Origin of the sequence: Enterococcus mundtii (assembly GCF_013394305.1) — a bacterium.
In the GTDB taxonomy this organism is placed as follows: Bacteria; Bacillota; Bacilli; order Lactobacillales; family Enterococcaceae; genus Enterococcus_B; species Enterococcus_B pernyi.
In genome coordinates, this window is the sequence record NZ_AP019810.1 from 2,983,358 (window position 1) to 3,041,028 (window position 57,671).

46 protein-coding genes (2 of these 46 running past the window's edge) are annotated in these 57,671 nt (G+C 38.5%); 39 read left to right on the forward strand and 7 right to left on the reverse strand.

Annotated features, from left to right (window positions below):
• A protein-coding gene (fabI, locus tag HZ311_RS14315; protein ID WP_023519569.1) for an enoyl-ACP reductase FabI crosses the window boundary here: on the reverse strand, positions 1–462 show its 5' portion. Its footprint begins 294 nt before the window's first position; the window shows 462 of its 756 coding nt (coding positions 1–462); its start codon is at positions 460–462; the stop codon falls past the left edge of the window.
• Between the two features lie 210 nt (positions 463–672).
• On the opposite strand from fabI, the gene fabZ reads away from it, so the two are divergent.
• Complete coding sequence (gene fabZ, locus HZ311_RS14320) at positions 673–1,113, forward strand: 3-hydroxyacyl-ACP dehydratase FabZ (protein WP_010735583.1); 441 nt, start codon at positions 673–675, stop codon at positions 1,111–1,113.
• Positions 1,114–1,557: 444 nt separating this feature from the next.
• Here the strand turns inward: fabZ and HZ311_RS14325 are convergent, their stop codons facing one another.
• Entirely contained in the window at positions 1,558–2,310 is a 753-nt protein-coding gene (locus tag HZ311_RS14325; protein WP_023519570.1) for a peptidylprolyl isomerase, read from the reverse strand.
• A 186-nt stretch (positions 2,311–2,496) separates the two neighbouring features.
• Between HZ311_RS14325 and HZ311_RS14330 the strand changes: the two genes are divergently transcribed.
• The 9 genes from HZ311_RS14330 to HZ311_RS14370 all read left to right on the forward strand — a co-directional run bounded on the left by HZ311_RS14330 (position 2,497) and on the right by HZ311_RS14370 (position 12,473).
• Complete coding sequence (locus HZ311_RS14330; protein WP_019723746.1) at positions 2,497–3,588, forward strand: DUF871 domain-containing protein; 1,092 nt, start codon at positions 2,497–2,499, stop codon at positions 3,586–3,588.
• Positions 3,589–3,742: 154 nt separating this feature from the next.
• Positions 3,743–4,675: an alpha/beta hydrolase gene (locus HZ311_RS14335; protein ID WP_010735580.1), complete on the forward strand. Its 933-nt coding sequence runs from the start codon at positions 3,743–3,745 to the stop codon at positions 4,673–4,675.
• 251 nt (positions 4,676–4,926) lie between these two features.
• A complete protein-coding gene (obgE, locus tag HZ311_RS14340) occupies positions 4,927–6,240 on the forward strand; it encodes a GTPase ObgE (RefSeq protein WP_269153467.1) in 1,314 nt (437 codons plus the stop codon).
• 264 nt (positions 6,241–6,504) lie between these two features.
• Positions 6,505–7,092 carry a hypothetical protein gene (locus HZ311_RS14345; protein ID WP_023519572.1) on the forward strand — a complete coding sequence of 196 codons (588 nt, stop codon included), beginning with the start codon at positions 6,505–6,507 and terminating at the stop codon, positions 7,090–7,092.
• 151 nt (positions 7,093–7,243) lie between these two features.
• Complete coding sequence (rnz, locus tag HZ311_RS14350) at positions 7,244–8,185, forward strand: ribonuclease Z (RefSeq protein ID WP_023519573.1); 942 nt, start codon at positions 7,244–7,246, stop codon at positions 8,183–8,185.
• On the forward strand, positions 8,182–8,970 hold the full coding sequence (locus HZ311_RS14355) for an SDR family NAD(P)-dependent oxidoreductase (RefSeq protein WP_010735576.1): 789 nt from the start codon (positions 8,182–8,184) through the stop codon (positions 8,968–8,970). Before rnz ends, HZ311_RS14355 begins: the two co-directional genes overlap by 4 nt.
• A gap of 9 nt (positions 8,971–8,979) precedes the next feature.
• The gene (locus HZ311_RS14360; protein ID WP_023519574.1) at positions 8,980–9,414 is read left to right on the forward strand and encodes a LapA family protein; all 435 of its coding nucleotides are present in this window, start codon (positions 8,980–8,982) and stop codon (positions 9,412–9,414) included.
• A gap of 234 nt (positions 9,415–9,648) precedes the next feature.
• The gene (recJ, locus tag HZ311_RS14365) at positions 9,649–11,946 is read left to right on the forward strand and encodes a single-stranded-DNA-specific exonuclease RecJ (RefSeq protein ID WP_023519575.1); all 2,298 of its coding nucleotides are present in this window, start codon (positions 9,649–9,651) and stop codon (positions 11,944–11,946) included.
• A gap of 14 nt (positions 11,947–11,960) precedes the next feature.
• Positions 11,961–12,473: an adenine phosphoribosyltransferase gene (locus tag HZ311_RS14370; protein ID WP_010735573.1), complete on the forward strand. Its 513-nt coding sequence runs from the start codon at positions 11,961–11,963 to the stop codon at positions 12,471–12,473.
• A gap of 204 nt (positions 12,474–12,677) precedes the next feature.
• Here the strand turns inward: HZ311_RS14370 and HZ311_RS14375 are convergent, their stop codons facing one another.
• Together HZ311_RS14375 and lexA are read right to left on the reverse strand one after the other, a co-directional pair.
• Positions 12,678–12,896, reverse strand: a complete 219-nt coding sequence (locus tag HZ311_RS14375; protein WP_023519576.1) for a hypothetical protein — start codon at positions 12,894–12,896, stop codon at positions 12,678–12,680.
• 176 nt (positions 12,897–13,072) lie between these two features.
• Positions 13,073–13,696 (reverse strand): transcriptional repressor LexA, encoded by a 624-nt coding sequence (lexA, locus tag HZ311_RS14380; RefSeq protein WP_010735571.1) that lies wholly within the window; start codon positions 13,694–13,696, stop codon positions 13,073–13,075.
• Between the two features lie 151 nt (positions 13,697–13,847).
• Between lexA and HZ311_RS14385 the strand changes: the two genes are divergently transcribed.
• The 3 genes from HZ311_RS14385 (at position 13,848) to HZ311_RS14395 (ending at position 17,319) form a co-directional block, all read left to right on the forward strand.
• Positions 13,848–14,099, forward strand: coding sequence for a DUF896 family protein (locus HZ311_RS14385; protein ID WP_010735570.1), 252 nt, complete (start codon positions 13,848–13,850; stop codon positions 14,097–14,099).
• A 98-nt stretch (positions 14,100–14,197) separates the two neighbouring features.
• Positions 14,198–16,192 carry a transketolase gene (tkt, locus tag HZ311_RS14390; protein WP_023519577.1) on the forward strand — a complete coding sequence of 665 codons (1,995 nt, stop codon included), beginning with the start codon at positions 14,198–14,200 and terminating at the stop codon, positions 16,190–16,192.
• Between the two features lie 257 nt (positions 16,193–16,449).
• Positions 16,450–17,319: a glucosaminidase domain-containing protein gene (locus tag HZ311_RS14395; protein WP_019724201.1), complete on the forward strand. Its 870-nt coding sequence runs from the start codon at positions 16,450–16,452 to the stop codon at positions 17,317–17,319.
• 104 nt (positions 17,320–17,423) lie between these two features.
• Here HZ311_RS14395 and HZ311_RS14400 read toward each other — a convergent pair whose 3' ends face one another.
• Entirely contained in the window at positions 17,424–18,719 is a 1,296-nt protein-coding gene (locus HZ311_RS14400; protein WP_010734358.1) for an ISL3-like element ISEfa11 family transposase, read from the reverse strand.
• Between the two features lie 255 nt (positions 18,720–18,974).
• On the opposite strand from HZ311_RS14400, the gene cysK reads away from it, so the two are divergent.
• The 26 genes from cysK to HZ311_RS14530 all read left to right on the forward strand — a co-directional run bounded on the left by cysK (position 18,975) and on the right by HZ311_RS14530 (position 55,183).
• Positions 18,975–19,901, forward strand: a complete 927-nt coding sequence (gene cysK, locus HZ311_RS14405; RefSeq protein WP_178946781.1) for a cysteine synthase A — start codon at positions 18,975–18,977, stop codon at positions 19,899–19,901.
• A gap of 182 nt (positions 19,902–20,083) precedes the next feature.
• A complete protein-coding gene (locus HZ311_RS14410; protein WP_019724202.1) occupies positions 20,084–20,509 on the forward strand; it encodes a Fur family transcriptional regulator in 426 nt (141 codons plus the stop codon).
• A gap of 373 nt (positions 20,510–20,882) precedes the next feature.
• A complete protein-coding gene (locus tag HZ311_RS14415) occupies positions 20,883–22,235 on the forward strand; it encodes an NADH oxidase (RefSeq protein ID WP_010735565.1) in 1,353 nt (450 codons plus the stop codon).
• Between the two features lie 260 nt (positions 22,236–22,495).
• On the forward strand, positions 22,496–22,786 hold the full coding sequence (locus HZ311_RS14420; RefSeq protein ID WP_023519579.1) for a DUF5960 family protein: 291 nt from the start codon (positions 22,496–22,498) through the stop codon (positions 22,784–22,786).
• A 237-nt stretch (positions 22,787–23,023) separates the two neighbouring features.
• Positions 23,024–23,728, forward strand: a complete 705-nt coding sequence (locus HZ311_RS14425) for a DnaD domain-containing protein (RefSeq protein ID WP_010735563.1) — start codon at positions 23,024–23,026, stop codon at positions 23,726–23,728.
• A 1-nt stretch (position 23,729) separates the two neighbouring features.
• Entirely contained in the window at positions 23,730–24,395 is a 666-nt protein-coding gene (gene nth, locus HZ311_RS14430; protein WP_010735562.1) for an endonuclease III, read from the forward strand.
• Between the two features lie 472 nt (positions 24,396–24,867).
• Complete coding sequence (locus tag HZ311_RS14435) at positions 24,868–25,443, forward strand: hypothetical protein (RefSeq protein ID WP_010735561.1); 576 nt, start codon at positions 24,868–24,870, stop codon at positions 25,441–25,443.
• A gap of 541 nt (positions 25,444–25,984) precedes the next feature.
• Positions 25,985–27,481, forward strand: coding sequence for a helix-turn-helix domain-containing protein (locus HZ311_RS14440; RefSeq protein ID WP_178946782.1), 1,497 nt, complete (start codon positions 25,985–25,987; stop codon positions 27,479–27,481).
• Positions 27,482–27,742: 261 nt separating this feature from the next.
• Positions 27,743–29,095, forward strand: a complete 1,353-nt coding sequence (locus tag HZ311_RS14445) for a lytic polysaccharide monooxygenase (RefSeq protein ID WP_137072376.1) — start codon at positions 27,743–27,745, stop codon at positions 29,093–29,095.
• Between the two features lie 324 nt (positions 29,096–29,419).
• Positions 29,420–30,880, forward strand: a complete 1,461-nt coding sequence (locus HZ311_RS14450) for an HTH domain-containing protein (protein WP_096081506.1) — start codon at positions 29,420–29,422, stop codon at positions 30,878–30,880.
• Between the two features lie 35 nt (positions 30,881–30,915).
• Positions 30,916–32,655 (forward strand): VirD4-like conjugal transfer protein, CD1115 family, encoded by a 1,740-nt coding sequence (locus HZ311_RS14455; RefSeq protein WP_353629223.1) that lies wholly within the window; start codon positions 30,916–30,918, stop codon positions 32,653–32,655.
• A gap of 2 nt (positions 32,656–32,657) precedes the next feature.
• The gene (locus tag HZ311_RS14460; RefSeq protein ID WP_010735554.1) at positions 32,658–32,894 is read left to right on the forward strand and encodes a hypothetical protein; all 237 of its coding nucleotides are present in this window, start codon (positions 32,658–32,660) and stop codon (positions 32,892–32,894) included.
• A gap of 28 nt (positions 32,895–32,922) precedes the next feature.
• Entirely contained in the window at positions 32,923–33,747 is an 825-nt protein-coding gene (locus tag HZ311_RS14465; RefSeq protein WP_023519587.1) for a hypothetical protein, read from the forward strand.
• 15 nt (positions 33,748–33,762) lie between these two features.
• Positions 33,763–34,113, forward strand: a complete 351-nt coding sequence (locus HZ311_RS14470; protein ID WP_023519588.1) for a PrgI family protein — start codon at positions 33,763–33,765, stop codon at positions 34,111–34,113.
• A complete protein-coding gene (locus HZ311_RS14475) occupies positions 34,055–36,364 on the forward strand; it encodes a VirB4-like conjugal transfer ATPase, CD1110 family (RefSeq protein WP_023519589.1) in 2,310 nt (769 codons plus the stop codon). The genes HZ311_RS14470 and HZ311_RS14475 overlap by 59 nt, the downstream gene beginning before the upstream one ends.
• On the forward strand, positions 36,357–39,698 hold the full coding sequence (locus HZ311_RS14480; protein ID WP_178946783.1) for a lysozyme family protein: 3,342 nt from the start codon (positions 36,357–36,359) through the stop codon (positions 39,696–39,698). Before HZ311_RS14475 ends, HZ311_RS14480 begins: the two co-directional genes overlap by 8 nt.
• A 19-nt stretch (positions 39,699–39,717) precedes the next feature.
• Positions 39,718–40,647, forward strand: coding sequence for a hypothetical protein (locus HZ311_RS14485; RefSeq protein ID WP_023519592.1), 930 nt, complete (start codon positions 39,718–39,720; stop codon positions 40,645–40,647).
• Between the two features lie 39 nt (positions 40,648–40,686).
• On the forward strand, positions 40,687–45,213 hold the full coding sequence (locus tag HZ311_RS14490) for a hypothetical protein (RefSeq protein ID WP_178946784.1): 4,527 nt from the start codon (positions 40,687–40,689) through the stop codon (positions 45,211–45,213).
• Positions 45,214–45,233: 20 nt separating this feature from the next.
• Complete coding sequence (locus tag HZ311_RS14495; protein WP_178946785.1) at positions 45,234–48,422, forward strand: MucBP domain-containing protein; 3,189 nt, start codon at positions 45,234–45,236, stop codon at positions 48,420–48,422.
• A 30-nt stretch (positions 48,423–48,452) separates the two neighbouring features.
• A complete protein-coding gene (locus tag HZ311_RS14500; RefSeq protein ID WP_023519595.1) occupies positions 48,453–49,013 on the forward strand; it encodes a hypothetical protein in 561 nt (186 codons plus the stop codon).
• Positions 49,014–49,059: 46 nt separating this feature from the next.
• Positions 49,060–49,233 carry a hypothetical protein gene (locus HZ311_RS14505; RefSeq protein WP_023519596.1) on the forward strand — a complete coding sequence of 58 codons (174 nt, stop codon included), beginning with the start codon at positions 49,060–49,062 and terminating at the stop codon, positions 49,231–49,233.
• Between the two features lie 74 nt (positions 49,234–49,307).
• On the forward strand, positions 49,308–50,498 hold the full coding sequence (locus tag HZ311_RS14510) for a hypothetical protein (protein ID WP_178946786.1): 1,191 nt from the start codon (positions 49,308–49,310) through the stop codon (positions 50,496–50,498).
• A 147-nt stretch (positions 50,499–50,645) separates the two neighbouring features.
• A complete protein-coding gene (locus HZ311_RS14515; protein WP_178946787.1) occupies positions 50,646–53,606 on the forward strand; it encodes a BspA family leucine-rich repeat surface protein in 2,961 nt (986 codons plus the stop codon).
• A 129-nt stretch (positions 53,607–53,735) separates the two neighbouring features.
• Positions 53,736–54,185 carry a hypothetical protein gene (locus tag HZ311_RS14520; protein ID WP_404852097.1) on the forward strand — a complete coding sequence of 150 codons (450 nt, stop codon included), beginning with the start codon at positions 53,736–53,738 and terminating at the stop codon, positions 54,183–54,185.
• A 24-nt stretch (positions 54,186–54,209) separates the two neighbouring features.
• Entirely contained in the window at positions 54,210–54,773 is a 564-nt protein-coding gene (locus HZ311_RS14525; protein ID WP_023519601.1) for a hypothetical protein, read from the forward strand.
• A gap of 5 nt (positions 54,774–54,778) precedes the next feature.
• Positions 54,779–55,183 carry a hypothetical protein gene (locus HZ311_RS14530; protein ID WP_178946788.1) on the forward strand — a complete coding sequence of 135 codons (405 nt, stop codon included), beginning with the start codon at positions 54,779–54,781 and terminating at the stop codon, positions 55,181–55,183.
• 54 nt (positions 55,184–55,237) lie between these two features.
• On the opposite strand, the gene HZ311_RS14535 is transcribed toward HZ311_RS14530, so the two are convergent.
• Together HZ311_RS14535 and recU are read right to left on the reverse strand one after the other, a co-directional pair.
• On the reverse strand, positions 55,238–57,628 hold the full coding sequence (locus HZ311_RS14535) for a PBP1A family penicillin-binding protein (RefSeq protein ID WP_023519603.1): 2,391 nt from the start codon (positions 57,626–57,628) through the stop codon (positions 55,238–55,240).
• Positions 57,618–57,671 carry the final stretch of a Holliday junction resolvase RecU gene (gene recU, locus HZ311_RS14540; protein WP_010735547.1) on the reverse strand. Its footprint extends 588 nt past the window's final position, so the window shows 54 of its 642 coding nt (coding positions 589–642); the start codon falls outside the window, past its right edge; it ends in the stop codon at positions 57,618–57,620. The genes HZ311_RS14535 and recU overlap by 11 nt, the downstream gene beginning before the upstream one ends.

Consider the following 57,671-nt stretch of genomic DNA (forward strand, 5'->3'; position numbering starts at 1 on the left):
ATTATAATTAGGGATCGCTCGTTGTGAACCAAGATAAGACATACTTACGATGCCGCTGTTGGGAGCTAAGTATTTTTGGGCATACTTCGATACAGCGATCAATGAATAGCTGCTGATGTCTTGTGCTAATTGATAACCCTCTCTTGAAATATCAGAAACGTTACCTGAAAGCTCTTCTTTGTTGGCATAAGCAACAGCATGGACCAAACCATGGATTTCACCGGCATATTCACCAATCGTATCCATCGCTTTTTCGATGCTCTCATCGCTAGCAACATCACACTCTACAGTGAAGGCATCTTCACCGACTAATTTGACTAGCGATTTTTTCATACGTTCATTTTGGTACGTATAGATGATCTCAGCGCCTTGTTGCATCATTGCTTCTGCACAACCCCAAGCAATACTGCGTTTATTCGCAACACCCATGATCACGATTTTTTTTCCTTCTAAAAAAGACATATAGACACTCCTTTGATTCAATAAAAGTTTTGTTTGACGATAATATAAGTGCAAAAAAATAACTTCTTGATTTCTTATTATTCAGTAAAATGCTTTGATTGTCAAACTATTTTTTTGATGAATAAAAAATGATTGCCAAATAATCAAGAATATGATACTTTGATAATCAAAGTATTAATTACGGCAATTGCCCGAAAGAAGGAGTAAACTATGTCATACGCATTATCAGCAACGGAAGTAATGGATCTTATTCCAAACCGTTACCCAATTTGTTACATCGATTACGTGGATTCGATCGATTCAGGAAAGAAGATCATTGCAACAAAAAATGTAACGATCAATGAAGATTTTTTCCAAGGTCATTTCCCTGACAATCCTGTCATGCCCGGAGCGTTGATCCTAGAAACCCTTGCACAAGCAGGTTCGATCTTGATTTTAAAATCAGAAGAGTTCCTAGGGAAACGTGCGTATATCGGTGGGATCAACAAAGCAAAATTCCGTCAAAAAGTCGTTCCTGGGGATGTGATGAAGTGTCATTTTGAGATCATCAAAATGAAAGGACCTGTAGGGACTGCGATTTCTGAAGCTTTTGTTGACGATAAAAAAGTGTGTGAATGTGAATTTACATTTATCGTCAATGAGCAAGCATAAAGATAAAAATAAACTTTAGGAACCCATAGAGAGGTTCTAAAAATATCAATAGATATGGCAATAGGGGAGTGGAAAGTAGCTTTCCGCAAAAAAGAATCATCTTCTGAATAGTTTTCTATTCTTAGATGATCTTTTTTTGTCTATTTAAGACTGTTTTGAAAATGTTAAGTTTTACTAAAGATGAAAATAAAAAAATTATTTTTTAGCGAAAATATAAAAAATAGTTGTAAAGTCCCAGCCATCAAAAGTTTTTTTAGTAAAAAAGGGAGTGGGACATTCGTTCATCTCACCCACCTATAACCGAATAAACGGCGGGAACAAAAGTAACCTCTTCGAAAAATAAGGCGCCATCCACAAAAATTTGAAAAACAATTTTCGTGGATGGCGCCTTATTTCTCGAGGCTGAACACTTCTGTCACGACCTCAAAGTGATCAAATGTGTGTTTATTTTGCTTCCTGTAAGATGTTGATTTTTTCGATCTTCACATCTTCTTTTGGCTTATCTGAGCTATCTGTTTCGACAGTAGCGATCGCATCAACGACGTCCATACCTTCAACGACTTGACCAAAGACAGTGTATTCACCATCTAAGCTAGGGTAGCCGCCATTTTTATAAGCGTCAATGATAGCTTGTGGGTAATCATCTTTCAATAAACCATCATGCATGTCATCAGAGTTTTGTACGATGAAGAATTGGCTGCCATTACTATTCGGGTCTTGTGTACGAGCCATTGAAAGGGCGCCGCGGATGTTATACAGTTGGTTTGAGATCTCCGTTTCGAAACCTTCTCCCCAAATACTTTCTCCGCCAGTTCCGTTCCCTTCAGGATCGCCACCTTGGATCATAAAGTCTTGGATGACACGATGGAAAGTGACGCCATCGTAATAGCCATCTTTAGCATGAGTCATAAAGTTCTCCACAGCTTTTGGTGCAAGCTCGGGGAATAGTTTGATCTTGATCGTTCCTTTAGTTGTGACCATTTCAACTAGATCTTCGTTATCAGCGACTTCTGTATTCAATTGAGGTAACTCTAAAGAATTTAAATCGATGCTTTCTACAGTGCTAGTCTCTGTTGTTTTTTCTGTAGATTCTTTTGTACTTGAAGACGCGGTATCTGAACCGTTCGACGTACAACCAGCTGCAAATAATAGCGTTGCAGCCATACTCATAGTTAAAAATAATTTTTTGTGTTTCATAAGTAATTCCTTTCTTTTTTAGTTCGTTGTTATCTTTAATGATAGCAAATTATCAGATAAATACCTACACTTTTTCGAACAATAAGCGAAATTATTTAATAAATAGCAAAAGGTGTAGACCATTTGAAAGCGGTTTGTTATAATGTAAGTGGATACAAAAACGCACATCCAGGAGGGTATCAACACATGGGAAAATTAGGAATTTCAATTTATCCAGAACGTTCAACGTTTGAAAAGGACAAAGAATATTTAGATTTAGCACATAAATACGGATTTAAACGTGTATTCACAAGTTTATTACAAATTGCAGACGATAAAGAAAAAGTCTTAGCAGACTTTAAAAAGGTAGTCGATTATGCCAATCAATTAGAGATGGAAGTCATGGTGGATATCAATCCAGCTTTATTTGAACAGTTAGAGATCTCTTATGATGATCTATCGTTCTTTGATGAGATGGGCGCTGACGGCATTCGTCTTGATATTGGATTTACTGGAGCTGAAGAAGCAAAAATGACTCGCAATCCATACAATATCAAAATTGAGATCAACATGAGTTCAGGCACGAATTATGTTGACAATATCATGAGCTATTCGCCGAACACAGATAACTTACTAGGTTCACATAACTTTTACCCTCATCGCTATTCTGGTTTAGGATATGATCATTTTGTCGCTTGTTCGGAGAAATTCCGCAAATATAATTTGAATACGATGGCATTCGTAAATTCACAAACAGCCGACTTTGGCCCATGGCCGACACAAGACGGACTTTGTTCACTAGAAGACCATCGTGATCTTGAAATCGCGACGCAAGTCAAACACTTGATGTTGACAGGTTTGATCGATGATATCTCAGTAGGAAATGCTTATGCGAGTGAAGAGGAATTACGCGCAATGTCTGAAGCCTTCTTTGCAAGTTATCCTACATTAAAAGTGGATGTAGCAGACGATATCACAGAAGACGAACGTATTTGTCTATTCGACAACCTTCATAGTTATCGTGGAGATCGCTCAGAGTATATCTTGCGTTCCACGATGACACGCATCTATTACAAAGATAAACCATTCCCAGCGCATAATACGAAAGATATGACCCGTGGGGATGTATTGATCGATAACGTTGGTTATGGTCAATATAAAGGCGAAACACAAATTGCTTTAAAGGAAATGAAAAATGATGGGCGAGTGAATGTCGTCGGACGTATCTCAGACGATGAGTTATTCTTACTTGATTTCTTGAAACCATGGTCAAACTTCAAGTTGATTGAAAGTAAATAATTATACAATTAAATATTGAAAAGACCCGTAAAGCTTTGATCGCTTTACGGGTCTTTCAATGACGATTATTATTTATTCTAGATTGCATCACACGTCCTCTTTGTTTATACTAATTTTAGACAGTACATCAATGTAAAAGCAAGGAAGGTATAAGATGAAACTTTGGATCAAAATTTTAATCGGCGTGACTTTACTCGTGACAGTCGTATTAGTCTTTGCGGGTAATTATTTTTATAACTATGCCGTTGTTCCTTCAGAAAAAGACTTTTTAGAAGGCGATACTCCTGGCACAACAAAAACAAATGAAGAATCGAGTGCACAATCTTGGTTTGCGAATCCTGACAATCGTAAAGAGTGGCAACAGATATCTACGGATGGGTTGAAGCTATCAGCCATTTATCTACCAGCAACAGACAGTCATAAGACGGCGATTGTGGCTCATGGATATATGGGCAATGCAGAAACGATGGCAAATTACGCAAAGATGTTCCATGATCTTGGCTATAACGTATTAGTACCTGATGCGCGTGGACACGGAAAAAGTGAAGGGGATTATATCGGCTTTGGCTGGCACGAACGGAAAGATTATGTGAAATGGATCGATCAAGTGCTTGAAACAAACGGTCAATCGGAAGAAATCGTTCTATACGGTATTAGTATGGGGGCAGCGACGGTGATGATGACTAGCGGAGAATCACTGCCTACAAATGTTAAAGCGATCATCGAAGATTGCGGTTATTCCTCTGTTAACGAAGAATTGGCTTATCAGCTCAATGAATTATTTAGCTTACCGCCGTTCCCACTGATCCAAGTAACCAGCTTGATGACAAAAATCAGAGCCGGCTATTTCTTTGGGGAAGCTGATGCGATCAAACAATTAGAAAAAAACCAATTACCGATGCTGTTTATCCATGGGGATGCGGATACATTTGTTCCTTACGAAATGTTGGACAAAGTCTACCAAGCGACGAACGGACCAAAAGAAAAATATATCGTCCCAGGAGCAGAGCATGCCAAAGCATATTCGATCGATCCTGAGAATTATCAAAAGACTGTAAGTAGTTTCCTAGAAAAATATGTAAAATAACTGTTGTGACCAAAGTGTTTCTTAAAGAACTTTAAGAACTTTCTTGAAACTTTTGGTCACAACGTTTTATTTTGTCTCCATTCGTTCTTGCAGTAAAATAAAGAAAGAGTCAGGTATTTCCGTGAAACTTTCAGTTTAATGATGGACAAACGGGCCATTCACCGATAAAATAGACAGGACTTGTGTTTATTGTGGAAATTCAGGTAGTCAGTATAGTTAGAATAGATAAAAGGAAATAGGAGGACGATAATATGTCCATGTTTTTAGATCAAGTAACAATCGACGTGAAGGCTGGTAAAGGCGGAGACGGGATGGTTGCGTTTCGTAGAGAAAAATATGTACCTGATGGAGGACCGGCTGGTGGTGATGGCGGTCAAGGAGGCGATGTGATCTTAGTCGTTGATGAAGGCTTACGCACGTTGATGGACTTCCGTTTCAACCGTCACTTTAAGGCTCAGCCCGGTGAAAATGGCATGAGTAAAGGGATGCATGGACGTGGTTCTGATGATACGTATGTCAAAGTCCCTCAAGGAACAACTGTACGTGATGCAGAAACAGGGGCACTCTTAGGAGATTTGATCGAAGATGGTCAGACTTTAGTAGTAGCAAAAGGTGGTCGCGGCGGTCGCGGAAATATTCATTTTGCTTCTCCAAGAAACCCTGCGCCGGAAATTGCTGAAAACGGCGAACCCGGCCAAGAACGTAAAATCGAATTAGAATTAAAAGTACTAGCAGACGTAGGTCTCGTAGGTTTTCCTTCGGTTGGGAAATCGACCTTGCTTTCTGTGATCTCTTCGGCAAGACCAAAAATCGGGGCGTATCACTTTACTACCCTTGTACCAAATCTAGGGATGGTCACTACAAGTGACGGACGTAGTTTTGCGGCGGCGGATCTTCCAGGACTAATCGAAGGAGCTTCACAAGGCGTCGGATTAGGCACACAATTTTTGCGTCATATCGAACGTACTCGTGTCATTTTGCATGTGATCGATATGAGTGGAATGGATGGGCGCGATCCTTACGAAGATTACTTGGCGATCAACCATGAGTTGTCTTCTCATAACTTGCGCTTGTTAGAGCGTCCACAGATCATTGTAGCAAATAAGATGGATATGCCGGATGCAGAAGAAAATCTAGTGAAATTCAAAGAACAACTAAATAAAAACAAAGAAGATGAATTTGCCGATGACATCCCAGTATTCCCAATCTCTGGTGTGACTCGTAAAGGACTGGATGCCTTACTGAATGCGACAGCTGATCTGTTGGAAGTAACACCAGAATTCCCATTATACGAGGAAGAGATCGAAGAAGAAACCGTTCATTATGGCTTCAATCCAGAAGGTCCTGAATTTACGATCGATCGTGAACCAGATGCGACATGGGTATTGTCAGGTGAGAAAATCGAGAAGTTGTTCCAAATGACTAACTTTGACCACGATGAAACGGTGATGCGTTTTGCTCGCCAATTACGTGGGATGGGTGTCGATGAAGCCTTGCGTGCCAGAGGTGCAAAAGATGGTGACTTGGTGCGTATTGGTGAGTTTGAGTTTGAATTTGTCGAATAATATTAGATACACCACATATTTAAGTGACTAGATAGCCATTCAGTTCCAAGTAGTAAGGCAAAATTTGAGAAAATGATCGTTCATTTTTTTGGGTTTTGACTTACTCTCTTAGGAGCAGGCTTTCGTAGAACCTTTATCGGATTTGAGGAGTTGACGAATGTCAAACTCCTTTTTTTGTATACTGCGTTATTTTTTAAAGGTTTTCCCTTTTATTTTTGTTTATTCCAAGGTACACTAAAAGAAAATGAGAAAGAGGCGATCTCCATGAGCAAACGAGTGATCATATTGAATTTTGAGTTAGAAAGTCAAGCTTACCAAGCATTTTCCGAAATCAAGAAGCTTCACATGACGAGAGCGATCAAAGGCGAACAAATGGCGGTCATCAGCCATCAGTCTAATGGCGCCCATCAATTCAAAATCGAAGACTTCTTAGATTTTACTGGGAACAATAAATCCTCTAAAGGTGGTCTGATCGGAATGCTAGTTGGCGTTTTAGGTGGCCCATTAGGGATCTTGCTAGGATGGTTTGCGGGCGGAATGATCGGTGCGAGCCAAGATGCCAAGGAAATCAAAGATGCACAAACGGTGTTTGATTTTGTTGGAAATAAGATCGGCGAAGGCGCAACAGGTCTGATCTTGATCGCAGAAGAAGAGGACAACCGACCATTGAACCAACTTGTGATGATGGAATTAGGTGGAGAAATCACTCGATTGGATTATGAAGAAGTAGAACAAGACGTTCATGATGCAACTGAGGTAGAAAAACATGCAAAAGAAACAGCGCAGAAAAATTGGGATGAAAAGCACAAAAAGCCAACCGATAGCTCAGAGGATACTACGCCTTCTGAATAACGATAAAAAGAATGGATGTAAGAATAGTGGTACTTATTCACTCTTTTCATTTATAGGGACAGTCTTCTAAAAATTATCCTGCGAATTTCAGTTGATTGTCGGCTGATTTTACCCTAGAATTAATAAGAATGAATAGAAAGTTAGGTAAATTATGGAACTAGAATTTTTAGGTACAGGCGCAGGGGTTCCTGCTAAACATCGAAATGTCTCAAGTATCGCATTGAAACTTTTGGACGAGCGAAATGAGATTTGGTTGTTTGATTGTGGGGAAGGCACGCAAATGCAGATTCTACGAACAAATATCCGTCCAAGAAAAATAGAAAAAATATTTATCACTCATCTCCATGGGGATCATATTTTTGGTTTGCCAGGTTTAATCAGTAGTCGCTCTTTTCAGGGTGGCGAAACACCATTAGAAATCTATGGCCCTAAAGGAACGGAAGCATTTGTACGCAATGCGCTGACGATTTCTCAAACTAAACTAGGCTATCCCCTTGTTTTTATTGATTTATCAGAAGATCAAGCTATTTTTGAAGACGCACACTTTTCTGTGTATGCAAAAAAATTAAGCCATGGCATCGATAGCTACGGATATCGGATCGTTGAGCATGATCACAAAGGCGAATTACAAGTGGATAAGCTTAAAGAACTGAATATTCCAGCTGGTCCCATCTATGGAAAACTAAAAAAAGGGGAGACGGTCCAATTAGACAATGGCCAGCTCATCAATGGACGCGATTTTGTCGGTCCAGATAAAAAAGGACGAATCGTGACCATTTTAGGAGATACTCGAAAAACGACCAATTCTGTTATATTAGCAAAAAACGCAGATGTCTTGGTGCATGAAAGTACGTTTAATAAAAACGAGGCGAGAATGGCCCATAATTATTTCCATTCAACGACTCATCAAGCCGCAGAAGTGGCAAAAGAAGCAAATGTCCAAAGATTATTACTGACCCATATCAGTGCGAGATATCTAGGAAAAGCAACACAAGAACTTGAACAAGAAGCGCAAGAAATCTTTCCAAATACAAAAGTCATGAAAGATTTTGAGGTTGTGGATGTTCCGTTTCAAGAGGAGGAAAAAAGTTGAATTTAGAAAATAAAGTCGTTTTAGTCACTGGTGGCTCTGGTGGTTTAGGTGCACAAATCTGTTATGAAGCAGCAAAACAAGGAGCAATCGTTGTCACGTGTGCGAGAAGAATCCAACAAATCGGCGAAGTGATGGCGGTTTGTCAAGAACTAAGTGGAAAACCAGCATACGCGTTTCAACTAGATGTTAGTAATCCAGACAGCGTAGATGAATTGTACGACAAGGTGATGACTGAGGTCGGTCGTGTTGATATCTTAGTCAATAATGCTGGATTTGGTATCTTTGAGGATTTCTTATCCTTTGACTTAGGAAAAGCCTACGATATGTTCGAAGTCAATGTCTTGGGGATGATGGTATTGACACAAAAATTTGCGATCGATATGGCAGAAAGACGTCAAGGACATATCATCAATGTGGCATCCATGGCAGGAAAAATGGCGACAGCTAAATCTACGATCTATTCTGCTACTAAATTTGCTGTTTTGGGCTTTTCAAATGCGTTACGTTTAGAGTTGAAGCCACTAGGAGTCGCGGTCACTACGGTAAATCCCGGACCAATCGAAACGGAATTTTTTGATAAGGCTGATCCAAGTGGTAGTTATTTGGAAAAAGTCGGTCATTTAGTTTTGGATTCAACTAAATTAGCACAAACGATCGTGCGAGCGATGAAGCATCCTAAACGTGAGATCAATCAGCCGGTATTGCTAGAAATCGCGTCTAAATTTTATGCACTTTTCCCAACCATTGGGGATTATTTTGCAGGTGGAATTTTTAATAAAAAGTAGGTGAAGTAAATGAAAAAGCAAGGTAGTGTGATCGTTGGTTTTTTACTTGTACTTGTCATTGTCGTGTTCGCTGTATTGAACAATCAAAATGTTCCTGTAAGCTTTGGATTTGCTTCTTTTAATGCGCCATTGATTCTAGTGATCATTGGTTCAGCATTGATTGGTGCATTGATTGTATTTTTAACAGCCTTTACGACACTATGGCAACAGAAGAAACAATTAAAACAATTAACAAAAGAATTAGCAGAGAACCAAGCAGATATCCAAAAGAAAATCGAAGAGGCGACAGAAGAACAACAAAGACAATTTCGAAATGAACGTGCGGAACTTGAAGCGGCCTATCAAGCAGAATTACAAGCAAAGCAAATACAGATCGAACAAATGCAAACACCTTCTGAATCACCTTCTCAAACACCAAAGCAAAGCGTCAATTACTTTGATTGATCATGGATAGCTGATGTTTTTTTGAAAGTAAATAGAATAAAGTGGTAGAAATCACTGTATCAAAAATCAAATAGAGGATTTATTACTCAATTTCTAAAAGGCAACCAAAGTAGGCAAACGAATCTGTTTTGTCTACTTTGGTTTATTTAAGTTGGAGATGTCAGAATCTAATCTTCTGAAATTCTTTTTTTTAGAGAAGACGTTTGCTATAATGACTAAGTTAGGGGTGAGTATGTGAGACGAGCAAATTTTGATTGGAAGGTCAATGAAACAACACCTTCTGAATCTTTTATCCAAATAATCAAACAACAAGGATTGTCTCCTCTGATCGGGCAATTGCTATGGCAAAGAGGATACCGAGAGGAAGAAAGTATCCATCGGTTTTTACATCCAAAAGAGCAAAAGTTGCATGATCCATATTTGATGTTTGATATGGACAAGGCAATCAGCCGTATCCAAGAAGCCGTGATCAATGGTGAACAAATCTTAGTTTACGGAGATTATGATGCAGATGGCATCACCAGTGCGACCGTCATGAAAGAAACGTTAGAATTGCTTGGTGCCCAAGTGGAAGTCTTTTTACCTAATCGATTTGAACATGGGTATGGACCTAATCTAACCGTTTATCAAGAGAAAATAGCCGCAGGGACTCAATTGATCGTGACTGTCGATAATGGGGTAGCTGGGCATGAAGCAATTGCTTATGCACAACAGCAGGGAGTAGATGTGATCGTGACAGATCATCATGAGTTGCCTAGTGAATTACCGGCGGCTTATGCAATCATCCATCCCCGCCATCCACAAGGCAATTATCCTTTTGGAGAATTAGCAGGTGTCGGTGTCGCGTTTAAAGTAGCGACCGCTTTGTTGGAAGAACCACCAGCAGAATTTTTAGATTTAGTCGCAATTGGCACAATCGCTGACCTTGTCTCTATGACTGATGAGAATCGGACGCTAGTGGCGTTAGGTTTAGAGGCAATTCGTCATACCGAGCGAGTAGGCTTACAGGCACTGTTTGCGAAAAGTAGTGTACGTACGAATGAAGCGGATGAAACGATTATCGGTTTTTCGATTGCCCCGCGCTTGAATGCCATCGGCCGGATGGGAGACCCTAATCCAGCAGTTGAATTACTAGCCACATTCGACGAAAGTCAAGCTCAGACATTAGCCGAGCAGTTACAAACGGTCAATGAAGAACGTAAAGCGATCGTTGAGCAAATCACCTCAGAAGCATTGGCGATGATCAATGAAGAGAACCAGATCCATTTATTAGCACATCCAGGCTGGCATGAAGGGGTACTAGGGATCGTTGCAGGAAAAATCATGAATCAAACAGGCAAACCAACAATCGTGCTAGGCATCAAAGACCAGTCCGTTGCAAAAGGATCAGGTCGAAGTATCGAAGCGTTGAATCTTTTCGATATGCTGAATGAGATGCGTGAATTGTTTACATTTTTTGGCGGCCATCACGCAGCAGTCGGATTAACAATGCCAGCGGAAAATATCCCTGAGTTACAAGACCGGATGAATGCCTATATAGAAGAAAAGCAAATCGACTTGTCTAAAGGTCCTGTGTTGGTGATCGATGAAATCGTCTCCCCAAAGGATGTAACGGTCGAACAAATCGCTACATTGAAATTACTGGCACCATTCGGAACAGATAATCCTGTACCTAACTTTTTATTCAAACAGGTTGCAGTCGAAAATGTAAAACGAATCGGTTCGAACCAACAGCACTTGAAGCTTTCTTTAGTGGATGAAGATAGTCAATTAGATGCTGTCGCGTTTGGTTTTGGCCCACAAGAAAATGAATTTGTAGATGATTCGCTTGATATTGTAGGACAATTATCGATCAATGAATGGAATGGGCGCAAAAAACCGCAGCTGATGGTTTCTGACTTTGCAGTAGAAGGATTGCAAGTATTTGATTGGCGGGCGAAACGTTACCGAACATTAGCAAATGAAATCGAAAGTCCGTTCTATTTAGCGTTTGATGAAGCATCGATCAAAGAACTAAATGAGTCGATACAAAAACACATCATTCATTGGACAGATAAAGAAATGATTCAATCATGGATTCAGGAAAATGACCCAAACGCATTAGTCGTGATCGATTGTCCAACCGATTTGAACGACTTGAAAGAGATCTTATCATTTGGGTCCTTTAGCCGAGTTTACTTTTTAGGTATTTCTGTTGATGAAGCATACTTGAACGGTGTAGGAACAAGAGAACAATATGCTCGACTCTTCAAATTGATCCATGCGCAAGAACGGATCGATATCAGACATAAATTAGGTGCAATGGCCAACTATTTAAAAATTCCACAAAAATTATTAATTTTTATGATACAGGTGTTTTTTGAGTTGAAGTTTGTTACAATAAACAATGGTGTTTTGGAGAAAGTCGCAGATCCGGCGAGTCATCTATTGACTGCAAGTGACCGCTATCAGGAGCGATTGAAAAAAATCAAATCAGAGGAATTCTTACTATTAAGTGACATTCCCACAATAAAAAAATGGTTAACAACCTAGGAGGAAACAATAAAGTGGATTTAAAAAATTATATTGCCAGTATTCCTGACTATCCGTCCAAAGGAATTATATTTAGAGATATCTCGCCATTGATGGCTGATGGAGATGCTTATCGTGAAGCAACGAAGCAAATCGTTGATTATGCGAAAGAAAAACGTATCGATATGGTCGTTGGACCAGAAGCACGTGGATTTATCGTAGGGTGTCCAGTGGCTTACGAATTAGGCGTGGGCTTTGCTCCTGTGCGTAAAAAAGGAAAATTACCTCGCGAAACGATCGAAGTCACTTACGGGCTTGAATACGGTACAGATACCTTGACGTTGCACAAAGATGCAATTCAACCAGGACAAAGAGTCTTGATCTGTGATGACTTATTAGCAACAGGTGGAACGATCAAAGCAACGATCGAATTGATCGAAGAACTTGGCGGAGTTGTTGTGGGTTGTGCCTTTTTGATCGAGTTGATGGATCTGCATGGTCGTGACAAAATCGAAGGCTACGACATGATTACTTTGATGGAGTATTAATCAAATAAAATATTGAACAGAAAACCCCCTTCCACAAACGGATGAATCGTTTGCGGAAGGGGATTTTCGTTGGATGAGTAGCCTCAATTTATTGATGGAACAAATGTGTGCAAGGAGTAGGTAGTCAGTTTGTCGTTAAAAAAAGCAAACGAGCGATCATCGTTTGCTTGGACGGATTTTTCATAGAAGCGATCTTATTTACTTTTACGAGTGCCTGGAGCTGTAATAGGTTTCGTGATAGAAGGAGTCTTCATGGGATTGACGACGTTGTGATTGACGGTATTTTTTTTCATCCCACAACATAAACCACAATGTAAATAAAGGAACAAAAACCAACAGCGCTGTACGTAGACCAAAATTACCAATAATAATACCTAAAAACAAAACGATCAATACTAAACCAAAACGTCTCATTGATTTCATGATTTTCACCTCTTTATAGAATGCGAACAAAAGTTCGTATCATTAGTATACGAACTTTTGTTCGGTTTGTAAAGAGGGAAGTTTAAAAAGAACAAAGATATCTACTAAAAGAGGAAAAGACGAGCTTGAGATCATGATCTCAAGCTCGTAAATAAATAACTGAATTTTCTTTTTTATCAATAAATATGACTACGGTACAGACCAACGACACGACCTAAGATCGACACCTCATCTAAAATGATCGGTTCCAGTAAATCATTCTCGGGTTGCAAACGGAAATGATCTCTTTCTTTATAGAACCGTTTGCAAGTTGCTTCGTCTTCTGCAGTCATCGCAATCACGATATCACCATTTTGTGCAGTTTCTTGTTTACGGACAATGACATTATCGCCATCCAATATCCCAGCATTGATCATACTTTCTCCTCGGATCGTCAACATGAACAGACTGCCTTCTTCTGAGGAAAGGTTTGGTGGGACTGGAAAGAAGTCAGAAGCTTCCTCGACAGCTAGTATCGGCTCTCCGGCAGTAACAACGCCGAGAACAGGGATCGTCGTTGGGCGAATCCCAATTTTTGATAATCCTTGTTGCGTCAATTCGATTGCACGTGGTTTCGTAGGGTCTCTTTGAATAAAGCCTTTTTTCTCTAATCGGGCAAGATGACCATGGACTGTCGATGTGGAAGAAAGCTGAACAGCTTCTCCGATCTCACGGACAGTCGGTGGATAGCCTTTTTGGGTCACTTGTTCGTGAATATATCGTAAGACTTCGATTTGTCTTGTTTCAGTTTGTCGGGCCACAAGGTACACCTTCTTTCACTTGATAAATAGATAGTACCATAGAAAATACATGATTTCAAACAAATGTTCGCATTAAAGACTATTGATGTAGTTGTTTTTTTTTCGTTTTTTATATAAGATGTAGGAGAAGCAAAAGCGAGGAGGAATAGTTGTGTTATCGCCTGAAAAAATCGAACGTATCAATCAGTTAGCTAAAAAGAAAAAAGCAGAAGGATTGACACCAGCTGAAGTCAAAGAGCAAAAGGAATTACGAGAAGCATATCTGACAGCCTTTCGTTCTGGCATGAGACATCATATTGAAGGGATGAAAGTGGTTGATCCCGATGGAAATGATGTCACACCAGATAAATTGAAAGAAATCCAGAAGAAAAAAGGCCTCCACGACCGAAATAGCAAGTTTTAGTAAAAAAAACTAAAAGTCGTTGCTTTTTCAGAGGAGATACTATAAAATTAGAAGTAGAAATATAGGTAAAAAAAACCTAAATTACAGGAGGGGTTACATTGTTTGATAAAATTGATCAGCTTGGTGTGAATACGATCCGTACATTGAGTGTCGATGCAGTACAAAAAGCAAATTCAGGACATCCGGGGTTACCAATGGGTGCCGCGCCAATGGCTTATGCCCTTTGGACGAAACACTTGAAAGTGAATCCGAAAACTTCTAAAAACTGGGCAGACCGTGACCGTTTTGTCTTATCTGCGGGACATGGTTCAGCGATGTTGTACAGCTTGTTGCACTTAGCAGGGTACCAAGTGACGATTGATGACTTGAAACAATTCCGTCAATGGGAGTCAAAAACACCAGGACACCCTGAGGTCAACCATACGGACGGCGTCGAAGCAACGACTGGTCCGTTAGGACAAGGGATCGCAATGGCTGTGGGGATGGCAATGGCAGAAGCGCATCTAGCAGCGACCTACAACAAAGATCAATTCAACGTCGTTGATCATTATACCTATGCGTTATGTGGCGATGGCGACCTGATGGAAGGTGTGTCTCAAGAAGCAAGTTCGATGGCTGGACATATGAAATTAGGAAAATTAATCGTTTTATACGATTCAAACGATATTTCTTTAGATGGACCAACCTCAAAAGCCTTCACTGAAAATGTTGGCGCACGCTATGAAGCTTATGGTTGGCAACATATCTTGGTCAAAGACGGCAATGATTTGGAAGCTATCTCAAAAGCAATTGAAGAAGCGAAAGCCGAAACAGACAAACCGACATTGATCGAAGTGAAAACGGTCATCGGATTTGGTGCACCAAACCAAGGAACTTCTGCGGTTCACGGCGCACCACTTGGCTTAGAAGGCATTCAAAAAGCTAAAGAGATCTATGGTTGGGAATACCCTGACTTTACCGTACCAGAAGAAGTGGCGGAACGCTTCCGTCAAACGATGGTTGAAGAAGGCGAAAAAGCTGAAAATGCTTGGCGTGAGATGTTCGCAGCATACAAAGCAGCGTATCCAGAATTAGCGCAACAATTCGAAGATGCTTTTGCTGGGAAGTTACCAGAGAATTGGGATGCCGAACTTCCAACGTACGACGAAGGTGAAAGCCAAGCGAGTCGTGTCTCAAGTAAAGAAGTTATCCAAGAATTATCAAAAGCGATCCCAAGCTTCTGGGGTGGTTCTGCCGATCTATCTGGATCAAACAATACGATGGTGACAGCAGACAAAGATTTCACGCCTGAACACTATGAAGGCCGCAATATTTGGTTTGGTGTTCGTGAGTTTGCGATGGCATCAGCGATGAACGGGATCCAATTGCATGGTGGTACCCGGATCTATGGGGGAACATTCTTTGTCTTTGTCGATTACTTGCGACCAGCTGTGCGTTTAGCAGCGATCCAAAACACGCCAGTTATTTTCGTCTTGACCCATGACTCTGTGGCAGTTGGTGAAGATGGCCCGACGCACGAGCCAGTGGAACAATTGGCTTCGGTTAGAAGTATGCCAGGTGTCCATGTCTTACGTCCGGCGGACGGGAACGAAACTCGTGCGGCGTGGAAAGTTGCGATGGAATCGACAGATACACCAACGATCTTAGTCTTGAGTCGTCAAAATCTACCAGTTCTTCCAACAACAAAAGAAGTGGCGGATGATATGGTTAAAAAAGGTGCCTATGTCTTGTCTCCAGCTAAAGGGGAACAACCAGAAGGAATCTTGATCGCGACAGGTTCAGAAGTGGATCTAGCGGTCAAAGCGCAAAAAGTATTAGCGGAACAAGGAAAAGATGTCTCAGTGGTTTCTATGCCAAGTTTTGATTTGTTTGAACAACAATCTGCAGAATATCAAGAAAGTGTCTTGCCAAAATCAGTGACGAAGCGTGTTGCGATTGAAGCGGCTGCTTCATTTGGATGGGAACGTTATGTAGGAATCGAAGGTCAAACGATCACGATCGATCACTTTGGTGCTTCTGCTCCTGGAAACAAAATACTTGAAGAATTTGGTTTTACAGTAGATAATGTAGTTAACGTCTTCAATCAATTATAGACAAATACTGAAAGCAGTTCGATTGGAGTGCTTGGAGATTTTTTCCAAGCCTCCAATTTTCTATTTTTTTAGGTACAAATTAGTAAAAAGGGATAATTGTCGTTACTTTTGTGTTACTTTTTGATTACGTGAAGATTACAAAAAGTAAATAATTGAAGATTCGTTTGAGTTTCAATAAAATAAAACGTATAATTTAAATGATTAAGTTTCGTTTAAGAGGAAGTTTTATTTACTGTTTCATTTGAGGAGGAATTTGAATGCAAGAGCTGAGAACCCGTAGCGCTCGACACCATAGGCCCAAAAGGAAAATGACCATCAATAAAAAAGCCATTGCACCTTTAGTGGGGACAAGCCTATTAGTTGGGCCAATGTTGGTCACAGCAACACCACAAACTGTACGTGCGGATGAGTTAGATGTCGCATCTTCTGCCGATCCGCAAGCATTTATCAATCAAATCGGATGGGCTGCTTCTGAAGTTGCAGCAAGCAATGACTTATATGCATCTGTCATGATTGCACAAGCATTACTTGAAAGTGCTTATGGTACATCTGGATTATCAAGTGCACCATATTACAACTTATTTGGAGTCAAAGGTAGCGCAGGTCAATCTGTGGTATATATGAATACGCAAGAATATTTGAATGGTCAATGGGTAACGATGAACGAACCTTTCCGTCGCTATTCATCTTATTGGGAATCATTCCAAGATCATGCGAATGTTTTACGATCTACTAGCTTTTCGACAGGCGATTATCATTATTCAGGTGTATGGAAAAGTAATACAACCAGCTATTATGATGCAACAGCTTATTTAACTGGACGTTATGCAACAGATCCTAATTACGCATACAAATTAAATGAATTGATCAGCACATATAATCTGACTCGCTTTGATACACCATCAACTGGTTCAACAACAACTAGTACGACAAGTACCACAACGACCAGTACGACAACCTCTACAACGACTACGACAAGTAGTAACCAAACTTATACTGTCGTCTCTGGAGATACACTTTGGGATATTGCTCAAAAATTTGGTATGTCCGTCGATGATCTGATGGCAAAAAATGGCATGACGATGTCAAATTATTCATTATTGGTTGGACAAGAAATCAATGTCTAACTTTATATCAACTTAAAAATAGGGCTCTTTGTCAATAAGGACTGATGAGTTGTGCAAAATCAAATCTGGGTCAGAATGAACCTCATTCTGGCTCAGATTTTTTGTTATCTTACTTTGATTAATTGATTGATCAAAAAGATTCTAATTCTCATGTTCTCGAATGATTTAAATCCGTAGGATACTCGTTTCATTGTCTTTATGTGGGTATTCTTCGCTTCTATTTTTCCATTGGAATAAGGATAGATCATTGCGTTGGTGATGCCTTCTTCATAGGTCAGAAGGTTTTGAAGCTTTTCCCGAAAGCTGTCATCCAACGTTTCGGGAAGTTCTGCTAATAAGGAGAAAAATAAGTCAGGGTCTTTGTCTCGAAAGGCTTCAACTAATTCATGAAAAAAGGGATACGCCTCCTTTAGGGGCGTAGAAAACTCAAGCAATCGATCAATCATCATTGCTTCAGTAAGAAATGGGTATTTTGGTGCTCGGAAACTTTTCCATGTTTTGTATTCATAATGGTTGATGTTTGCACGATTTTTTAGCAAAAAGCGCCAGTTCTTTTTCAGTTTTTCTGCCTGGCTTTTCTGTCCTGCTTTACGAAGTTCATTCATTTCACGGATACGCAACTCATTGAACGCTTGATTCATGTGTTTGACAATATGAAACCGATCAATCACTATTTTCGCATTTGGCAGAACACGTTTGGTGAGCTGGAAGTAGGCGGCGTTCATGTCTGTCACCAAGAATTCTACTTCTTCTGGATTGGTACACTTTAAGAAATAGCTTGTTAATCGAGGTAATTTACGCGTAGGCAAAACATCTATTAATTTTCCTGTTTCGCCATCTGCGCAAATAAAGCTCATTTTATCTTCTATGGAAGCATGCGAACGAAATTCATCAACCATCAATACTCTTGGGAGAATCTTCTTAGATTGCTTTGGTAAATAGCTTTTAAACTCTTTCAATGTACGAATAACAGTGGTCAAAGATACCTGACAGCTTTTCGCAATAAAAGATAAAGATACTTTTTCAGTCAGTAAAGAAGCAATTTTATATCTAACATGATTTGCGATTGAATGTCTGGATTGGACAAAATAACTTTGAGCAGTCCAATGGGTTCGGCAGTTTTTACAGGTATAGCGCTGCTTTTTTAGGCGCATAACCAAAGGCATATGATTGTATTGTTCAAAACGGACAATCGTTTCTTTTTTTCCATTTTTCACTATAATTGCTTTCCCGTTTCCATCTACCACAGTAGAACCACAACTTCTACAAGCACGAGGAGTAGGCGAGAGAACAGCATCGACGACCAACGTCTTTTTCTTCTGAAGGGTCTCGTAAGAGACCTCTGTAATCATCAAATCTTTCTCTATTATTCTCAGCATTTTTTTGATAGAATCATTCATATAGCATATCGTCCTCTCAGTTGTTTATTTTGTGGTGATTTAATCATACTAGAGAACGATATGTTTTTTAATACCTAAAATGAAAATGGGACTGAAGAATCAATTCTGATTCATCAGTCCCATAAATTATAGAGCCAAAAATAGAGGCATATCATTGGATATGCCTCTATTTTTTGCTTCTCCAGTAAGAATCACTCGCAGAAGTACCTCTTTTGTATTATGATTAATAGAGAAGCAAATGAAGGGGGAAAAAACATGACACAGATTTATCAGTCGATCACAGAATTGATCGGTAAAACACCTATCGTTCGATTAAATAAGATGGTTCCAGAAGGAGCTGCGGATGTTTTTGTTAAATTGGAATTCTTCAATCCAGGTGGCAGCGTGAAAGACCGTATTGCCTTGAATATGATTGAAAAAGCAGAACATGATGGAATATTGAAACCGGGTGATACAATCATTGAACCAACTTCAGGGAACACTGGTATTGGTTTAGCGATGGTCGGTGTAGCAAAAGGATATCATGTGAAACTTGTCATGCCTGAAACGATGAGTATCGAGCGTCGCTTATTGATGAAGGGCTACGGAGCAGAACTAATTTTGACTCCAGGGACAGAAGGCATCAGTGGTTCAATCAAAGAAGCAAAACGTCTGGCTGAAGAAAATGGGTATTTCTTGCCTCTGCAATTTGAAAACCCAGCTAATCCATTAGTTCATGAAAAAACGACTGGTCCAGAAATCCAAGCGGCGTTTGGTGTGAATGGGTTGGATGCGTTTGTCGCAGGAATCGGTACTGGTGGAACGATCACCGGTGCGGGACACGAATTAAAACGGATCAATCCAGCGCTTAAGATCGTTGGGGTTGAACCAGCCGAATCTGCCGTTTTAGAAGGAAAAGAACCTGGTCCACACAAAATCCAAGGCATCGGAACAGGGTTTGTTCCGGATACGTTAGATACGAATGTATATGATCAAGTCTTATCAGTATCTAGTGAGCAAGCAATGATCGCAGCTCGCCGTATGGGGCAAGAAGAAGGTATCTTAGTGGGTGTTTCTGGAGGAGCTGCAGTTGAAGCTGCACTTAATGTAGCTAAAGAACTAGGTGCTGGAAAAAAAGTTCTTGCGATTATTCCTGATAACGGAGAACGTTATTTGTCTACTCCTTTGTATCAGGATATGTAAGTCTACGTGAAAATCTGAATAAAAAGTGTGAAATAATGGTGAAACATCTGTTATTTTACACTTTTTTTGCATAAAATAGGCAAAATTATAAAATTCTTTTCTTTTTCTTTCCATAATATGTAGATATAAAAAAATAAAAATAGTATGATAATAAAAGAACAATAAGGTGGGGTTTTGTTTATATGGAAAATAAAAAAGTAGAAGCGGCGATCGAGCAGCTGAAAAAAGAAAATATTCGGATTACGCCGCAAAGATACGCAGTTTTAGAGTATCTGATTGAGCATCGTTCGCATCCAACTGCAGATGAAATCTACAAGGCGCTTGAGCATCGCTTTCCTAATATGAGTGTTGCTACAGTTTACAATAATTTACGATTGTTCACATCGATCGGGTTTGTTCAAGAAATGAAATATGGTGATGCATCAAGCCGATTTGATTTTAGTTCACAAAGACATTATCATGTGATTTGCCAAAATTGTGAGACGATCGTCGATTTTCATTATCCAGGGCTAGAAGATATTGAAATGGCGGCGGGGCGCTTAACTGATTTTGAAATCCATGATCATCGTTTAGAATTATATGGGCTATGTCCGAATTGCAAAAAATAAATCGTGCGAACATCTGAAACATCGATAAGGTCAAATGACTTTGTTGATGTTTTTTTGTCTTTTATTTGTGACGTGTAGAAAAACATGGAATACCTACTCCTATGAAACTAAGAGGAAAACACACTAACAGTTTTAAGAAAGGTGAAAATATTTATGCGATTTTTTATGCGATTTCGTATTCATTCACAAGCATAGAGGTGTTAGTTTAAAATATCACAAAAAGAACGTTTGTTTATCAGCGTTTTAAATCGAAAATGCGCAAAATATGATAAGTAAGCACTTGTGAATTCACAAGCATAAAACTGTTGGATACGTTTTAATTTTGCTATAGTAAAAATTGTCAAAGGACAAATCGTTTATCGGAGGGACACACATGAAAGTAGTAGTAATCGGCTGTACCCATGCAGGAACAGCAGCAGTAAAAAGCATCTTAAAAAACAACCCAGAAGCAGATGTTACAGTTTATGAACGTAACGACAATGTTTCATTTTTATCTTGTGGGATCGCATTGTATGTTGGAGGCGTCGTGAAAGACCCAGCAGGCTTGTTCTATTCAAACCCTGAAGAGTTAGCTTCGTTAGGTGCGAAAGTGAAAATGGAACATGATGTCACTGATGTTGACACAGAAAACAAACAAGTCACAGCGAAAGATTTAAAAACTGGCGAAACTGAAACAGTTTCTTATGACAAATTAGTAATGACTACTGGTTCATGGCCAATCATCCCGCCAATCAAAGGGATCGAATCTGAAAATATTCTTTTATGTAAAAACTATAATCAAGCAAACGAAATCATTGCTAAAGCAGAAGAAGCGAAGAAAGTAGTGATCGTTGGTGGTGGTTATATTGGGATCGAATTAGTCGAAGCGTTTGTCGAGTCTGGCAAAGAAGTGACATTGATCGATGGTTTAGATCGTATCTTGAATAAATATCTTGATAAACCATTTACGGATGTGTTAGAAAAAGAATTGGTTGATCGTGGAGTTACTTTAGCTTTAGGTGAAAACGTTTCTGAGTTCATTCCAGATGAGAATGGTAAAGTAAAACAAGTAACTACAGCTAGCCAAACATTTGATGCGGACATGGTTATTTTGTGTGTTGGTTTCAGACCAAATACAAAATTAGTAGAAGGTAAAGTAGAAACATTGCCAAACGGCGCAATCAAAGTAAATGAGTACATGCAAACAAGCAATCCAGATATTTTTGCAGCGGGCGATTCAGCAGTTGTCAATTATAACCCAAGTGGTACGCAAAACTACATTCCTTTAGCAACAAATGCGGTCCGTCAAGGATTGTTAGTAGGAAACAATTTAACAGAGCAAAAAATGGCTTATCGTGGAACACAAGGAACTTCTGGTTTGTACTTATTCGGTTGGACGATCGGTTCAACAGGTGTAACAACAGAAAGTGCCCCAATGAATAACTTGGATGTCCAAGCAACACTATTTGAAGATAACTATCGTCCAGAATTCATGCCAACGACTGAAAAAGTCATGATGGAATTAGTATATGAAAAAGGAACAAATCGTATCGTAGGCGCACAATTCATGTCTAAATACGACATCACTCAATCTGCTAATACGATGTCATTAGCGGTTCAAAATAAAATGACTGTTGAAGACTTAGCTCTTTCTGACTTCTTCTTCCAACCTCATTTTGACCGTCCTTGGAACTACTTGAATCTTCTTGCACAAGCAGCTCTAGGAGAAATCGAGACAGCTCAATAATTGGTCAAAGCGTCATAGACGAGCCATCTGGAAGCAATATTGTTTCCAGTTGGTTCTTTTTTTTGGAACTCAACTGGCTATTTAAAGGTCAAAATTTTTTATTGACACTTTTTGTTTTATTTCTCACGAGACAGGAATGGTTTGTTGCAGACTTCACCAGTTGCAATTAGTTGTTTTCCTTTGTTTTTTTTGTCAAAATAATAGATGTAATTAATTTCCAACAAAGCAGATGTAGTGAGTTGGACTAGAGGAGGATCATTATGGAAAAAGAATATTTTGTACAACAGGATAATTTTATTGAAGATTATAAAAAAGTGACAGGGAATGAAACGATCGATATCGATTCTTTAGCAGAAGAAGTGATCAATCAATTAAATGAAACTCAAGCAGAAGAATTCGTTTTATCTGGAGATGAGACAACAGATGGTGAGGACCATCAATTTCCGTTTAGTCGACGGATCTATACCGATGAAAATGATGGAACATTGAATACAGAGTATACGTATGAAGGACAACCATACGAGCTACGAACGGATGACGAAGTACAATAATAAACGTTCTATCGAGCGTGAGCGTCATTCTCTAAGCTGCTTGTAGATTAGATATGAGACCTTTTCATAGAGGAGAGCATATACTAATACAAGCAGCCTTTTTTTCTAGCATACATATATTCCGAAAAGTGAAAACTAAATATAAAAACCACTAAAACATTTTAAAAAAATTCAAATAATCCTTTCTTGCTTCAATTCTTGTTTTTACGTATACTAATTTTAAAGAGAGGGATAATAATGTTGAATTTAGAAAACTATTTAAAAGCTGGTCAAACGATCGTTTCCAATCTTTTGCTTAAAAATTATCATCGTATCGGCTTACAAGCAGATGAATTTTTATTTATATTACAGTTGCATATGGCACAATCAGAAGGAGATTCATTCCCGGATCTGATGAATATTTCCCAGAATATGGGCGTTAAGCAAGAAAAAGTTTTTCAAATTTTGAATCGATTGGTCAGTGGTCATTTCATAGCGATCGAAACTACACTTATTGATGGACGTAAAGCGGATCGCTATGATTTGACACCAACGTATGTGCATTTAGAAAGATTATTAGAAAAAGACTCTCTAAAGCAAGAAGAAGAAGTCCAAGAAAAAACGACACGTTCAGTCTATCAATTATTTGAACAAGAGTTTGGACGGCCCTTATCCTCTATTGAATTCCAACGGATCGGACAGTGGTTGGAAGAGGACCATTATCATCCGGAGATTTTGAAATTAGCTTTACGGGAGGCTGTATTGAACCAAGCGTATAGTTTCAATTATATCGACCGTATCTTATTATCTTGGGAACGGAAAAATTTAAAAACCAAACAGCAAGTAGAAGAAGATCAAAAACGCAGAAAGCAGCAACTGCTTCAAAAAGAAATCGATCAGCCAGCCCAACAAGAAGAGCTGCCAAAAGTATCATTAAAGAATTGGCTGGAAGAATGGGAGTAATATGTTAGGTAAACAACGTACAATGGAAGCTTTTGAGAAAATGTATGAGATGTTTCCAGAAGCGCATGGAGAATTACAACATAAGAATCCTTATGAATTATTGATTGCCGTCATTTTAAGTGCACAAGCGACAGATGTTTCGGTCAATAAGGCAACACCTGCTCTATTTCAGGCTTTTCCAACTCCTGAGGCGTTAGCTAAAGCCCCACTAGAAGAGATCATTCCTAAAATAAAAACAATTGGATTGTATCGGAATAAAGCGAAAAACATTAAAGCATGTGCGCAACAGCTGATTGATCATTTTGAAGGACAGGTCCCTCAGACAAGAGAAGAGTTGGTCTCATTACCTGGTGTGGGTAGAAAAACAGCAAATGTGGTGCTTGGGGATGCATTTGGGGTGCCAGCTATAGCAGTTGATACTCACGTAGAACGTGTGACGAAACGACTAAGAATCTGTAAATTGGATGCGTCAGTACAAGAAGTTGAACAAACATTGATGAAAAAGGTGCCGGAAAATTTATGGGTAAAAACGCATCATACATTGATTTTCTTTGGACGGTATCACTGTACTGCTAGAAGTCCCCGCTGTGAAGTATGTCCTTTACTGGATATGTGCCAGGATGGCAAAATGCGAATGAAAAATCCTGCAAACAAACACTTAAAATAAGAAAGAAGAGGTCATGACAGAAGTGTTTAGCCTCAATCAATAAGGCACCATCCACGAAAATTGTTCGTCCAATTTTTGTGGATGGTGCCTTATTTCTGAATTAGTTACTTTTATTCTTGCCATTTATTCGATTTTTGAATATGTGAGCGGAGGAAAATCCCACTTTTTTTTGTAAAGAAAAAAATGTTGAGAAAAACACATGAGAGTAAAAGAATAAATAATTGTTTATAACATTACGAGCAAATTTGCTGAATGATACAAACGAGAATTATTTCGACGAAATAAATAATAAAGGATTATCAGGATAATAAAATAAATCAGTTATTTTATTATAATGTTTTTATAAAATATGTATGTTTGAATTAGGCAATTATAACACATTTAATTTATTTATTTTGTTTTAAGTATGTTATATTTTTAGTTTTAAATAAAAGAGTTTTCTGTTAGAATTTAATTATAGAGGAGGAATTATATGATTAAAAAAACATTACTTTTATCAACTTTAGTTTTAACGATGGCTGGATGCGCTACATCTGCCCAAGGAGAAGACTCAACTAGTACAACAAATGAGACACAGAAGGAAACACCGGTCATTACTCTTTCGGATGTAGAAGAAGCACAACAAGAATGGGCAGAGAATATTATTGCGATTGGTGAAGCTAGTTTGGAAAGTGACGAAAAAGCCGAAGAAAAAGCGCTTGAGACACTGGAAAATCTATATGCTTACGATGACGGTCAAGTGCTCTTCAAACCAACGAAAGCTGCGGAAGTACCATTTCGTGGAACAAAAGATGAAGCACTATCTTATTTTGTTGGTGGGGACATCGCAGAAGATGGTGGATTTGCCTTAGAGCCTTGGACAGATATCCGCTTTGATAATCACGATACGATCTTGAACGGTGATACAGCGATTTCTTCAGGTGTATATTACTTTACTTCAGGGGAGACCAACCAAGAAGTCAAAGTTGAATACACATTTGGTTATATCATGGATGAGGATGGCGACTTGAAAATCCAGTTACATCACTCAAGTGTGCCATTCGGATAAGAAAAAGATGTATGGCTAAATCAACAAAAATGGCTGACTATCCTGCTTGATCTTATAACGCTTCCACCATGTAAGAGTGATACATAATGTAGGGTAGTCAAACGAATCATCGAAATAAATTATAGGCACCAACTGAAATGATTTTAAGCAATATTTGTAAAACAATTGGAGGATCAAACGAGGTAACTCATTGGTTCTTCAGTTTTTTTTGCTAGGTATCGTATGTAAAAAATCAATAAATTTCTTTTAAATTTATTGGTATAAAATAAATTCAAGAATATAATTATTGGAATTTTACGCATAAATATTCTAATATTAGATTGTACTTGTATTTTTATAATAGTTATTTTAGGTTATCTTTAAAAGAGAGCGAAATTTTACTCTGTTTTCATGTCAAATAATTACTATAAAACAACAAGTATCTTTTGTTTTCTAAATAGTAAGAATATTTTTGCTATTTAAAAATGACAGAAAAAGATTGAGGTGATGTTATACTATTTGAATTTTTACATTTCAACTATAGATTGAGGAGAAAATAAATATGCTGCCAGATAAATTAATATTATTATTCATTACAAAAACACAATTTTTACAAATGAAGGTATTAAAAGAAATGAAACATGGAGCAGTCTCAATAAAAAAGCTGGAAGATGAAATGGACCTAACAAAAAGACAAGCAAGGAAGATACTTCAAAATTTGATGAGAGAGTATGATGAAAGTGAAATTTCAAAAAAAACGCACACCTCTTTGATTCTAGATAAAGATGAATTGCGCTGTATGCCACAACTAACCGATACGGAATATCTCGAATTGATCAGTATTTTTCAAGAAAGATATTTTGCAGAGTCAAATTTGTATCAGACATTGTTATATGTGTTGGAAAAAAGGAAATTCAGTGTTTCAGATATCGCAAAATATCTAATCTATAGTGAGTCACATGTATACAAACTTTTAGGAAAGTTGAAAGAATTGTTTCAATTACTAAAAATTGATATTCGATTGATGAAGGTCAATGAAACATTGATTGAGTTAACAGGTAGTGAATCTACTATACGTATGTTGCATTATCTGGGAATTGCAGTCATTTCAAAAGGAAACTATTGGTTGTTCAAAACGATTACACAAGAAGAAGTAATCAACTTACGCTTATCCATCAACTTTGATCATTACCAAAATTTATCTCCGCTAGGGAAAAAGCGTATCAACTATTTATTAGCGGTTAGTTTGATATCATTGAAAAATGGGTACCAAATCCAGGATCTATCCTCAGAACTCGTGGAGCTGGGAGAAACAGTCTATAAGGAGGAGATGGATGCGTGTTTAGAAAAGCTGACTGTCAAAAAGATGATAGATGGCACAAATGCACGAAATGAATGTATCCATTTCGCCTTTCTATCCAACTATTTTGCACAAGATTTAAATAAGAAAGAAGAAAAAGAAGAACTGGGAAGAAAGCTAGGGGAGCTAAAGAAGAATTCAATCGTCACCAAATGTAAAAAATTACTCACGTGCATGATTGATTACTTTCATATACCAGAAACGATTTTTTACCAACTACTCTATTATTTGACAAACAAATTAGTCACTATCCATCATTTGGAATTATATAAATTTATGCCTATATATCATGATGCATTACCAACAAATCGTTATGGAGCCTATATAGAGCGTTGCATCGATAAAAACTTAAAATCTTACCAAAATGAGCCTTCTTACCATCACATCAAAAATAGTTTTGTGCAAGTCATCTTAGGAAGCTTGGCCTCCAACAGTCTTAAATCTGAACATAAAGTTTATGTGGAATTTTTTAACCTTCCAGAATCTAAAAATATAGTCGAAAATGTTATTACTCATTACTACAATAATAAACGAATAAAAATCGTAGAATCGTATGATCATGCTGATATCGTTATTTCGGATACCTATGGATACGAAGATAAAGATTTATTTTATTTTAAGCATATCTCAGATAAGGATTCATGGACGAGGTTGGGATCGTATTTTAATAAAGTCATCGTAAATACGTACAAATTTTGACCACCGATTGACTAAATAACATAATCAGATATGACAAATCGAAGTTATTTGCTAAATCTGTTTATCATCTCTTGGTTTAAATGAACAATAAATGAATAATAGTTTTGATTTTCACAATAAATAAACACTTATTTATAAAGGTTTGTGTTTATTTTATATGTTATTTTGTGATTGATTGAACAATGAAAGCGTGCTATTTTTAAATAAGTTATTATGTTATAAAAATAATGTAACAAAAAAATATTGGAAGGAAGGTATGATATGAAAAAAAGATTATTGGGTAGTGTTGTTTTGGTTTTAAGTCTAGGAGGAATAATTTTTGGTGCGACAAAAGATGTTTCTGCACATGGGTATGTAAGGGAACCAATTAGTCGAGGATACCAAGGGTCATTAGATGCTCGCACCAACTGGACTGCAGCATTTCAGAAATATGGGGCAGTGATCAATGAGCCACAATCTTTAGAAGCATTGAAAGGCTTCCCAGCAGCAGGACCAGCGGATGGACGAATTGCTTCTGCAAATGGTGCATTAGGTTTTGAGTTAGATCAACAAACAGCAACTTTATGGACAAAGCAAGATATCAGTACTGGTCCTAATAATTTCACTTGGCATTTTACGGCAAATCACCGGACCGCGAAATATCATTACTACATCACGAAAAATGGTTGGGATCAAAACAAACCACTTGCGAGAGAGGATCTAGAGTTATTATCGGAAATCGATGGTGGCGGACAATCTTCTGCGAATATTAGCGCAACGCACACAGTCAATATTCCAGAAGACCGAATGGGGTATCACGTTATTTTAGCAATTTGGGATATTAGTGATACTGCGAATGCTTTTTACAATGTGATCGATGCGAATATCAAGAGTAATGGAGCAATACCAGTCGTACCAAATAAACCAACGAATGTCAGAGCAGTGAATACGACAAAACAGTCAGTCTCACTTTCTTGGGATGCACAAGCAGCTGTTGAAAAATACAATGTGTATCGTGACGGTCAACTGATTACTACAACTTCTGCGAACAACTATCAAGATAATCAATTAACAGCAAATACCACGTATAAGTACGAAATCGAAGCAGTATCGTTTACCGGACAAGTATCTGAAAAAAGTGATGCGCTTCAGGTAACAACGTTAGCAGATAACGAAGTAGAAGTGCCAACAAGACCAGGTAACTTACATTCAATGGGGGAAACGATGAACTCAATCTCATTGATGTGGAATCCTTCGAGCCACTCTGCAGGAATCAAAACATATGAAATCTATAGAGATGGCCAATTAGTTGGTAAAACTGCAAATACCACTTATCTAGATACTGGGTTGAATGCGGGGGCTCAGTATACGTATACGATCAAAGCAGTGAGCAATGATTCTATTCGATCAGAGGCAAGCAATCGCTTAGTGATTTCAACAAAAACAAATGAAATTGCACCACCAAGTGAACATCGTCAATTTGAGTTAGGAAGTTTGTTTAATCCTGTGAGATATACTAAGGATGAAATTATTTTTCATGAGGGAAAACTTTATACGACACTAGTTACTCATGATAATTATGGGGACCCATCTTGGGCGCCAGATAGTGCCGCTAGTTTATTTAGAATTAAATAACTTTTAAAAGTCTTTTAGTCTTTTGAATTAATTTAGGATTCCAATAGAATAACTTTTTTATAGAAAGCTTAAAATCTCAGAGGGCCATTTATTGTAGATAAATAAAAATAGTGGGTTAGTGTTATTAATTACGCCTTAAAGAGGCTATACAATTTGTATAGTCTCTTTTTTATTGTTATCTCTCGAATCTGAAATCTATAAAAAAACTTTAAAAAAACTTCGTCTTCTAAAGAATTTTTTTTCTCTAAGTCGGGAAATACAATACCTCGAAATAAAAAAACAGATTGTTTATAGTGAAGTTGTTATGTGAAAGGGGGAAGGTAAGTGGAAGAGATTCTTGAACGATTAATATCGAATGATTACAAAAAACGTGTCGTATTTATCTTGAATACTTTAGAAAGAAGAAAAAATGTGACCGTTCAATATCTTGCAAAAAGTCTCAAAGTAACTAGAAGAACGATTACCAATGATTTAAAAACGATTCAAGATGAATTTTCCGACACAATTGAAATATTGACTTCCTATAAAGGGGTCAGCATGTTTGTATTGAACCATTTTAAATTATTCGAGAAAAAAAAATCTTATTACATGAATGAAGACTTAGTAAAAGTGACAACAAGTATCCTTACAGGTGAACTGAAGCAGGTGATCGATTGGAGCTGGGAATTACATTACTGTGAGAAAACAGTGATCCAAAAAATGCGAAAGCTAAAGAAAATCTGCCATCAATATGGTTTGAATTTAAAACTTTCACCGGTTGAATTTTTAGGGAAGGAGATCAGAATCAGAAAACTGTTTATTGATCTTTACATTAAATCAGCTTATCTAGAGATCGAAGATTATTGCCCCTATAAAAATGAAATGGAAGAAATAACCAAAATCGTTTTGGCGTTATGTTCGGATGTTTCCCAATCAATCACAAAGAAAATACTTGCTTTAACTTTTATCCGGTTTGGAAAAGATAAATTATATATCCAGTCGCGATTGTTAGATTGGTTTAGAAACAATCCCTTAACGAATCAATTATTCGTTGAATTTATTCAATTAGATTGTTTCAAGACCTATTCTAAAGAAGTCATTTTTGAAGAATGTTGTTTTATAGCTTGTATGATCCATTTACATGAATGTTATTACACAGAGATAGAAAAACACAATAAAGGATTTGCAGAATACTTTGGTTTTTCCGAGACAGTCAAACATTTAGTTTTAGATCTCAAGAGTGTTCTCGGGAATCGGATCCAAGTTGATAATGAGCAACTGTATTCAATTGTCAATTGCTTTTTATTTCAAGAGAAAATCAAACAGGAACTTGAAATTGATTTTTCATATAACGATGAAGAATCGGCGATGTTGATTGATTCAATCAACCGGCGACTATATAAAGAAATGAATACAGTCATCAAAAAAAATAAAGCGATCCAAAAGAATTTCCTTCAAAAAAGATGTGCTTCGTCATTTACTTCTGACTTATTACTTTTCTTATATACGAACAAGGCATGTGAAGTTTTAAGTACAGTTGTTGTTGCATTGAAACGAGGATTTTTAACGGATTTTGCATTAAATGAAATTATTGAAAGATATCTACACACCAGAGCAAGTATCATGTACCAGGAACAATTGGAAACCATTGAAAATCCACTTGATGTAGATATCTTAGTGACAAATATTCTACCATTTCCGTATCAAGTTGGGGATAAAACCAAAATGTTTTATCTACCAGAAAAAGCAGATATTGACCGAACGATGGACGTCGTTTCAGATTTGCTTGTTACGGATTTTAGATAATAAAAAAGATAACTTATGTCGTTTAGGAGGACAAGTTGAAAAACTCAAAGACTTGGTATTATAAATTACTTTTACTATTTTTATTTCTTGTATTCGCGTATACGGCAAATCGGACCATCCTAATTTACGAGAATTTCCGACAACAGACAGAAGATATCGCACAAGTCTTGGTTCGCACAATCGACCAATTGGGACTAGAAGTTAGTCGCTTTGAGTTTGATTTTAGCTATAGTATAGCAAGTATCATTGGTACATTTACAATCGTGGGGGGGCTTGCTCTTGGTATCTTGTATCACTCAGGCATGCCGAAACATACAGAGTTTGAATACGGAAGTGCCAGATGGGGCAACAAAAAAGACATAAAGCCGATGATGGATAAAAAAAAAGACAACAATATCATTCTCACAAAAAGTGAATCGCTGTCTATGTCTGGTCGTATGAAGATCACTAAGTCTAATAACTTTAATCGGAATAAGAATGTTATCGTAGTAGGAGGAGCTGGATCAGGGAAAACAAGGTTCTATGTAAAACCTAATTTGATGCAACTACATTCTTCCTATGTCGTCAGTGATTCTAAAGGACTCTTGTTAAGCGAAACAGCAACGATGTTTAAAGAGGCCGGATATGAAATCAAGGTTTTTGACTTGATCACGCGGGAAAATACAGACTACTATAATCCTTTTACTTACATCCGTACTGAAGACGATATTTTAAAAGTCGTCAACAACTTGATCAAAAACACTTCAGATCCAGAAAAAAAGGGTGGCGATGATTTTTGGGAGAAAGCTGAGACAGCCTTATTGATGGCTACATTCAGTTATCTTTTGCAAGAAGTTGATGAAGAAGATCAAACATTGACGAATGTCGTTGAAATGGTCCGCTTAGCAAACTGTCCAGAGGATGTGCCAGATTATGTTTCCCCACTAGATGTGATTTTCAATGAACTTGAAGAAAAAGATCCTACCAACTTTGCAGTCGCGCAATACAAAATTTTCAAATTAGCGGGGGATCGCACCGCAAAAAGTATTTTAGTCAGCTTAGGAGTACGATTATCACCTTTTGATATTCCGAATATCAAAAAAATCGTGAGTAAAGATACGTTAGCATTAGACACGGTTGGGGACAAGAAAACGATTATCTATATTTTATTATCAGATACAGATACAAGTTTCAATTTCTTAGCAAGTATGCTGTACCAACAATTATTCGATAGCTTAGTTTACAAAGCAGACAATGTCTATAAAGGTCGTCTACCACATCACGTGCGATGTGTCTTAGATGAATTTGCCAATATTGGACAAATTCCAGACTTTGAAAAAGTGATTTCCGTGATTCGAAGTCGCGAAATATCGGTCAATGTAATCTTACAAAACATTAGTCAGCTTAAAAATTTGTATAAAGATACTTGGGAAACAATCATCGGGACCAGTGACGTATTTCTGTATTTAGGTGGGATGGAGTTAAGCACGCATGAGTATATCTCCAAATTACTAGGAAAGAAAACGATCCAGCATAAGAATATCAGTATCACCAAAGGTAGTAATGGGAACTACAGTGAGAACTATCAAAAAATGGGTCGAAATTTATTGGATGTAGATGAAGTGGCGAACCTGAGTGGAACAAAAGCGATTTTAAAGATTCGTGGAATAGTTCCGTTTATCTCAGAAAAATATGATATTACCAAACACAAAAATTATAAAAAACTCGGTGATGTGACTCCAGAAAATTGGTACGAACGAAATCAATCACCGAAAAACGAAGAGGAGAATAAATAGAAATGAACAATAACCAACAATTATTACAGGATGTATTTAACTTGATTTCAAGATTTACGATGGTTGGCGGAGGATTATGGATTATTTGGGGAACTGTCATCCTAGCTGGTGCGTTAAAAGATAAAAATGGTCCACAGTTACAACAAGGGATTTGGCAAGTGGTCGGCGGTGCCTTGATTTTAGTAGCCGCAGTTTGGTTCGTAACTGCATTTGATGTTGGTTCACTTTTAAGTAGATAAAAGATTTTAATAGAAAGAAGGTGAATCAGTGCGCGCAGCGATAATGATGCTTTTCACCCAGATGATGGGGTACTTGAATGGTGAAAATATTGCAAATACCTTAAGTTTGGGATTACAAGAATATATGGCTTCTGCCTATAGAGTAGCAGGAGAGATCCAACAAACGATAATAGCTCCAGTAGCTTTTTCCATACTAGCGGTATTTATCTTATTTGAGTTTCAAAAAATTTCTTTAAAAGTAGAGAATGCTGGTGGTGCTCCTACTTTGGGATTTGAAATGATCATGAAAGCCTTTGTGAAATTTATTATTTGCTATATTGTCATCTTAAGAATTCAAGTGATCCTTGATGCTATTGTCGCATTAGGATCGATGTTAGCTGGACAAATACTGGCATACAATAGAACCGATCTTTTAGACTCTTATTACAATGTTGTGGATTCAGTCGTACAAAGCCTTTCGTGGTGGGAAGTAATGGTCGTATTAATGATCTTTGTCGTTCTATTCCTTGTTTCTTTAGTTGTAGGGGTTTTTATCCATGTTATCGTATACCTGAGGTTTTTTGAGTTATATATCTTTAGTGCGATTGCTCCTATTTCAATGGCGGCATTACCTAATCAAGAATTTTCAACTATGGCAAAAGGATTTTTCAAGAATTTTGCCGCTTCCTCACTGCATGCTGTAATGATTGCATTAGTGTTGACCATTTATCCTTTGATTTTCGTGAATTTTTTGGATAGTCATAGAAGAGGTATGTGGTCGTTGATTTTTGGTTTGACGATTTACATGATTGCTTTGATTTTTGCAATCAACAAAACGAAAGGATGGGCGAAGATGATTGTATCTGCCTCATAGAAAGGAGTAAAAGTGATGGCAATTGAAGTAAAAGTCCATAAAGATGTACGCGAATATAAAGAGCGGATCGTAGCAGGCATGAGCGTACGGCAATTAGGCTTTCTGTCTGTCGCAGGGTTGACTAATATCGTGATCAGTTTTGTGTTTGTTCGTTTTTTTGGCTATTCCATGGACGTAATCAGTTGGTTGATGATTCTCGTTTCAATGCCAATCGTCGCTTTTGGGTGGCTAAAAAAAGAGGGACTGCCTTTTGAACGCTATTTGAAATACTTTTTTATTTACCATTTTGATCAAGGAGTAATTGTTTATGAAGAATCTGATACGTCCCAATTTCATGAAAGTGAATTTCAGACAAAACAAGAATAAGAAAAATATGCAAGAAGAAAAAAAATCTTTTTTACTTTTTGAAGAAATCTATGATAACGGTATTTGTCTAATTTCTGAGAATGAATACTCGATAACGATTAATATTGACGATATAAGTTATCAGCTTTGTTCCGAGGAACAACGTATGCAGAATTTTATTAAATATTGTGAGTTTTTAAATTCTTTAGAAGCTTCTATCGATTACAAAGTCACACTGGTAAAAAAGAAAAAAACAGTCGAAGAATTAACTCATGTGCTTTTTAAAGAAAAGAATGAACGTTATGATGATAAATACCGTCAAGAAATGAATGACTATCTAACAGCGAAAATCAACGAAAAGAAGAATGCGTTTGAAAAGAAAATTTTTATTACCTTTACTCAAAAACATGAGAATCAGGAATTTGCTGAAAGAGAGTTGCTCTTGATTGCCGATCAAATGGATCTATTCGCTCGAAAAATTGGTTCTAGCATCCATATTTTAAAAGGGGAAGAACGCAAAGAATTGATCGGTCAAATCCTAAATAATGAGAATCATACATTACTACCGAAACAAGTCGATCTTAAATTAGATAAACACCTGATCAGGATCGATGACAAACTAAATCAGACCCTCTATCTGAATGGTTATCCTGCCGAACTATCAGATGAATGCTTGACAGGACTTATGGAGATTGATGAGGAAATCACTCTTACAGTGAGTTGTAAACCGATACCGATGGCAAGTAGTTTCGATTTAGTAAAGACTAAAATGGCTTATATGGATCAGCAGAAAGTGGATGAGCAGCGTAAAGCCTTAAACAGTGGGTACGATTATGACATGCTACCATATGATCTAACTTATTCTCTAGATGAAGCAAAAGAGCTTTTAGATTCATTACAAAGCAAAAGCCAGAAACTATTTGAAGTAACTGTGTTGATCAATTTCTACGCAGATAATCAGGATAAATTAAATAAGATCGCCAGTAAAATCAAGTCGGTAGGACGAAGATTTGGCTGCACGATCATTGAACTTGCTTATTTACAGAAGCTTGCTTTAAATACGAGTTTACCAATTGGAAAAAATCATGTTCCATTGAATCGATTATTAGCCACATCGGCGGTTGCTGCATTGATGCCATTCTCAATTTCTGAAATGCTCCATGAGAACGGAAATTATTATGGAATCAATTCAGTGACAAAAAATCTAACGATTCTTGATCGAAAGAAACTAATGGCACCAAATGGATTTGTCTTGGGGACACCAGGATCAGGTAAGAGTTTCTCTGTCAAACGAGAAATCGTTAATGTTTTACTTAGAAACAACAAAGATGAAGTGATCGTCATTGATCCTGAATCGGAATATCAGCATATTTGTTCAGAATTTGATGGTCAAATGGTTCGATTGGCTGGTAATTCAAACACCTGCATCAATCCAATGGATATCAATAGTAACTATGGCGATGAGTCAGACCCAATCGCTTTAAAAACCCAGTTTTTGATTTCACTTTGTGAACTGATCACTGGAGGTATTTTAGGATTATCTTCCCAACAAAAAACAATCATCGACCGAGTATGCCGAAAAATTTACCAAGAACAGACGCAGTTACCGACATTAAAAAAGTTTTATATGGCGTTAAATGCACAGCCAGAAGAAGAAGCAAAGCAATTGGCGATTGAATTAGAACTTTACACAGAAGGTAGTCTAGCACTATTTTCTAAAAAAACAAACGTGGATCTGAATAAACGTTTGATCATTTTTGACATCAAAGATTTAGGAAAACAACTCAAGCCGTTTGGAATGTTAGTTGTGTTAGATCAAATTTGGAACCGAATCACGTTGAATCGAGAATCAGGAATTCGTACATGGTTATATATTGATGAATTACAGTTACTCTTCACAAATGAGTATTCTGAAAATTATTTCTTTGAATTGTGGAGTAGGGCAAGAAAGTGGGGCGCTATACCGACGGGAATCACTCAAAATGTAGAGACGCTATTGCTTTCGGATCTAGCTAGAAGAATGCTTTCAAATAGTGACTTCGTTGTCATGTTCAATCAAGCAAAATCTGACCGCTCAGAATTGACTCGTTTATTTGATATATCGGAAGAGCAGGAGAAGTATGTATTAAATGGGAGTGAAGGTACTGGATTGATGGTGTTTGGAGACACGATCATCCCATTTGAAGACCGTCTTCCTAAAGAAACGAAGCTTTATCAAATTATGACGACTAAACCTGGTGAAGAGGTAAAGACAAAGCAAGAATATGAATGAGACATACGATGGGAATAAACAAGAAAATAACAAACAACAAGATTTGTTATCGATCAAAATAAAACGTGTCAGTGCGAATGAGCAAAACAAAAAAGCATTGAAGAAACGAATTCGATTCAAAAGACGTCAACAAAAGTTAGCGAGAAATAAAAGAGACAACTTACAGTTGAAAAATAGAAATATTGTTGATTTCAAACAACGTATGGTGAATAATCAGTCAAGAAAAGATCCATTAAGTAAAGGCGTAACAAGCAAAAAAACGAACGACAGTGGTTTTAAAAAGCGCCATCTTATGACAAATAAAAAAAAGTTAAACAAAATAAACAGAAATAAAAAACATAGTACCACTAGAGAAAAGGCCTATTTCATAAAGAATAAACATCGCTCACCTAAAGAAATCGATCATGCGCTTTTAGGAATAAAAAAAAGAAAAAGTTCAACTAATAATAGTAGGACGAATCAGCGAATTCAGCTCTCCTCTGAAAAAATCAACAAACAAAAGCTAGGATCAAAAAAATTTTATCATAAGAAACAAGAAAAGCTTGACAAAAATATTCTCAATCTAGCTGGAATAAAGAATACACTTACTGCGACTAAACAGACCAGAACTAAGAAGCTTGAAGAGAAACTATTCGGCATCAAAGACAAACTTGAACGTAAACATCAAGTATTAAGTAACTCCAACAAAATCAAACGATTAAAAAAGCAAACGAAGATTCCATCGAAAAAGAAATTCAAACCCAAACTGAAAAAAAATCTGGCACAAGCAGCAATAGATACAGTGGGCAGGAACAAAGAAGGCGAATTAAATATTCTTGGGGTTCTTTTAGTCTTATTGATTATTCTCAAACTGATCCTTATGTTATTGTCCGTCAAAGTGATGATGATCTTGGCGGTCGTGATTGTCGTGATCGTCGTGATTATCGCTATCTTTAATTTTATCGCTAGTATATTTACCATAAAAACAGAAGATATGGCATTAGCAGAGGCATATGAGCATGTCACATTTTTGGATGCCAGAATGAATAAAGAAGTACAACAGGTTTTTGAAGATTTTTCAGAAAATTCTGAAATTGAAGAAGTTTATTTCGTTGTAAATGGTGTGGCAAGACCAGATAATAATTTTTTGTATAGTTCTGATGCAGATACTTATCTTTATTATTTAAATGCAAAATACGAAAACTATGATATCGAACAACGAATTTCAGCAGACAGTAATCTTTTTGGTGCAACGAGAGTCCGTGGAGAAGTAGAAGGAATCCATAGATATACCTTTAGTTACACGACAGAAATCGAAACAAGAGAAGTTCCGATCATTTATCCAGAAGAAGATGATGGAACTGAGGAAGGACCAGAAGAATCAGAAGACGATAGTGGAACTGAGGAAGGACCAGAAGAATCAGAAGACGATAGTGGAACTGAGGAAGGACCAGAAGAATCAGAAGACGATAGTGGAACTGAGGAAGCACCAGAAGAATCAGAAGACGATAGTGGAACTGAGGAAGGACCAGAAGAATCAGAAGACGATAGTGGAACTGAGGAAGCACCAGAAGAATCAGAAGACGATAGTGGAACTGAGGAAGCACCAGAAGAATCAGAAGACGATAGTGAAACTGAGGAAGCACCAGAAGAATCAGAAGACGATAGTGAAACCGAGGAAACATCAGAAGAAGACGATGAAACCTCGGAAGAAACAAACGATTTAGAAGAAGAAATCGAAGAATCAGAGAATGAAGAGGAAGGCTCAACATATGAGTCGCAAATAAATAGAAATCCAAGTGACGAACAACCAGATCCACCTATCGATGAAGATCGGCCAACTCATCGAACAATCAAAGTGGCATTGATCAATATTGAAATCAAAACAATCAGTCAGTTTATTGATGAAAATTCAGACACTCTCTCAGAAGAAGAACTAGATAAGTTTGGTCCGATCCAGGAATTAGATCGTTTTGAAAATAAAGTATTTTTACAAAGTCCTTTTGGTATGAATCAAGATGCCATCGTTGTTGAAAAATATGGCTATCGTGGATTAAATGAAAGAAATAAACACAATTATATTGAATTACTAGCTGAAGCTGGTACATCAGTTTATGGACTTGACAATTCTGGCTCAGGAAGAGTTCATGCAGTTGGGAATAATTCTGTTACTATCAATACTTCTTTAAATAAAAGGGTTGTTTTATCTCCATTAAAAAATATCAAAGTGAGAAATAGAGATTGGGTCGATGCCGATACACTGATAGGAGAAACGACTGGAAATTTGAGGGTTGAAGTTATTGAACGTCGAACCCTTCGGCCAAATCGCAATATTTATCCGTCTGCTTATATTTTTGATTTAATATTTCAATATCCGTCTGAGATAGATGGATTCACCAATAATTCGTCAAGATCAATTTCAGGAAGTCTTAAGAATCCAGGACAAATGATTTTACAATGGGAACATCTTGTTCGAGAAGCCTGTGAAAAGTATGGGATTCCAGAATATGTCAATATGATCTTGGCAATCATCCGAGTAGAGTCTGGTGGGGATGCAGAAAGATTTCCTGATATTATGCAAGCTAGTGAATCACAAGGTTTAGCTCCTAATACAATCGAGGATCCAGAATTATCAATTGATCGAGGAACTCACTATTTTTCCCAGTTATTAGGTAAAGCGAGAACCTTACATCTTGATGATCGTGCGGCTCTTCAAGCCTATAACTACGGAGAAGACTTTTTAAATTGGTTAGCAACTACCAATAAACAATATAGCTTTCTACATGCAGAGCTATATGCAAGAAAAAAAAGCAACAGACAAATCGTTCGTTATACTCATCCCGTAGCTGTAGCCCATGGATTTTCCTGGCGATATGCTTACGGAAATATGTTCTATGTACCTATTGTTACCAATTATCTCTGGCTCGAAAACTCAAGATTTCTTGAGACTGCGATCAATGAGATTGGTACTTTTCATGGTGATAAGTATTGGAGATGGTATGGTTTTGAAGGAAGAGTTGAATGGTGTGCGATCTTCGTAAGTTGGGTAGCAGATCAAGTCGGGTACCTTAATCAAGAAAAAATAATAAAATCAGCAAATTGTTTAGAGATGATCTACTGGTTAACGGAAAAAGGAAACTACAGAAAAATTTCAGAGAGTTACCACCCACAACCAGGTGATTTGATTTTCTTTGACTGGAATGGAGGTGGTACAGGGAAAGATCATGTGGGAATCGTGGAATTTACAGATGGAAATATCATCCAAACCGTCGAGGGCAATACTTCCAATAAAGTAGCCAGAAGAACCTATTTCCTCAATGATCCGAGCATTTCGGGGTACGGTATTCTTCAATAAAAAAAGAAAAGGGCGAACAATGAAACGATTAAAAAATATAGTTGAGTCAAAAGAAGGAAAAAGAGTCGTGATAATAGCTAGTGTCATTTTCATCACAATGTTCAGTTTTATTTTCTACTCGATCTTTTTTCACCATGGAACAAATGGAAATTCAAAAACTACTGCGAGTAGTGAGCGTTTATCTTTTAGTGAACAAAGAGACGAGGAACTAAATCTAGTAGAAAGAAACGAAGCTTTAGTTTATCGAGGGATTTGGTATTCTGATCGAGCAGATGGCATGGTTCTGGAATTAAAAAATGACGGAACTTATCAAAGTACCAGTTGGCTCACAACGGGTCAGTATCGCTTAGTAGATACAAAACTTGTTCTAACGGACAAAGAGAAAGAGGAAGTTTCTTTTGAGCTGATGACTAGATTAGGAGAAACGATCTTCTTTTACGAAGACAATGAAGGTGACACTACCTATTTTTATCCAAGTGTTGAATTGTTGGAGAAGGCGAAAGAAATGATTGATTCTGGGGAAGATGAAGCGAATGAGAGGATCAATCAAAAATGGAATGACGTTTTACTTCAAGGTAGTTGGACGAATACGACGATGAATAGTCATGTATTGGTTGATTTTACAGAAAATACCTTTGTCCAACGAAAAGTGGAAGACGGTAAAGAAATAAGTCGAACGTTTCACTATCGCATCATTTCTGAAGATGTTTCTGAGACATTATGCGTGTTAGAATTGTCAGTCACCGATGAAAATTCAGCAGTTAAAAAATTTGAGATCACATTAGAAGAAACACAATTTGGTTATCGCATGAATTCCCTCCCAGGAATGTTTTTATGGGTAAATGATTACGAAAAACCACATCAAGCAGTGCGATTAACTCAAACAGGTGTATTTAGAGAAGAAAATACATCTTTAGAACAATTGCTTGAACATCGCTTGAATGGTTAATCGCCTCTGAAAAAATTCTTCATTGAATGGAGGAGACCGATGTTTTATAAAAATTTTGAAGACTATCTTAAAGAATATCTATACAAAGATATTTCAATAAAATCAGTAAAACCTTATGAAGAAAAAGTATTCAATGAGTTTCAAGCAAAAGCAATATCGGATAGTAATCCTGAAACTTTGAGAGAAGAGTTCCACTTCGTTCTAGACTTGATTTCTTCAAGAAAAAAAGTGAACGAAGAAAAGACAAATGCATTAAAACAGTCATTTGAAAGAATGCTCCAAGACATTGATCCAACAGACTACAATACGTTGAGATTCTCGATTTATAAATCGCGGATGATCGTCTTAAAAGAAAATAGACGTGAGCAAGAAATAAGGAAAAAAGATGCGACACCTACTTTTACGTCAAACACAACATTACAAGCATCTGACGAATTAGTAAGTCCTAAATTAGTGGCGGAACAAGAAAGAAGATTTGCAGAACGAACAATGCTAAATAAGAGAGGCAATGTGAAGCAGGAAGGTTTCTCCAATCAGCAGATCGAAGAGAATGGCACTATGCACGAAAATTCTGTCCACACTACGAATCAATCAACAAAAGTAGAGTCGCATAACAGTCTTAAAGTGAGTGATTTAAAACAACAGTTTGAAAAAGAAACTTCTTATAATAAAGAACCCCATTCAGCTGAAGTACCATCAGGGACAGTCAACCGATTGCGCCAATACTATGAAGGTCTGAATCATTCAACAAATGATCATTCATCATTAGAAAGTCGAAAGTCGTCTAGATGGAGAACCTCGCAAACGAATGATTCACCGAATGTTCAAAATAGGCAAAATCAACCGACAGATCGACAGAACCAAAGAAATGAAGGAACATCGTCCTATCAAAAAGCTCCTCCATTAAAAGGTACTAGCGAATTGGTGGGTAGAGGAAAAGAACGCACAGTCTATACGAATGAATCTTCACCCACAAATAAAGCAGAGCCGAATCAAACCGGCATGACGAACGAAGAATTTCAAAGACGACGAGACCGGTTTGGCCATATGGCTGGAACCAGTAACCAACCACCAGTTATCGAGAGAACGAACCAAAGAGAACCGGATAATTATCAGACAGCTACTTATCAAAATCCACCTAGGCAGCAACGAAGTAGTGAGGTAGTGCAAGAAGGTCAAGCTAGTAGGATAGATAACAATGATTCATTAAGGACAAACAATGCAGAATGGAGTCAAACTGGTAGGGCAAACGAAGAATTTCAAAGACGGCGAGACCAATTTGGCAATATGCCTGGACCAAGTAATGAACCACCAGTTAGAGAGAGAACAACCCAAAGCGAACCGAATAACTACCAGACAGCTGCTTATCAAAATTCACCTAGGCAGCAACGAAGTAGTGAGCTAGTGCAAGAAGGTCAAGCTAGTAGGATAGATAACAATGATTCATTGAGGACAAACAATGCAGAATGGAGTCAAACTGGTAGGGCGAACGAAGAATTTCAAAGATATCGAGACCGATTTGGCAATATGCCTGGACCAAGTAATGAACCACCAGTTAGAGAGAGAACAACCCAAAGCGAACCGTATAATTATCAGACAGTTGCTTATCAAAATCCACCTAGGCAGCAACGAAGTAGTGAGCTAGTACATGAAGGTCAAACTAGTAAGATAGATAACAATGACTCATTAAGGACAAACAATGCAGAATGGAGTCGAGCTGGTAGGACTGACAAAGAATTTCAAAATCGTCGTGCTCGATTCGTAAACCTGACTAGTACAAGCAATGAACCAGCGTTTTCCAAGAAAAAGGGTCGTGGAGAAAGTGAACATCAAGGAACTTCTTATCAAAGAGCTACCACCCTGCATGGCAGTAGCGAAATCGTACGTAAAGGAAACGGAAGTGCAGTTCATACGAATGATTCAGCATCTGCAAACGAAACAAAATCGAATCAAAACGACATGACGAACGAAGAATTTCAAAACCGTCGCACTCGATTCGAAAATTCCAGTGTAAAAAGTGATAACCACCTTGCATCAGAATCCACGGGTCGAGTGAAAGCAGTGAGAGATCAGTTTGAAAATCCGAACGCCTTTAGCAATGAACGATCAATTCCAGAACCCACGGGTCAAGTGAGAGCAGCGAGAGAACGGTTTGAAAAAGCGAATGAGTTTTCCAACGACCGCCCAGTTCCAGAATCCACGGGTCAAGTGAGAGCAGCGAGAGAACGGTTCGAAAAAGTGAATGCCCTTCGTGATGAGCGACCAGCTCCAGAATCCACGGGACGAGTGAGAGCAGCGAGAGAACGGTTCGAAAAAGCGAATGTCCTTCGTGATGAGCGACCAGCTCCAGAATCCACGGAACGAGTGAGAGCAGCGAGAGAACGGTTCGAAAAAGCGAATGTCCTTCCTGATGAGCGACCAGTTCCAGAATCCACGGGTCAAGTGAGAGCAGCGAGAGACAGGTTTGAAAAAGCAAATGAGTTTTCTAACAACCGCCCAGTTCCAGAATCCACGGGTCAAGTGAGAGCAGCGAGAGACCGGTTTGAAAAAGCGAATGAGTTTTCCAACGACCGCCCAGTTCCAGAACCCACGGGACAAGTGAAAGCAGCGAGAGATCGGTTTGAAAAAGCGAATGAGTTTTCTAACGACCGCCTTGCTCCAGAATCCACGGGTCGAGTTGAAGCGATGCGAAGACAGTACGAGTCCAGAACTGGGAGAGAAACTGAAGCTAGTGTATCTAATGAAACATTACAGCAACAAAATGGCTTGGCTAACGAGACATTTCGCCAACATCGGGGCCAATTTGAAAATCCTGCTGTAAAAAGTAGTGATGGACAAAAATCGGAAGAAAGTGTTACATCCGATCAACTAGATCGTAGAAAAGAATCAAGCAACCAACCTACTGCTCTCTCTGCTGATCAAACAGGTATTGTTGATGGTAACACAAAAAAAATCCGTGAATTGTTATCTGATAAACTCAAATTTAATCCAATAGAGAAAGAACCACCTGAAACAAACACTCAAACAGATAGTTCCAACGTGCCAGTAGAGGAATCTTCCTCAGACACTCAAAACAGCCAAATGAGAAATCAGATGAGTGAAGGTGGGGAACCGAAACCAACGAAACTGGATGAAGCGAGCATAGCCACTCGAGGAATGGATAAAAAACAGTCGGAAAACATAACTGATCCTTTAGATAAACATGGAATAGACGCTAGTAGTAGTACTCTTGGTTTAAATGAGAATGCTTCAGAAAAAACGGATAAAACTACAGAAACCGATTTTATGGATGACGATATAGAATTGCCAGAGTCAGGACCGCATACACAAAAAAAGAAAATCCACACAAAAAAAAGCCGAGCCATTCAAATCGGAAGACTTTTGTTGAACTTACTACCATTAGCATCTTGGCCGTTAATCAGTATGTGGGTAACTGGCATTTTAGGTATCGTTCCAGCTTACCTTGCTATGTATGGACTACCACTAACTCTGTTTATTTATGGTACTATTTTGACTGCCGTTTATGGGCCAAAACTCATCAACTATATTCGTAAACTTCGTTCTAGAATACAAAACTATCGCCAGTCAGAACGAAGTCGCCAGAGAAACTTAGAAGATCGAGTGATTGATCCAAAAGAAAAATCGATTCAAAGAGAAACTGCCGCTCATGAGAAAGAAACAGCAAAAACAAAACAACAGAATCACTCATCAGAAAAAGGCAGTCCTGAAAATTCAGAAAAAGACAAATCTGTAAAGGGTTATTTTAAAAGAAATTGGAAATCTCTCGCCATCATCTTTGGTGTTGGGATAGTTGTAGCAGGAATTGGTATCGCACTGACACCAGTAGTAGCACCATATATATTTGCGATAGCCACTTCAACTCCTTTATTTATGTACAAAGTAACTTCAGTTATTGCAATGGCACTTGCGGTTTCCTTTGGTGTGACTGCCTTGAGTAAAGGACTGCATGCACTACAAAGAAAGTTTTATAAAAAAGAAGATCAAACATTAGAAACCACGACACAAAAAGAAACAATCGAAAAAAATTCTTTAGAGGTAGATAAGAATTTTGATAAAGCCTATGAAACAGTGGATAAAAATGATCTTGCACCTGTTCATGATAATTCTTCAATAAAAAGTGCTGAATCGAAAGAAGATGGAATGAAAGTGGCTAATGCCGAAACGAAGTCAACGGATAAAAGTCCGTATGCATGGGTCTATGGTCAAGAGACAGAAAATAAAACCCAAAATGAATCGAATCGTTCAAGTCGGTCGAATTCCTTCAATACCCATGAAACACTTCATGTGAAAGCGGATATTCATGAGCCACCATCACAGTCAGCTCGTGAAAACCGTGCGACGAATCAATTAAGTGAAGCTGCAAGACATCGGGTGAATACTATGAAATCTGAAAGTAATCCACAGATTGCTGAACAGAATAAAGGAAACAATCGTCAGCCAGCCGTCAAAGAGGCATTTGATTCAATCAAACAAAAAGCAATTTCAAAGAGTAATAATGTCAGTGGCAAGCCCCTACTGAAAGGTCAAATATCTTTTGAAAAATAAAGAATACGGAGAGAGATCCAATGAATAAAATCAAACTAATGAGCATATTTAGCGTCATCTTATTGCTCTTGCATTTTCCAGTGAGTGTTTATGCTGCTTTTAACGATTATATGCTCGATGAAATCCATCAAGGAAAGAGCTTACGAGCATGGTTGTATGACGAAGGAGAAAACGCAATCTCTCAACAAATCATTGCTATACCACAAATAGATGGTTCTTTAGGGGTTGATGTGGGAGATAGTGTGAGTTTTCCGATTAATATTCCAACCTATGCCCTGGTAACAGATCGAGGTGGCTGGATTCCAGCACTGACGGGAGGCAAGAGTGGAAATACACCTGTACCCAATTACTTTTATACTCAGATGCATTATGGAAACGCACCTAATCTGACAGGTAATTTTAGTATAGGTGATGTGACCGCGACAAATCTTCCTTCGGGAGTGACCATTAGCAGGGTAGTTGGCCCGACTACGGGAAATCTTACAAGAGTTGATGTGACAGTTACTAGGACTCAGGTGAGTGCTACAAATGGTCATACTAACTCAATCAATCTTAACTTGAGTTCGCTTTATTTAGATACATGGGCAATTGATCCAACAACTGCTGATTTTTTTGGAAATAAACCGATTAATGTAGGGGGTATTACACTTACTAATCTTAATTTGGGCACATTGTCATTGCGAACAAAAAATTCAATCAGAGTGAGATATATCGATGAGGCAGGGAATGAACTCCGAGATCCGTTAGTGGAACAAATGGATGTTGGACAAAACTATGCGTATACACCACCAGTCATTCCGGGATATACCTATAGCAGATTATCTTCTGGAAGTGCAAGTAATTCTGGTCAGATGACAGCTGGTCCGGAAAGACTTGTTGAATTTATCTATACAAAGAATCCAACGGTAGGTGGAACGATCACAGTGAACCACGAATTTATCGGTGATCCGACTATGAACAGCAGTGAGCGATTCACAGACGTAGGAAATGTGGGCGATCGATTTGAGTTGACACCTAGAACGGAAACCGGTTGGCAAGTAAAAGGTGAATTGCCACAAGTAACAGTGACGGAACAAGCACAAACAGTAACCATCCAATATGAACGTCAAACCGGCGGAGCAATCACAGTGAACCATGAATTTATCGGTGATCCGACTAAGAATACGAGTGAGCGATTCACAGATGTCGGTAATGTAGGCGATCGATTTGATTTGACGCCTAGAACAGAAGTTGGCTGGCAAGTAAAAGGTGAGTTGCCACAAGTGACAGTGACGGAACAAGCACAAACAGTAACCATCCAATATGAACGTCAAACCGGCGGAGCAATCACAGTGAACCATGAATTTATCGGTGATCCGACTAAGAATACGAGTGAGCGATTCACGGATGTCGGTAATGTAGGCGATCGATTTGATTTGACGCCTAGAACAGAAGTTGGCTGGCAAGTAAAAGGTGAGTTGCCACAAGTGACAGTGACGGAACAAGCACAAACAGTAACCATCCAATATGAACGTCAAACCGGCGGAGCAATCACAGTGAACCATGAATTTATCGGTGATCCGACTAAGAATACGAGTGAGCGATTCACGGATGTCGGTAATGTAGGCGATCGATTTGATTTGACGCCTAGAACAGAAGTTGGCTGGCAAGTAAAAGGTGAGTTGCCACAAGTGACAGTGACGGAACAAGCACAAACAGTAACCATCCAATATGAACGTCAAACCGGCGGAGCAATCACAGTGAACCATGAATTTATCGGTGATCCGACTAAGAATACGAGTGAGCGATTCACGGATGTCGGTAATGTAGGCGATCGATTTGATTTGACGCCTAGAACAGAAGTTGGCTGGCAAGTAAAAGGTGAGTTGCCACAAGTGACAGTGACGGAACAAGCACAAACAGTAACCATCCAATATGAACGTCAAACCGGCGGAGCAATCACAGTGAACCATGAATTTATCGGTGATCCGACTAAGAATACGAGTGAGCGATTCACGGATGTCGGTAATGTAGGCGATCGATTTGATTTGACGCCTAGAACAGAAGTTGGCTGGCAAGTAAAAGGTGAGTTGCCACAAGTGACAGTGACGGAACAAGCACAAACAGTAACCATCCAATATGAACGTCAAACCGGCGGAGCAATCACAGTGAACCATGAATTTATCGGTGATTCGACTATGAATAGCAGTGAGCGAATCACAGATGTTGGCTATGTGGGCGATCGATTTGACTTGAAACCTAGAATAGAAGCCGGGTGGCGAGTAAAAGGTGAATTGCCACAAGTGACAGTGACGGAACAAGCACAAACAGTAACCATCCAATATGAACGTCAAACCGGCGGAGCGATCACAGTGAACCACGAATATATCGGTGATCCGACTATGAATAGCAGTGAGCGATTCACAGACGTAGGAAATGTGGGCGATCGATTTGACTTGACACCTAGAACGGAAACCGGTTGGCAAGTAAAAGGTGAATTGCCACAAGTAACAGTGAAAGAACAAGCACAAACGGTAACGATCCAATATGAACGTCAAACCGGCGGAGCGATCACAGTGAACCACGAATATATCGGTGATCCGACTATGAATAGCAGTGAGCGATTCACAGACGTAGGAAATGTGGGCGATCGCTTTGAGTTGACACCTAGAACGGAATCCGGTTGGCGAGTAAAAGGTGAATTGCCACAAGTGACAGTGACGGAACAAGCACAAACGGTAACGATCCAATACGAGCGTAAAGTTGGCGGTCAAGTAGTCGTCAACCACATTTTTGAGGAAGCACCTGAAAAAAATCGAATGGACATTCTACTTGGACGTTGGGGAGAAGCTTTTAAGGCGGAGCCAATGCAAATAGCTGGTTGGGAAGTGAAAGAAACCATCGGCCAACCTACAGGTGTATTTACAGATGAGGAGCAAGAGATAAATTTCATCTATGTTAGAAATGAGGAGCAGCCGATACCAGAGGAAGACAAACCTAATGATAATAAGGAAAAGCACCCTGAAACAAAACCGGTGGACCAAACAACTGACAAAAAAACTTCAACTAAAAAGAATGATGGGGTCGCAATCAGAAGAAAAGAAGAGAAGCGTTCGCTACCAAGATTGAATAGTCAAGCAGGAATTTCCTTAACTGTAGGAGGGACGTCAATCGTTGCATTTGTCTTTTGGAAACAACTAAACAAGCGAACTAAATGTAAAAACAAATGATACCAATCATTGGCTTAAAGGAGGAATTTAATGATCACCAATGAACAGCCTGATCCAGAGGTAAAATCGCTGCAAAAAACATCGTTGAAAACACCTAAATATGGTTTTATGGGACTAAAATATTTAGGAAGATTTGTCGTCAAGGTGACGAAGATGATCAAAAATAGAATCACAAAAAAGAAAGAAAAAGAGCAATCACCTTTAGAAGCATCTGCTAACACGACAAAGGCAACTAAAAAACAACCTGTCAAGCTGGAAGCTACGAAAGAAAAAGCGCCTGTTGTAAAAAATATCGCAACAAAAACCAATCGGAATCTTTTTCAGTTTTTATACAAATTAGGAGCGAACTTCATGAAGTTTGATCTATTAAAGAGTATAAAAACACTCGGAATCGGAGCTACATCTTCACAACGAAGAATTAAATCAGCCGAAGTCAAGTCAGAAAAAGCGGTAAAACAACAATCCGTTGCTAAAGTCAAAAAATTAAGTTTTGCTACAGTAAAAAAAGAGGCGATCAGTAAAAGTAATAAAATCAATCAATTATCAAAAAATAATCAGTTAACAAGAAGACCATCATTGCAAAGATCATAAGGAATTTTCATGATCAATTTGAACCATCCTGATTGGAGGAGAAAGAATGGAACATGAGCGTATGAGTGATGAACAACGAAGAATCGGCCGCGAAACTAAGCGAATCCAAACTATGAAAAGGATAGAAGAAAACAAGAGAGAGCAAGAACGCGTTTATTTGGAGAGTGTTCGATCGTCAGAGGGATTCAAACGTTCGTTACTAAAGAAAAATAAAAAATAGGAAATAAGTCATTTTGTTCATAAATAATTTCGCAAAGACAGATAAAGGATTTCTTTAAGAAAGTGGGAATGATAATGGATGCACAACTCGCAAAATTAAACCAAAAAATTGCACGTATAAAAGATATCAATGATCCTGAATATGATCGCTTAGTAGCAGAGAGAAATAAGCTGCGACAACAAATCACTGCACAGAATGAAAGACAGTCAACCGCTACATCTAGTACCTCTATAGCTACTGAGGTAAAATCAGACCCTGAGAAGATTGAGCAATTAACGGAAAAAATCTCACGGAAACAAGCCCAAATAGACCGCCTCAAAGATTTGAGTGATCCTCGCTATGAACAATATGAAGCGGAGAAAGCACAGTTGATTCAAGAAAGAGAAGCAGAAAGACTTAAATCAGATCAGGGTAGTAAATTGACAAAAAGAATAGACGTATCTAACCAAATGAAAGAGACGGCACCAATCGTTCAAGCAGATTTAAAACAAGCCAAAAAAATGATCCATCATGAACTTGACGATCAATTTGAAAAATTATCTGTTTTTTTTGATCAATATAAATTTCAGTATGATTCAGCAAAAGATGAAAAAAATATCAATGAGTTAGGTGATAAAATCGCAATGCATAAAAAAAGATATGACTTGAAGATGGATGCTAGTTTCAAGGATTCGGATTTTTATGGCAGGTTTAAACAACATCAAACACAAAGTGAATTAGCACTTGGTAATTTCATTGAAAACTGGAAAGAAAATCAAGGATACTATCGAGATACTCATTCCGTTTTTGAAAACATCCATGAATTAAAAGAAACAATTATAAAAAATCATAGTTTAGAGAAATACAGTATGAAAGTCATCACGAAACAAAATGAATTAACCGAATTACAAAGTAAAAAACAGCGAATCAATTTTTTTAGTAAGTATATTTTTAACCGCGCAAAATATCGTCAATTAAAAAATCAGATCAGTGAATTGAAAAATGACTTAAATATCGCACAAAAAGCTCGATTACTAGCCATGAAAGGCGATTATTCAAAGGCAGAGGCTTTATTCAATGTGAGTGATCGCACGGGGACGTCTCATGAAGTGAAGCAACGAAGACTGACGCAAAAAACATTAACACCTTCCTTAGCGACAAATATCGCCGGTCCCAGTAAGCTACAAAACAAAATGGAAGCAAGCGTAAACAAATCAGCAGAAATCATGCAACGCAAAAGTTCAGAGAAATTGCGTAGTTCTTCCCCTAAAGAGCAACGCGCATAAAAAAAGTATCTCTAATCGCTAAAAATTTTATCGATTAGAGATATCAATGATTAATTGTCTGATGAATAGTCACGTTGTTAATTTATAAGAACTCTAACAAAGAAAGAATATTCGCTTGTTGCAACAGCTAAAAGTTAAGGAGTACCAATGAAAAGCAAAATAAATAGTAAAAAAATAATCATCTTAATGACTGTATTAGTGATTCTTTTGACCCATCTACCTTTTCATTTTGCCTATGGATCAGAAACTAGTGAACTTGCACCCGAAAGCCAAAATGATCCAAGTTTAGGAGTAGAGAGAAATGCAACAATCACATTTGAAACAAGCCCTTCAGAAGGTGGTAGACCTAGTTATATACCTCATATAACTCCGCCAGGGGGAGATTTATTATACACTATCAGTGCAAATCCGAACCAAGGGTTTCGTTTTGTTCGATGGGAGCTAATCAACGGATGGAATGCTTCGATAGGCAATCTAAATGCAGAAACAACAAGTCTTACTATCTCTACTGATGGCCCTATAGGACCACCAGTGCATGAGACGATAACGATACGAGCAATATATGAGAGGGTTTACAATTTAACTTTCCAATCTTCTCCAAATGCTGGAGGAAATCCAAGAGCGGATCAAACAATACTGGCACAAGGTGAAACGACCACGATCCATGCCAACGTTTCGAATGGATATCGCTTTGTTCAATGGGAACTTGTTTCTGGAAACACGACTATCGCAAACCGAACGAGTCAAAGTACATTCATTACGATGGGGGCAGGAGATTCGTCCATTCGAGCAGTCTATGAACAAATCACTCATAGTGTGAGTGTGCAGGCCAATCCAACGATTGGTGGAAATCCTACGGTTTCAGCTTCATCCGCTGCCCAAGGAGCAACCATCAATTTGAATGCGAATCCAGCTGTCGGATATCGGTTTGTCAATTGGCAGTTTCTAACCCAAAACGGAGCGACGATTACAAACAGTAATCTTGCGAATACCAGTTTACGAATGGGTACGGGACCTGTGAGCGTTCAAGCCAATTATGAACGCTTGCAACAAGGCAGTGTCGTCGTAAGGTATGTGGACGAAGAGGGTAATGAGATAGCTCAAAGCGATATTTTAACGGGATTTAGCGGAGAAGCATATCGTACAGAAGCAAAAGAAATCGAAGGGTGGGAATTGCTTGTTGCACCGGAAAATGCAACAGGGGTTTTCACGAATGTTGAGCAAATAGTCACCTATACTTATCGGAAGAACCAGCAGTTATGGGGAACTGTCCCTTGGGAATACGACGAGGCAACGAAAACGATCCATTTGTATGGTGGAATCGGTGGATCGGTCCCAGAAGCGCCATGGAAAAGCCATTCCGAAGTTGAAACGATCATTGTCACCAACGAGGTATTTTTACCGGAAAATAGCGCATCTCTTTTTAACGGAGCAAGACAGTTAGAAAGTATTGAAGGTGTAGGGAATTTTAATACATCTAAGGTAACGAATATGGATGAGATGTTTGCCCATACTTTGGCGCTAAAAGAGCTAAATATTAGTCAATGGGATGTGTCTAATGTAACTAGCATGAGTCACACATTTGCTTGGATGACCAATTTAAGAAAGCTAGATGTCAGTCAATGGGATGTGTCAAATGTGACAACGTTGACTCATGCATTTGCGTGGACATCCAACCTTGTTGATATAGATGTTAGTCAATGGAATGTTGGTAAGGTTTCTAGCATGAGCAATTTATTTATGTCTTCCTCTTCGCTAGCTGAATTAGATTTGAGCAATTGGGACACAAGAAATAAAAATATCAGTGGCATGTTCTATCTTGCATCAAGACTTTCATCCCTTAAATTAGGAGAAGAATCAGTTATCGGAAATACCAGCTTACGAAATATCGTTCCTACAGCGGAGTATACAGGACGATGGGTGCTTGAAGAAAGTTTGGATAGTTCAGTTCGAACCATCGCGTTTGAGAATTCAAACGAATTTATGGCAAATTATGACGGAAATCATCCAGGAACTTATGTATGGGAGCGTTCTCGTCCGGAAGAATTAGTGGCAGCATTAGAGCCATTAAGTGACCAATCAACAGCAATCACTGGCTGGATGACAGAAGTAACGGATAATCGAACGATCACCTATCAAAATACAGCGGGACAAACGGTCACTGTAACTAAAGAATCACCGAGGATCAAGTGGGGAGATTACCAAGATGCAGATCAACGGATTCGACAGTTTGAGATACCCTTAGCAGAAAATGAGCGTTTAGCAACAGACACAGAGGTAACGCTCACTGTTGCTAAACCATCCGTCGAAACAACTGGTGATTTGACGATTGACAAAAAGGTAATCAAAGGTCTCGACTACACTGCAAATCACTTCACTTTGGAGCGTAAGAAGTTAGAGGCATTAACCAGTCAAGCAGAACTCCATGAATTGATTCTGAAGGAAAGTCAGGCAACAGCACACGATGTTTTGACACAGGACGATCGCAGTCAGGAAATTAAAATCGTGGCTACAGATTTAACCAAGGATGAAGTGGACGATGGCACGTATTTCGCTACATTTCAAGTAGGGAACAAAGCCTATCAATTTACAATAGGCATTGATGTTAATTCGAAGATCCATCATCTAAAAGTTTCCATACCGACGAAAATGGTGTTCGAATCCCTCTACCAAGGCGAGGAAACTAATCGTGAATTTGTTAGTCCAGATTACGAGATCCGTAATCATTCAGATCTTTCTGTTGATACGTATGTAAATCAGTTCATTATTGAAGATGATGCAGGGGTCACCTTGTTAAGGGAGGATGAAAATCCTTTAGATCACGCGCCATTGCAAGAAGGACAACCGAAAAACTTCTCTGATATCAAACAACCACTATTGGAATTACAGTTGATGTCTAATGAAACCAAAATTTCTTTATATGGACGAAGAAGTGAACAACGCTTGGCACAAGTTGCACCATACTCAAGTGTCCCTTTCCATTTGACCGGTCGATTTTATGGGCCCTATCCTAAGTGGATCTCGGAAAGTGACAATGAACAAGGGGGTTATTATCAAGATTCATTCGTTCCTACCTATCGTATGATTTTACGATTTGTTCCCAGATAGAGGGCATAAATGTACGAGATAAAAGAATGATAATAACTAGGAGACGTTCAACCAATGAGTAAAACAAAACGAAGGAATCAACAAAAGAAACGACGGAAGAACGGCGTCTTATTATTGTTTGTTTTTTTAATGGTGATGGCTGTTGCTAGTTGGTATTGGTTTAGTCACGAAGGACCCACTCCAGTTATCAGCGCGGATTTGTTACCTGAAATCGGTGATGCGAGTGATCTACGGATTTCTGAGCGTGCGCAAGAACTAGCAGATGCAAATTATTTCACCTTGCAGATCAACCCAGAAGCAGTTTTCGAAAATGGCAGAAGTCGTGGATCGTTCGAAATCGTCAATCCTGGCACGAATGTTTATCCGATTGCGGTCGATATCACGATCAATGATACGAAAGAAGTGATTTATTCTTCTGGCGCGATTTATCCCAATCAATTGATTGAAGAGGTGTATTTGAAGCGACCTTTAGAAAAAGGAGAATATCCTGCAACAGCGACAGTCAGTATCTATGATCCAGAAACCAAAGAAAAACAAGGCGTAACCGAAGCAGAAATTAGCATATTGATAAAAAATTAATCCAATTTAAGTGAGGCTACCTAAATGAAAAAAGCAACAAAATTAGTATTAAGCATTCTAACAATTACAGGAGTATGTATTAGTGGAATTACCGCTTTTGCTAGTCCAGTCCAAACCATCGATGGGCGAGAAGGCGCAACTTCTGGAGATATCACTATAAAGGGGATCATCGGTGAATTTGATAATACAAAGCCTGGTCCAAATCCAGAAAATCTCGATCAATGGATCAATGTGACCCTACCGACGACAGCTATTTTCCGGACAACAGAAGAATCTGAGCATAAAAAGATTACTTCTCCGGCTTATCACGTGACGAACCATTCTGCGCTAAGTGTGCGAGCTTCCGTTTCAAATGTGACAGAAGTCAAAGAAATGAGCGAAGTGGATCGACTAATGATCAATACGATCGAATTATTTAAAGACGGAGTTTCGACAGTTGCAGCTACGCCTTTATTCACCTTATCTGGTAATGAGGGGAATCATACGGTTGGTAACTTCCGATTTAGTGGGGATGCGGCACCGAAAAATGCTTCCGTAGAAAGTAATCCGAGTTTTAAACTAGTATTAAATTTTGCAGTAGAGGATTAAAGTAAATGGAAAATCTACTATCAGATAGTAAGATGAGGAAGTCTAGAAGTAAAAAATGGCAAATTTTATCGGTACTACACATACTTCTTATTATCAGCTTATCCTTTTCAACCCTAGTTAAGGCAGAAGAGGTGCAATCCACTCACAATATCAGAGTATCTGGTACGATTGGATCGACTGTTGAAGAAACAAAAGAAACAAATAAGCATCAGACACTAGTCGCTGATCTTTCTGCGATCACTCAAAAAAATCTACCGGAAACTGGAACAGTAGTAAATCAACGAATCGTTTTCTTAGGCTATCTATTGATTGGAATTTCTGGGGAGTATTTTTGTTTTGTAGGAAACAAAAATATCCTATTGAATACTTTAAATGATCAAGCTAGTAGGGCAATGATCATTGAAAAATAACAGAAAACGAGTAAACAAAAAAGCCATCCGCAGAGGATGGCTTTTTTCTATTGGTCAATCACTACTGTTTCTTGACGAAGCTCGAGTAGAAGGTGCAGTTCGTGTCCCGCTGTCACCGCCAGCAGCATTTGTATCTTCAGAGCTTGATGGCGTAGCAGAGGATTCAGGTGGTGCTTCCTCGCTAGAAGAGGCTGGTGGTTCTGTAGAAGGCACACTACTTGGTTCAGTTGGTTCACTACTTGGTGGTGTCGACTGTTCAGAGCTACTAGGTTCAGTCGTTGAGCTTGTAGAAGTCTCAGGAACAGTTTCACTAGTTGAAGAGTCTGGAACAGGAGTTACAGGGACGACCGCAGATGAAGAAGGAATCGTCGTTGAAGGCACCGTAGCGTTTGAATTGCCAGATGATGATGCATTTCTAAAGAATAATTCACCACCAGAACGGTACAGTCCGCTAGGCATCGTCCAATCCGTATTTGTCACATTTGCGGAGACAAATTTCATCAATTCGCGATAAACATCTGAAGCTACATCTGTTCCAGTGGAAGTGATCGGAGTCATTTTATCATTGTATCCCGTCCACACAGAAATTGCATAATTCGGTGTGTAACCAGCAAATAAAATATCTGGATAAACGCCCGTTGAGGTACCTAACTTAGCATATTCCTCGTCCGTATAATTAGATGTTCCTGTTTTACCTGCTTGAATCAACCCTGGGATTGCGGCATTCGTACCAGTTCCGCGAGTAATCGTATCTTTCAAGATGTCAGTAACCATATACGCTGTTTCTTCAGACATCGCTCTCGTTCCTTCTGGTTCAAACGTTTCTTCAGTGCCATCTTGGAAAACGATCCGATTAACGTATTGTGGTTTATAGTAAGTGCCACCGTTTGCTAAGGCAGCGTATGCTGCGGCCATTTTTTCAGAAGAAGCACCGTATTTTGTACCATCTTGTTGTTCAGTATTACTTGAAATCGCATTTGACTGATGGATCGTGCTATATTCGATCCCTAAGCTACTCAAGAATTCTGCGACTTTATCTGCGCCAACTTCATTGAAGAGCTTGACTGCCGGGACGTTTCTTGAAAGGTATAACGCTTGGCGCAAGGTGACCATTCCCATGTAACGGTTGTCCCAGTTCGAAACAGGAATAGAAGTTCCTTCATAATTGTAAGGTGCATCGGCGATCAATTTGCCAGTAGAATAGTTCAATTCTTCAAATGCTGGCGCGTAGTCAGTGATCGGTTTCATGGTTGAACCAAAGTCACGAGAGGTATTAACAGCCAAGTTATTACCTAAAGCGACATCATCCGGAATGTTTCTTCCACCGATCTGCGCGGTGACTTGTCCAGTATTGACATCGATCAACGTAGTGGCAACTTGCATTTGATCATCTGGATATGCAACGTATTGATCTGTATTCACTACATCATATAAGTGTTTTTGGGCATTCAAGTCTAAGTTCGTATAAATATCTAAGCCATCGGTATAGACATTCTTGTCTGTTTTAGCATGGACTTCATTGATGACCTCTTTGACATAATTGTCGACGATCCGTGTATTAGTGTCTTCTTGGGTTAATTCTTGTAAACCATCCGTGATCGGTGTGTTGATCGCTGTATTGTACTCTGTTTGAGAGATTTTTTCGTTTTGGAGCATCGTGTACAAGACAGTGTCACGACGTTTTTTTGCTTGCTCTGGAAACTGGTAAGGATCATAAGCTGACGGTGCTTGAGGCATTCCTGCTAAAAGCGCGGTTTGCGGTAAATTCAATTCGCTTAATGTTTTTCCAAAGTAAGATTGAGCCGCTGTTTCCATGCCATAAAGACCGTTAGACATATAGACTTTATTGACATAATAGGTCAATATCTCTTGTTTTGATTTCGTTTGTTCCAGTCTGACAGCCATCCAAGCTTCTTGGGCTTTACGTCTGATTGTTTGGTCTTCGGTACTAGTTGAGAAGAAAGAGAGCTTGATCAGCTGCTGAGTCAACGTACTACCACCCTGTAAGCCGCCAGATGTAAAGTTGGATAATGCGGCACCGATGATCCGAACAGGGTCGACACCGATATGTTTGTAAAATCTTCGGTCTTCGACTGAAACGATGGCATCTTCAAGTGTCTTTGGCAGTTCGTTGGCAGAAATTTTCTCTCTTTTTTCCGCCCCTAGATCCTCAAACAACTCGCCATCTTTTGTATAAAGTTTTGACGAAACTGTTGCATCCAGTTTTTCGTCGGTCAAAGCAGGAGCATCTTTGGCATAAAACCAAAAAAGTCCGACCCCTGCGAGAAAAGCGACACAGATCAAGGAAAGACCAATTAAAAGAATACGTGTGATCAATCCTTTTCGATCTTTTCCAGTGCCTTTTTTCGTTGATTGTTTTCCTCTTTTCTTTGGAGAAGAAGAGGAGGTGCTTCTTTTAGAAGATCTCGTTTGATTAGTTGGCATTCTTTGGTTCTCCTTCATTAGATTCTAAGTACTGGTCGATTGC

Bases quoted from the DNA above. Each gene is read 5' to 3' on its own strand.
- fabZ (WP_010735583.1), top strand. From the start codon at position 673: ATGTCATACGCATTATCAGCAACGGAAGTAATGGATCTTATTCCAAAC.
- HZ311_RS14325 (WP_023519570.1), bottom strand. From the start codon at position 2,310: ATGAAACACAAAAAATTATTTTTAACTATGAGTATGGCTGCAACGCTA.
- HZ311_RS14330 (WP_019723746.1), top strand. From the start codon at position 2,497: ATGGGAAAATTAGGAATTTCAATTTATCCAGAACGTTCAACGTTTGAA.
- HZ311_RS14335 (WP_010735580.1), top strand. From the start codon at position 3,743: ATGAAACTTTGGATCAAAATTTTAATCGGCGTGACTTTACTCGTGACA.
- obgE (WP_269153467.1), top strand. From the start codon at position 4,927: ATGTCCATGTTTTTAGATCAAGTAACAATCGACGTGAAGGCTGGTAAA.
- HZ311_RS14345 (WP_023519572.1), top strand. From the start codon at position 6,505: ATGAGCAAACGAGTGATCATATTGAATTTTGAGTTAGAAAGTCAAGCT.
- rnz (WP_023519573.1), top strand. From the start codon at position 7,244: ATGGAACTAGAATTTTTAGGTACAGGCGCAGGGGTTCCTGCTAAACAT.
- HZ311_RS14360 (WP_023519574.1), top strand. From the start codon at position 8,980: ATGAAAAAGCAAGGTAGTGTGATCGTTGGTTTTTTACTTGTACTTGTC.
- HZ311_RS14375 (WP_023519576.1), bottom strand. From the start codon at position 12,896: ATGAAATCAATGAGACGTTTTGGTTTAGTATTGATCGTTTTGTTTTTA.
- HZ311_RS14395 (WP_019724201.1), top strand. From the start codon at position 16,450: ATGCAAGAGCTGAGAACCCGTAGCGCTCGACACCATAGGCCCAAAAGG.
- HZ311_RS14400 (WP_010734358.1), bottom strand. From the start codon at position 18,719: ATGAATGATTCTATCAAAAAAATGCTGAGAATAATAGAGAAAGATTTG.
- cysK (WP_178946781.1), top strand. From the start codon at position 18,975: ATGACACAGATTTATCAGTCGATCACAGAATTGATCGGTAAAACACCT.
- HZ311_RS14410 (WP_019724202.1), top strand. From the start codon at position 20,084: ATGGAAAATAAAAAAGTAGAAGCGGCGATCGAGCAGCTGAAAAAAGAA.
- HZ311_RS14415 (WP_010735565.1), top strand. From the start codon at position 20,883: ATGAAAGTAGTAGTAATCGGCTGTACCCATGCAGGAACAGCAGCAGTA.
- HZ311_RS14420 (WP_023519579.1), top strand. From the start codon at position 22,496: ATGGAAAAAGAATATTTTGTACAACAGGATAATTTTATTGAAGATTAT.
- HZ311_RS14425 (WP_010735563.1), top strand. From the start codon at position 23,024: ATGTTGAATTTAGAAAACTATTTAAAAGCTGGTCAAACGATCGTTTCC.
- nth (WP_010735562.1), top strand. From the start codon at position 23,730: ATGTTAGGTAAACAACGTACAATGGAAGCTTTTGAGAAAATGTATGAG.
- HZ311_RS14435 (WP_010735561.1), top strand. From the start codon at position 24,868: ATGATTAAAAAAACATTACTTTTATCAACTTTAGTTTTAACGATGGCT.
- HZ311_RS14440 (WP_178946782.1), top strand. From the start codon at position 25,985: ATGCTGCCAGATAAATTAATATTATTATTCATTACAAAAACACAATTT.
- HZ311_RS14445 (WP_137072376.1), top strand. From the start codon at position 27,743: ATGAAAAAAAGATTATTGGGTAGTGTTGTTTTGGTTTTAAGTCTAGGA.
- HZ311_RS14460 (WP_010735554.1), top strand. From the start codon at position 32,658: ATGAACAATAACCAACAATTATTACAGGATGTATTTAACTTGATTTCA.
- HZ311_RS14470 (WP_023519588.1), top strand. From the start codon at position 33,763: ATGGCAATTGAAGTAAAAGTCCATAAAGATGTACGCGAATATAAAGAG.
- HZ311_RS14475 (WP_023519589.1), top strand. From the start codon at position 34,055: ATGAAGAATCTGATACGTCCCAATTTCATGAAAGTGAATTTCAGACAA.
- HZ311_RS14480 (WP_178946783.1), top strand. From the start codon at position 36,357: ATGAATGAGACATACGATGGGAATAAACAAGAAAATAACAAACAACAA.
- HZ311_RS14485 (WP_023519592.1), top strand. From the start codon at position 39,718: ATGAAACGATTAAAAAATATAGTTGAGTCAAAAGAAGGAAAAAGAGTC.
- HZ311_RS14490 (WP_178946784.1), top strand. From the start codon at position 40,687: ATGTTTTATAAAAATTTTGAAGACTATCTTAAAGAATATCTATACAAA.
- HZ311_RS14495 (WP_178946785.1), top strand. From the start codon at position 45,234: ATGAATAAAATCAAACTAATGAGCATATTTAGCGTCATCTTATTGCTC.
- HZ311_RS14500 (WP_023519595.1), top strand. From the start codon at position 48,453: ATGATCACCAATGAACAGCCTGATCCAGAGGTAAAATCGCTGCAAAAA.
- HZ311_RS14505 (WP_023519596.1), top strand. From the start codon at position 49,060: ATGGAACATGAGCGTATGAGTGATGAACAACGAAGAATCGGCCGCGAA.
- HZ311_RS14510 (WP_178946786.1), top strand. From the start codon at position 49,308: ATGGATGCACAACTCGCAAAATTAAACCAAAAAATTGCACGTATAAAA.
- HZ311_RS14515 (WP_178946787.1), top strand. From the start codon at position 50,646: ATGAAAAGCAAAATAAATAGTAAAAAAATAATCATCTTAATGACTGTA.
- HZ311_RS14520 (WP_404852097.1), top strand. From the start codon at position 53,736: ATGGTGATGGCTGTTGCTAGTTGGTATTGGTTTAGTCACGAAGGACCC.
- HZ311_RS14525 (WP_023519601.1), top strand. From the start codon at position 54,210: ATGAAAAAAGCAACAAAATTAGTATTAAGCATTCTAACAATTACAGGA.
- HZ311_RS14530 (WP_178946788.1), top strand. From the start codon at position 54,779: ATGGAAAATCTACTATCAGATAGTAAGATGAGGAAGTCTAGAAGTAAA.
- HZ311_RS14535 (WP_023519603.1), bottom strand. From the start codon at position 57,628: ATGCCAACTAATCAAACGAGATCTTCTAAAAGAAGCACCTCCTCTTCT.